Genomic DNA, 57671 nt, shown 5'->3' on the forward strand with positions numbered 1-57671 from the left:
CATCGCCGCGCTGGCCGGTTTGGCCCACGAGTACGACGCGCTGCTGGCTGTGGACAACACGTTCGCTTCGCCGTACCTGCAGCAGCCCTTGGCCCTGGGTGCCGACGTGGTCATCCACTCCACGACGAAGTACCTGGGTGGGCACTCCGACGTGGTGGGCGGCGCGCTGATCACCGCCACTGACGGGCTGGGCGAGCAGCTGGCCTTCCACCAGAACGCGATGGGCGCGGTCAACGGGCCGTTCGACGCGTGGCTGACGCTGCGGGGCATCAAGACCTTGGGCGTACGCATGGACCGGCACTGTGACAACGCCGAGCGGATCGTGAACTATCTGGACGGTCACGCCAAGGTCGGCCAGATTCTCTACCCGGGGCTGGAGTCGCATCCCGGACACGAGACCGCCGCCAAGCAGATGTCCCGGTTCGGCGGGATGATCTCGTTCCGGGCCAAGGGCGGCATGGAACAGGCCATCGAGGTATGTAACCGGACGAAACTGTTCGTCCTTGCCGAGTCGCTGGGCGGCGTCGAGTCGCTGATCGAGCACCCGGGGCAGATGACGCACCTCAGCGCGGCCGGCTCACCGCTTGAAGTACCCGCCGATCTCGTGCGACTGTCTGTCGGCATCGAAACCGTTGACGATCTGCTCGCGGACCTGGAGCAGGCGCTCGGCTGAGGTTTCCCCGGACAAAAGCGGAGTAGGGCCATGGACAACCTGGCGACCACATGGGTGGGTGCCACGGCGAAGCAGATCTCCCGAGCGGTACGCCGCGGCGACACGACCGCCACCCAGGTCGTCGCCGACCACCTCGAACAGATCGCCATCTCCGACCCGGCGCTCACCGCCTTCCGCGTGGTGCGCGGTGGCGAGGCCATCGTCGAGGCAGAAAAGGTCGACGATCAGGAAGACCTGGCTAATCTCCCGCTCGCGGGCGTGCCCGTGGCGGTGAAGGAGAACACCGCCGTCGCGGGCCTGCCCACCTGGAACGGTTCGGCGGCCGCCCGGACGCCGGTCGCGGAGGAGGACCACGAGGTGGTCCGCCGGCTGCGCGGCGCCGGGGCGGTCGTCGTCGGCACCACCCGGATGCCCGAGATGGGGCTGTGGGGGACCACGGACGGCCCGGACGGCGCCACCCGCAACCCGTGGTCGCTGGACCGGACGGCGGGCGGCTCGTCGGGTGGCTCGGCGGCGGCCGTCGCGGCCGGTCTGGTCCCGATCGCGCACGGCAACGACGGCCTCGGCTCGATCCGGATTCCCGCCGCGTGTTGCGGTCTGGTCGGTCTGAAGCCCGGCCGCGGTGTCATCCCGTGTGACCTGGGCCGGGACGGCTGGATGGGGCTGACCGAGCACGGCATCCTCGCCACGACGGTCGGCGATGCCATGCTCGGCTTCACCGTGCTCGCCGGCCGCACTCCGGCCACCCTCACCCCACCGGACAGGCTGCGGGTCGGCGTCTCCCTACGTTCGCCGGTCCAGGGGGTACGCCCGGACGAGCCGAACCGCGAGGCGGTGGCTACGGCGGGCAAGCTGCTCGTCCAGGCTGGGCACGACACGGTCAAGGCCGAACCGTCGTACTCGGCGGCCTTCGGGGTTGCGGGCCTGCTCACCTGGTTCGCTGCGGCGTACCGGGAGGCCGAGGCGGCGGGCATCGACCTCACGCAGGTGCAGCCGCGCACCCGGCGGCACGTCCGGCTCGGTGGTTTCGTCTGGAAACGTGGCTGGGTGCGGCAGGAGCAGCGCGATGCGTGGCGCGAACAAAGCATTGCATTCTTCGCAGAACGCAACATTGACCTGCTGATGACGCCCGCCCTCGCGTCCGCTCCACCCCTGGCGGGCGGGCACGCCGACGGTCGGTGGCGGCGCAACATTGTGGACAATCTTCGGTACGCGCCATACGCCGCACCGTGGAACCTGGCCGGACTGCCCGCCATCGTGGTGCCGGTCGGCTCGCGTCCTGACGGCCTGCCGGTGGGTGTCCAGTTTGTGGGACCGCCGGATTCGGAGCTGCTGCTGCTTGCCGTCGCCGGGCAGCTCGAAGTCGCCAACCCGTGGTCTCGGCACGCGTTCGTCTGACCCATGGCCGTGGCGCATCCGCGTCTGACACGATCATGCCTATGAGTGACCTGCTTTCGCTCGCCGACATCGAAGCCGCGCGGGCACTGCTCACCGGGGTGGTCAAGACCACGCCGCTCGAGCACTCGGCGCCCCTCACCGAGACGCTGGGCGTCGACACCTGGCTCAAGTGCGAGCACCAGCAGCGTGCCGGCTCGTACAAGGTGCGGGGGGCGTACACCCGCATCGCCCGCCTGTCGGACGCCGAGCGTGCCTGCGGCGTGGTCGCTGCGAGCGCCGGCAACCACGCCCAGGGTGTGGCCCTCGCCGCCGGCCTGCTCGGTGCCAAGTCCACGGTCTTCATGCCGCAGAACGCCCCCCTGCCGAAGGTCGCGGCCACGAAGGCCTACGGCGCCGCCATCGAGTACGCGGGCACGACTGTCGACGACGCTCTGCGCGCGGCGTACACCTTTGCCGAACAGACCGGCGCGGTCCTCATCCACCCGTTCGACCACCCCGACGTCATCGCCGGCCAGGGCACGGTCGGCCTGGAAATCCTCGACCAGTGCCCGGACGCCGGCACGATCGTCACCGCGGTCGGCGGCGGCGGCCTCATCTCCGGCGTCGCGGTGGCCGCCAAAGCCCTCCGGCCGGACATCCGCATCATCGGTGTCCAAGCCACCGGCGCCGCGGCCTACCCGCCGTCCCTGGCTGCCGGCGCTCCGGTCACGCTGACCTCGCTGGCGACCATCGCGGACGGCATCGCGGTGATGCGCCCGGGCAACCTCACCTTCGCCCACGTCAACGACCTCGTCGATGACATCGTCACCGTGACCGACGAAGACCTCTCCGCTGCCCTGCTCGCCATGCTCGAACGCCACAAAATGGTCGTCGAGCCGGCCGGCGGCGCGGCGGTCGCGGCCCTGCTGACCGGAAAGATCGACCTTCGGGCCCCGGTCGTCGCCATCCTCTCCGGCGGCAACATCGACCCGATGCTCCTGATGCGCGTGATCGAACACGGCCTCGCCTCCGCCGGCCGTTTTCTGCGCCTCTCGGTGCAGACCGGCGACCAACCCGGCGAGCTGGCCCGCCTGCTGGCCCAGATCGCCGAGCACCGCGCCAACATCGTCGACGTGCTGCACTCCCGGCACAATCCCCGGCTGAGCTTCGGCCAGGTCGAAGTGCAGCTCGCCGTCGAAACCCGAGGCCCGGACCACTCCGCCACCCTGATCGGCGCCCTCCGCAACCTGGGCTACGCCGTCACCCTCCTATCCGGAACCCCGTAACGGCTCCCGGACGGGGCAGCGGACGCGGGCGGATTAGGGAATGATCGCGAGCCGTGATCACGACGTGTCCGCAGTGCGCGACTGCCGTATCGGCCGTTCGCGGTGCCGAGCCCTGGTGTGCGCGGTGCGAGTGGAACCTGGCCGCTTTCGAGCCGGATCGACGCCCACCCGAGTTCGGCTGGCGGTGGGCCGACCGGTTGACCCATCGGATTGCCTGGCGGCTGACCGAGGGGCAGTTCCGCACCCTGACACATCGACCGCTCACGCCCCGGAGCTTCACCGCTGCCCGCGCGACGATCCTGGTGGTCGCCGTCCTGCTGCTTCTGCTCGTCGCGGCCTTCGCGGCCGGGGGGCTCTGGCTCATCGCGTACGACTTCCCGCGACTGACGATCCTGCCGGGGCTGGCGCTGCTGGGCCTGGCGGTGGCCCTGCGCCCCCGGTTCGGCGGCGTCGCCAGCGAGGTGCACGTCCTGACCGAGGAGCAAGCTCCGGAGCTGTTCGCGTTGATCAGCCGGGTGGCGACGGCGCTGGGCGCTCCGATGCCGCACATCGTCGGGTTCGACTCCGGGCTGGGGGCGTACACCACGACGATCGGGCTGCGGCGATGGCGGACCCTGGTGCTGGGAGTGCCGCTGTGGACGGCGCTGGACCCGCAGGAGCGGGTCGCTCTGGTCGGCCACGAACTCGGCCATTTCGTCAACGGTGACATCCGCCGGCTCCCCCTCGAGCACATGGCTCTCAGCACGCTGGCTCACCTGGCCCACCTGACCCGGCCGAGCAGGTCAGGCTACGACAGCATCATCGATCTGCTCGTCGGGCTCGTCCAAGGGGCGGTGTCCCGCGTCATCCTCGGCCTGCACCTGCTGGTGACATGGGTCGGACTTCGAGACTCCCAGCGGGCCGAATACCTCGCCGACGACCTGGCAGCCCGAGCGGCCGGCAGCCGGGCGGCGGTCGGACTCCTGGACTCCCTGCTCGTCACCGACGCCCTGGACACGGTGCTCCGCCGGGAAGCCCGAGCGCAACGCTCCGGTGCGGCCTGGCACGAAGCGGCTCGGCAGGCGAGAACGAGCCAGGCGGAAGCGATCCCTCTGCTCCGCCAACTGAGCCGCCGCGAGGAAGTCTCCCTGTTTGCCAGCCACCCACCGTCGGGCCTGCGCGCCGCCATGCTGGAGCAGCGTCCGCAGCATGCTGCACAAGTGACTTTGACCGAGTCGCAGTCGGCGCGCATCGACGACGAAATTGCGATCCCGACAGAACAGGCTTGCCGGGATCTCGCCACGGCCCTTTAGCTAGGGGCCCCGTAGACAGAGCCGCCCCGCCATCCGAACCTCTGCCCCGGAATCGGGAAAACTGGTGGCGGGGCGGGCCAGGTCAGGCGCCGAAGGGGGAGAAGTCGACGACGGTGACCTTGATGTCGGCGCCGCTGGGGGCCGTGTAGGTCACTGTCTGGCCCTTGGAGGCGTTGAGGATGGCGACGCCGAGGGCGGACTCGGGGCTGTAGACCGTGAGGTCGGTGGTAGACGCGATCTCGCGGGAGCCGAGCAGGAACTTCTCCGTGTCGGTCTTGTCCTCGTCGAAGTAGATCGTCACGACCATGCCCGGAGCGACCTGGTCGGCAGTGGGGGCCTCGCCGACCTCGGCCTTGCGGAGGAACTCCTTCAAGTAGAGGATGCGGCCCTCTTGCTTGCCCTGTTCCTCCCGGGCGGCGTGGTAGCCGCCGTTCTCCCGCAGGTCGCCCTCCTCGCGGCGGGCGTTGATCTCGGCGGCGACGGCCGGCCGGGCTGCGATCAACTCGTCGAGCTCGGCCTGCAGCCGGTCGTAAGCGTCCTGGGAGAGCCAGGTCTTCGACGCTTCTGAACTGGTCACAGACTCTTCTCCTTGGGGCGGGGCAGGCGTACGGAGCGAATCACCTAGCTTACCAGCGGTGCGCCCGGTGCCCGGTTTGCTCGATAACGCAGCGCAGGGAGCCGGGTTCGGGCAGCTCAGTCGACCGCTCGGCAGCGCAGGACTTCTCCCACGAAGGCCTTCGCGGTGGTGGGTAGGACCTCGGAGGCGGCGATGGTGGTGGCGTCGCCGGCTGCCCGTACGGTCACTGTCTGTCTTCCGACCTCTGTGCCGGCGTAGTCCCGCGCGCGGAGGTCGCAATCTGCCGTGCCACCTGCGGGTACGCGTACGGTGAAGTCGATGGTGATCTGTTTTTCGGTCGCCTCGGTCCAGCGGACAATCTGCGCGTCGTAGTGCGGATTGCCGTATTGCTGGTAGAGCCGGACGGCGAGGAACAGTGCGACCACTGCGATCACCAGGGCGAAGATGACCGGGGCGAGGAGCCGGCGTCGGCCGTCGCGGCGCCGGCCATAACGACCCGGCGGGAATACCGGCGCTGTGGCGCGCGTCTCGCTCACCAGGGGGCCTCTCCTGCGAAAAGTGTCGGTGCCATCGGCCAGAATGGCCGTGTCCATCTTCGCAGCCGGAGCTGGGCCTGCGACAACAGGTCCGGTCGAGGGAGAGATCAGTGGCTGAGCAGTTGCGTCTGATGACGGTGCACGCGCACCCCGACGACGAGTCCAGCAAGGGTGCGGCCGCGATGGCCCGCTATATCGCCGAGGGCGTCGACGTGCTGGTCGCCACGTGCACGGGTGGGGAGCGCGGCAGCATCCTCAACCCGAAGATGGATCGGCCCGAGGTGTTGGCCGACATCACCAACGTGCGCCGCCTGGAGATGGATCGCGCGCGCGAGATTCTCGGCGTGAAGCAGGCCTGGCTGGGCTTCGTGGATTCGGGGCTGCCGGAGGGTGATCCGCTGCCGCCGCTGCCCGAGGGCTGCTTCGGCCTGGTCGATCCGGCGGAGGGTGCGATTCCGCTGGTCAAGCTGATCCGCGAGTTCCGGCCGCACGTGATGACCACGTATGACGAGAACGGCGGTTACCCGCACCCCGACCACATCATGTGCCACAACATCTCGGTGGTGGCGTTCGAGGCCGCCGGCGACCCGGAGAAGTATCCGGAGTTGGGCGAGCCGTGGCAGCCGCTGAAGCTGTATTACAACGCGGGCTGGAGCAAGGCCCGGATGCTGGCGCTGCACGAGGGCATGCTGGCGGCGGGGCTCGACTCGCCGTACGGCGAGTGGCTCAAGCAGGCCGAGGAGCGGCCCGACCGGGGCGAAAAAATCACGACCCGGGTGGAATGCGGGGAGTATTTCGAGGTTCGTGACAATGCGTTGCGGGCGCATGCCACCCAGGTTGATCCGGACGGGTTCTGGTTCCACGTGCCGCTCGAGTTGCAGCAGAAGGTGTGGCCGACCGAGGACTTCGAGCTGGCCCGGTCGCTGGTCGACAGCCCGGTGCCGGAGTCGGACCTTTTCGCGGGCATTCGGGAGTCTGCCGAGGTGCGCTGAGCCGGGTGGCGGCCGGGTCGACGGGATCCCGAGGTCATCCGAGGCGGTGAGGGGCGTACCGTTGAGGGGTGAATTTCGTCGTGGCGGTCAACAACTTCGGTGACACCCGGTCGGGTGGCCTGGCTGGGCCGATGGGTCTGTTCATCATCATCTTGCTGGTGATAGCCACGGTCCTGCTGATCCGCAATATGAACAAGCGGTTGCGTCGGCTTCCCGACAGTTTCGATGACGGTCGGGATGCGGCCCGGCAGGCGGAGATCGCCAGGCTGGACGCCGATCTCGCGCGCAGTGAGGCGACACCGCCCGCCGCTGCCCGCGGCGCTGGTCCTTCCACTGTGGAGGGCGATCACGCGGACCGGCAGGTCACCGAGCCCGCGGTCGACCAGCCCGCGGTGGATGACCGCGACCGTGGCGACCGGGCCTAGTCACTGCGGGTTCCGGCGCCCCGGGTCAGGCCCTTGCGGACAGTGACCTGTCCGGCGAAGCCATCGACAAAGGTTCGCCGTCAACCCCTGTTGTGTTCCGCCGGATTGGCTTAGCCTTCCGCCGGGGGGCGTTGCAGTCCCTCGACCCTGCGCGGAAAGGGGGCCGTCGATGACCGTCATCCGCCCCCGGCATAGTCCACTGCGGATGCACGTGCATTCTCCTGTGCCGCTGGTCAGCCCGACAACGGGCGGTGAGAAGAGGCGCGGATCCGCCCCGATAAGCGGTCCGCGGATCGGCCGGGTGCCGGCATGACCACCTCCTCGCTGCGGCGGAGTGCGGCCGTCCCGCGCGCTGTCGGCGTACGCATCCTGACCGTTGTTGTCGTGGCCGCCGCCGTCGTCGTCGCCGTCCTCGCGGCGGTGCTCCCTGGAAAGCAACCCCACGCCCTGACCTATTCGCCCGCCGTCGGCGGCGCGGTCGCGGTGCTCCTCGTGGCACTCGCGCAACTGGCGCGGCTCCGCGTCCGGGTCGGGCGCAGCACAGTCAGCGTTTCCTGGGGCGAAGCCGCCTTCATCCTCGGCTTCGCACTCGCACCGCCCGGCTGGCTTCCCGCCACCACCCTCCTCGGTGCGGCCGCCGCATGGCTGCTCATCACCTGGCTGAACGGCCACCGCGCAGTCGTCGACGTGCTGCATCTCGCGGCGTCACTCAGTCTGGGTGCGGCCGGCGCGGCGCTCGTCGCGTACGCGATCATCGGTCCGGGCGCGACCGTCAGCAGCAGCCGGACCCAGGCGGGTCTGATCGCCGGCGCCGCGACCTACCTGTGCATCACGCTCGGCCTTGCCCTGCTGACGATCCTCCTGAACCGGGATGCGACCCCGCGGCACCTCACCGTCCGGGCGTTGCATGCGAAGCTGCCGATGTTCGTCGGCAATGTGCTCGTCGGACTGTCCGCGCTCTACGCCCTGGTCAACGGGCCGCTCTGGTTGATCGCCCTCGCGCCGGTGCTGTGGTTGCTGCAACGCACCTACCGCTATCACCTGCGTGCCGAGGAAGAACGGCGGTTGTGGGCAGCCTTCGCGCGGGCGACACGTGCGCTCAGCGGTCCCGACGAGGCCGTCGTAGCCGCCGCCGGATTGCGCGGTGCGCTGGACGTCTTCGGTGCCCAGCGGGTGCGGATCGAAGTGGGCGGAGCGGGTGGTCGGCAATACGCCGCCCAGGCCACGCACGACGAGACGCCCGGGCCGGTCCGCACCCGGACGATGGCCGTCGGTGGGACCACCGTCGGCGTCCTCACCGTCTGGTTCGCCGGACCGGTCCCGCCCGGCCCCCACGAAGAGCTCGCTGTTTCCGCCTATGCCGACGTGCTCGCGGCCGCGCTGCATGATGCGGCGGCGCACGAGCGGCTCGCGCTCCTCGACGCGCAAGTGGCCTACGACAACGTCCACGATCACCTCACCGGCCTCGCCAACCGTGGGGCGTTACTCAGCGACGGCGAGTCACTGCTTCAGGCGGTGCCCCCCGACCGGGCCGTCGCGGTGCTGCTGCTCGACCTGCAGCACTTCCAGGAGATCAACGGGACGCTGGGACACCGGGCCGGCGACGACGTGCTGCGGACGGTCGCCGCCCGCCTGACCGAACTCGCCCGCGAACGGGAACTGGTGGCGCGACTCGGCGACGACGAATTCGCCGTACTCCTGCCCGGCATCGTTACCCTCACCGACTCCACGACCCCGCCGAACCCGCTCGCGCAGGTTGTACGCCGGGCCCGCGAGATCGTCGACCGCCTCGCGCAGCCCACCGAAGTCGCCGGCGTACGCCTCATCATCGAATGCGCCGTGGGCGTCGTCGTCGAACAGGCCAGCCACGCCGACCTCAGCGAACTCATCCGGCGGGCCGGCGTCGCCCTGAAGCAGGCGAAAGAGCTACACGTGAGCGTCGCGGCGTACGACAGCGCCCGAGACGCCAGCAGCACCGACCACCTGGCCCTCCCCGCAGAACTGCACGAGGCGCTGCGCGCGAGCGATCAACTGGTGCTGATGCTGCAACCCGAAGTAGACCTGGGCACCGGCGCGCCGACCGGAGTGGAAGCACTGATCCGCTGGGACCACCCGCGCCGCGGCCTGCTGTCACCCGCCGCGTTCATCGGCACCGTCGAGCACAGCGAGCTCCTGGCGCCGTTCACCCGCTACGTGCTCGACCGCGCGCTCGGGGCGGCCGCGGGCTGGGCGGCGGCCGGCATCGACGTACCCGTCTCCGTCAACGTCTCCGCCCGCAGCCTGCTCGACGCGACGTTCCCCGCCCAGGTCGCCGACGCCCTCCGCCGGCACCGCACCAGCCCGGCGCGGCTGGTTCTCGAGATCACCGAGTCGGTCGCCGTCAGCGAACACGGCGTCGTGGACGAGGTCCTGGCAGCGCTGCGGGACATGCAGGTCCAGATCTCGGTCGACGACTTCGGCACCGGCTTCTCCTCGCTCGCCTTCGTCACCCGAGTCCAGGTCGACGAACTCAAGGTGGACCGCTCCTTCGTCACCGACATGACCGACTCACCCGCCGCAGCGGCCATCGTGCGCGGCGCCGTCGAGCTGGGAGCCCGGCTGGGTGCCCGAGTGGTCGCTGAGGGCGTCGAAACCGCCGACCAGCGGGCGGCCCTGCTCGCCCTGGGTTGTACGGCCGCCCAGGGCTACCACTTCAGCCGCCCCCTCCCCGTCGACAAAATCGTCCCGGCCCTGGTGCACCTCGCCGCCGCCGCGCCCGCCACGATCGTGCCGCTGCGAGCCGACGGCGCCTCCTGAATCTGCGGCAGCGCCCCGCTGACGACCCGCGGCACAACGCGTCACGCCGTGCCGGCCAGTGGTTGCGCCCACAAGCTGGCGATTGGTACGGCGATCACCCGTTCGGCCAGCGGGAAGACACGTGGGCCGGTGTGGAAGACAACACCGGCTGCGAAGGCTCCACCGACACGTTTCGCGAACCATTCCAGGTGCCGAGCGTCAGCGGCCGAGGGGGCGGCGGTGGCTTTGACTTCGACAGCGATCAGCTGACCGTCTCTGGCTTCGATGAGCAGGTCGACCTCACGCCGGCCGTTCGCATCGCGATAGTGGAACAGGTCAGCGCCAACAATGCTGGCAGCACACTCGGCTCGTAACTGGGCGGCGACAAGGGTGTCCAGGACGCGTCCCAGGAGGTCGCCATCGCGGAGAACACGGCGCTGGTCGATGCGCAAGAGTGGACCGAGCAGGCCGGGGTCGGTGAGGTACCGCTTCGGAAGCCGCACAGCTCGGTCCATGCGGTTGCCGGCCCACGCAGGCACACGTTGCGTGATCATCAGCGTGTCGAGGAGGTCGTCGTAGCCGACCGCGCTGTGTCGGGTGATTCCGGCGGCGTCGTACAGCAGTTTGTGGTTGGGCACGCCAGCGGTGTTGGCGGCGACTGCTTGGAGATACCTCCGCATCAGGACCGGGTCTCGGGAGATGCCGAGCGCTGCGGCCTCTCTGGTGACCAGATGATCGACATAGCTGGTCAGCCACCGGTCGCGTGCCCGGTCGGTGGGTGCGCGGAGCGCTTCCGGCCAGCCGCTGGTGAGTGCCTCTGTCACGTACCGATGGACGTCCCATTCGGCCGAGGGATCGTGGAAGCTGTCCGGCCAGTCGGCAAGGATTCGGTCGATCAGCGATGAAGCTGACGGATCGCCGTGTCGCTCTCGACCCACGAGCGGGTGCATCGTCAGCCGGACGATTCGGCCGGTGGCCGGCCAGCCCGCAGTGGTCAGGTCGGTCTGCGAGGATCCGGTCAGAACGAACCGGCCAGGACGCGGATCGTCATCGACAGCTCGCTTGACCGCGCCGAGAACTTCCGGAACCAGTTGCCACTCGTCGACGAGGATCGGTTCTGCGAGAGTGCGGAGCGCGGCGTCGGGGTCTGCGCGAACGACTGCCGCCTGAGCAGGGATGTCCAACCGCAGGATGGAGCGGCACAGCCGTCGTGTCGTGGTGGTCTTTCCGCAGGCTCGCGGACCGACGACGAGTGTTGCCGGGTGAGTCGCCAGGATCTCGGCGAGCTCTGCGTCGGCGATGCGAGGAACGTAGGCGTTCAACGACGTCTCCAGCCAGTGACGACATAACACAGCAGGTAATACCTATATAGCACGCCAATGAATTACTATATGACACACCGCTGGCATCGACGCCGACCCGTCCCCGGGCGTGGCAGCTGACCCGGTGGCCCGGACGGCCGTGAGAGGGTGGGGCATGGTCAATCGACTCGCTCAGTCGACCTCGCCCTACCTCCTGCAACACACGGACAACCCCGTGGACTGGTGGCCGTGGGGGGACGAGGCGTTCGCGGAAGCCCAACGGCGAGACGTACCCCTCCTCATCTCGGTGGGGTATTCGAGCTGCCACTGGTGTCACGTGATGGCGCACGAGTCTTTCGAGGACGACGGCATCGCTGCGAAGGTCAATGCCGGCTTTGTGGCGATCAAAGTGGACCGGGAGGAGCGGCCCGACGTCGACGCTGTCTACCTGACTGCGACGCAGGCGATGACCGGCCAGGGTGGCTGGCCGATGACCGTCTTCGCCACCCCGGACGGCGAACCGTTCTTCTGCGGCACCTACTTCCCGAAGGATGCTTTCGCCCGCCTGCTCGACTCGGTGACCACCGCCTGGCGCGACCAGCGCGACGACGTGATCAAGCAGGGTTCGGCGGTGGTGGAGGCGATCGGCGGTGCCCAGCTGGTGGGCGGCCCGACCATCCCCATCTCCACCGACCTCCTCGACGCCGCGGCGGTCCAGCTCGCCAAGGAGCACGACGAGACGAACGGCGGTTTCGGCGGCGCCCCCAAGTTTCCGCCGCACTTGGACCTGCTTTTCCTGCTGCGGCATTACCAGCGCACCGGCGCCGCCGGGGACCTGGAGATCGTTCGGCACACCGCCGAGCGGATGGCCCGGGGCGGCATCTACGACCAGGTGGCGGGTGGCTTCGCCCGGTACGCCGTCGACGCCACCTGGACCGTGCCGCACTTCGAGAAGATGCTCTACGACAACGCGTTGCTGCTCCGCGTCCATACCCAGCTGTGGCGGTTGACCGGTGACCCGCTGGCCCGGCGGATCGCCGACGAGACCGCCGAGTTTCTGCTGCGTGATCTCGGCACCGCTGCCGGTGGGCTGTCCTCGGCGCTGGACGCGGACACCGACGGGGTCGAGGGCCTGACCTATGTATGGACCCCGGCCCAGCTGATCGAAGCGCTCGGCGCCGAAGATGGTGCCTGGGCGGCAGACCTGTTCGGCGTCACAGCACAGGGCACGTTCGAGCACGGCAGCAGTGTGCTGGTCCTCGCCCGCGACCTCGACGATCCGGATGCCGTGCTGCCGGAGATCGTGACGCGGTGGCGGGACGTGCGGAGTCGCCTCCTCGCCGCCCGCGGCGACCGCCCCCAACCCGCCCGCGACGACAAGGTCGTGACGTCGTGGAACGGTCTCGCGATCACGGCACTCGTCGAACACGCCATGCTCCTCGACGCGCAGCCTTCCCGGGCCGCGGCTGTCGCCCTCGCTGAGGTGCTGGCCGACCGGCACCTCGTGGCGGGGCGCCTGCGCCGCGTCTCACGTGACGGCGTCGTTGGCGAGCCCGCCGGCGTGCTGGAGGATTACGGCACGGTGGCGGAGGCGTTCTGCGCGGTGCACCAGCTGACCGGCGACGGGCGGTGGCTCACGCTTGCCGGTCAACTGCTGGACACCGCCCTCCACCATTTCGGTACGGGCGAAGGTGGCTTCTACGACACAGCAGACGACGCGGAACGGCTCGTTACCCGCCCGGCCGACCCGACCGACAACGCCACTCCGTCCGGTCTCGCGGCCATCTGTGCCGGCCTGGTGGCGTACACGGCCCTGACCGGCGAACTGCGGTATCGCGAGGCGGCCGATGCGGCGCTTGCCACGGTCGGGCCGCTGATCGGCAGCCATCCCCGCTTCGCGGGCTACTCGGCGACGGTGGCTGAGGCGGTGTGCGCGGGGCCGTACGAGATTGCCGTCGTCACGGAGGACCGGGACGACCCGCTGCTCGAGACGGCCCACCGGCTCGCCCCGCCGGGCACGGTGATCGTCGCTGGGCGTCCGGACCAACCCGGAGTGCCCCTGCTTGCGGGTCGGCACCTGATCGACGGCCGGGCGGCTGCGTACGTCTGCCGGGGCTTCATCTGTGACCGTCCCGTCACCACGCCCGCGGACCTGGCGGCGCGGCTGAAGAGCTGACCCGGGCGGTCGGCGTACGGGGAGGTCGTTAGGCTTGAGCAGCGATGGATACTCGAACCGGTCTCCCCGTTGTCGGCATGGTGGGCGGCGGGCAGTTGGCCCGGATGACCCACCAGGCCGCTGTTGCCCTCGGACAGTCCCTGCGGGTGCTTTCCGAAACGCCCGACGACAGTGCGGCGCTGGTCGCCGCCGATGTACGGATCGGCACGCACACCGATCTCGCAGCACTCCGGGAGTTCGCGAAGGGGTGCGACGCTCTCACCTTTGACCATGAGCACGTGCCGACCGGGCATATCGCCGCGCTGGCCGCCGAGGGTGTGAAGATCTATCCCGGCGCCGAGGCGATCGTCTTCGCGCAGGACAAGCGGCGGATGCGGGAGCGGCTGTCCGAGCTGGGCGCGCCCGTGCCGATGTGGCGGCCGGTGTCATCCGCCGCCGACATCGCCGACTTCGCCGCCGAGGTCGCCGCTGCCCGGACGGAAGCCGGCGGTGCCGTTCGGACGGAAGCCGGCGGTGCCGCCCAAGCAGGAACCGACAGCGGCGCTGGGTGGCCGGTGGTCGCCAAGGCGGTGCGCGGGGGGTACGACGGTCGGGGCGTGTGGATGCTCGCCGACCTCGCCGCCGCCGAGGAGCTGGTCGCCACCGGCACCGAGTTGATCGTCGAGGAGCGGGTGCCGCTGCGGCGGGAGCTGGCCGCACTGGTCGCGAGGTCGCCGTTCGGGCAGGTCGCCGCCTATCCGGTGGTCGAGACCGTGCAGCGGGACGGGATCTGTGTCGAGGTGCTCGCGCCTGCCCCGGGGCTGTCCGAGGAGCGGGCGCTGGCCGCGCAGCAGCTGGCGATCGATGTGGCCCACGCGCTCGGGGTGGTCGGGTTGCTGGCCGTCGAGTTGTTCGAGACCGAGGCCGGGATCGTGGTCAACGAGCTTGCGATGCGGCCGCACAATTCGGGGCATTGGACCATCGAGGGGGCGCGGACCTCGCAGTTCGAGCAGCATCTGCGGGCCGTGCTCGACTATCCGATGGGGGAGACCTCGCTGGCCGCCCCCGCGGTCGTGATGGCGAATGTGCTGGGTGGCGCGCCCGGGGGGATGACGCTGGATGAGCGGTTGCACCACCTGTTCGCCGCGGATCCGGGTGCGCGTGTGCATCTGTACGGCAAGCAGGTGCGTCCCGGCCGCAAGATCGGGCACGTCACGGTGCTCGGTGACGACATGACATCGGTACGCGCCCGGGCCGTCCGGGCCGCCCGGTGGTTGCAGGAGGGCGAATGATGGCACCCGTCGTCGGCGTGATCATGGGTAGTGACTCGGACTGGTCCACGATGGAGGCGGCGGCGCTGGCGTTGGCCGAGTTCGAGGTGCCGTTCGAGGTTGGCGTGGTGTCTGCGCACCGTACGGTGCAGAAGATGGTCGATTATGCGACGTCCGCGGCCGACCGGGGTTTGAAGGTCATCATCACCGGCGCGGGCGGTGCGGCCCACCTGCCCGGCATGGTCGCTGCCCTGACGCCGCTGCCGGTGATCGGCGTGCCGGTGCCGCTGAAGTACCTGGACGGCATGGATTCGTTGCTGTCGATCGTGCAGATGCCGGCCGGTGTTCCGGTCGCCACGGTGTCGATTGGCGGCGCCCGTAATGCCGGTTTGCTGGCGGTGCGCATGCTGGCCGCCGCCGATCCGGTCCTGCTGAAGAAGATGCAGGCCTTCCAGACGAACCTCGAACAGGTCGTCGCCGAGAAGGACGAGGCTCTGCGCGCCCGGCTCCTCGGTTAGGTCGTCTACCGCATCCGGACCAGGGCGCCGCGTAGGCGTTCCTGGGTCCGGCGCCGGTTCTCGTTGGTGGCGCCTAGGAAGAGCAGGATGACGCCAACCGGCACCAGCACCAGCCATGGACCCACCAGCGTCGTGGCGAAGTGAATCGTTGCCACCGCCGTGGCCGCCGCCCCGATCACCACGGGGGCCTGTTGTTGCAGCCGGGAGCCGATGATCAGCGTGGCGACCGCGCCGAGCAGAAGCAGCATTTCCCGCAGGTCGCCCGCGTCCGTGGCGATCACGAGGCCGGTGGTCGGCACGAACGCCGCCAGCAGCGCGGGGCCGTAGGCCGCCCAACTGCCCAGCTCCGGCCGCTGCCGGGCCTCCAGCACGCCCACGAGCAGGGCCAGCGCCGCGAACGGCAAGGTGTACGCCTCGGGTAGCGCCACGTCCGCCAGCGCCACGAACAGCCAGATGCCGATGATCTCGAAGCCGACCGCCAGCCAGAACAGGTTGCGGCGTTGTTCGGGCGTACGGCCGGGGCGGGTGGCGGTGAGGCCGAGGACCGCGCCCCACGCGGCGAGGAGCGCGGCGAGATGCGCCGGCGAGTCGAATGCCAGCGCCCCGGCGAGCAGCGCCGACGCGTAGCCGCTCCACTCGACAGTGGTGGCTTCGAGGCGGTATTCCGGCAGGCCGAGCCGCGGGAGCACCGCTTCGAGGATGAGCAGCGCTGCGCCGACCGCGAGGACGCCGAACGCCGCCCACTCGTGGGTGAGCCCGCCGACGAGCGCCACCGCCAGCACGAAGAACTGGCCCATGCCCGCCGCGAACAGCCAGCCCAGCACCCGGGCGTGCCGGCTCTTGCCGGCCACCGCGGCGATCAGGCCGACGCCGATGGCGCTGCCGAGCGTAAACAGTGTCAGCTGCTGGGTGGCGAGGCTGCCGGCCAGACCGGCGCCTCCGGCGAGCAGGCCGATCACGAAGACGACGGTCCGGTTCGTGTGCAGCAGCGTCGCCCGGGACGTCACCGGCGGCGGCGTCAGGGCCAGACCCAGCATGACGATCGTGAACACCACCAGGGCCGCCGCAGTCGACGCGGGCCAGCGGGCATCCAGCGCGATCGGCGCGATCAGCAGGGTGATCGCCAACCCCGGCAAGATGACGGGTACGGCCTCAGCCGGCTTCCCGCCGAACCCCAGCGCAGCCAGTGCGGCGGCCACGGTGAGCAGCACGGTGGCGAGCACACTCGTACCGTCCACACTGCCGGATGCCGGGTCGGTGAGCGCGGCGACCGGGCCGTTCCAGATCGAGTCGAGTTGGCGCATCGGGTCGATCAGCGCTGCGCGCAGCGCCGGGGCGATGGAGAACAGGGCGAGGATCGTGGGCAGGGACGCGACGATCACCGCGCCGGTGGCGGGGCCGACGAGCCACCGGCCGCGCAGGCCGCTGGGGCGCAGGCCGCGGCGGGGCTGGCGGAGGCGGTCCTCCCGCCAGGTGTGCGGTGGGGCCAATGTCAGCCCGGGAGCGGGCACGGTGCCCCGCAGGAGTTCCGCGACGACGCCGAGCAGCGCTGCGGCGGCCGCGTACAGGGCGGTGGGGTAGTCGCTGGGGACCGAGGCGAGGGCGGTGATGGTCGCCCCACCGACCAGGCCGATCGTGGCCCACGGCAGGTACTGCGGCACCCAGCGGCCGGCCACCGCCAGGAAGGCGAGCATGAGGCTGGACCCGGCCAGCGCCGCGGTGAGCACGACCTGGGCGGTACGGCCCTGACCTGCGGCGACGGCCGCCAGGACGCCCGGGGCGGCGAGTAGCGCCGCCATGGTGGCCGCGCCGCCGATCTGGGCGCGGTGCCGAGGCATGCCCGTGTCGTCCAGGGTGTACGCCACGACCTCGTCGAGTTCCGCACGTTCGGCCCAGGTGCGCCGGGCGGCGGGCGTGAGGTCGGCGCGGGCGAGCCAGGCCACCAGGACGCCGGTCGCCACGATGAGGCCGAGGGCCAGCGCCGTGGACCAGGGGCGGACCAGACCGGCGCCGGCGGCGTGCAGGGCAACCGCGGCGGCGACTCCGGCACGGCTGAGCGCGGCCCGGGGGTCGACGGCGGCTACGGATGCGATCCCGTACCCGAGGGCCACGGCACCGCCGATCAACAGCGGTGACCACCAGGGCAGGCCGAGGGCTGCGGGCGCGCCGATCGTGGCGAGGGCGACGGCGACGGCGCTGACGTCGTAGCGTGCGGGCCGGGGCAGGGCCGCCGTGGCGGCGACCGCGATGAGGATCAGAGCCACCGGGGCCTGCCAGGCGCCGGGTTCGGCGCTGGTGGGGTAGCCGCTGACGTCCGAGGCCCAGATCGGGCCGGGCGCGGCGATGATCCGCAGGCCGTCCGCGAGGGCCTGCCAGGCGGCGATCGCGCCGACGACCAGCCCGGCCAGGCCGACGCCACGGACCGGGCCGCGGCGCCAGTCCTCCGGCAGGGCATGCACGCCGAACGCGACGATCAGGACCACGATCGCGCCGACGGCCAGCGGCGCGTCCGGGAAGGCCAGGGCGGCTACCCGGGCCAGCGCACCGCAGACTGCCACGGTTGCGGCGGCCGCCGCGATGTCGGGACCGTCCAGCATCCGGTCGGCGCGGCGGCCGTTGTCCAGGGACTTGGCGAAAAACAACAGGGCCGCGGCGACCAGCAGCAGCGCCCCGACCCAGACGTCGGGAGCAGTGGCACCGGGGGAGAGCAGCGCAGCCAGGGCCAGGGCGATCGCGCCCAGCCCGGCGCCGGCGGTCATCGGCACACTGACCTCGCGGCGCGCCACCTGGAACACCGCCGCGTAGGTGAGCGTGCCGGCGACGGCGAGGAAGCCCAGCGCCAAAGCCGGGACCGTGACCGCTTCGGTGGCCGGGGGGCCGCCGCCCGGGTCGTCCACGGCAAGAACCGCGGTGACCACAGCGCCGGGAATAGCCAGGGCGGCCGCACCCGAGGCCCAGTCGCCGACCAGCCACGCGTACAGGCGTACCGGCATCTGTCGGGCCGCGACCGCGACCATGACGCCTGCCCCGGCCAGCGCGGTGAGGACCGCGGCGGTGAGCCACGACGCGCTGAGCGCGGCGGCAGCACCGAACGCGCCGACCACTCCGGCCGCGGCGACGTGGAACCCGGCGACCCGGCGGGTGGGCGCGAGCAACCCGGCGGCGCCGATCCCGATCCCGGCGACGACCAGCGGCCAGGGCGCCTCGGACCAGGGCAGACCGAGCGAGGAAGGGACGGCCAGGGCGGTCAGGGCGACACCGGTGACCGCGCCTTCGCGGCGGTACTCGGTGGGCAGGGCCAGTGCCGCAGCAACGGTCGCCAGCAGGGCGCTGAGCGCGAGCAGCCAGCCCGATTGGCCGGCTGCATCGGCGATCCGGCCCGCGTAGGCGGCGGTGTCCGCGTTCCAGACCGGACGGGCGGCCTGGACCGGCGCGAGCGCGGCGCGCAAAGCGTCGACGGCTACGAACAAGCCGATCACGGTGAGCGCGGCAGCCGAGGCGTACTGCGGGCCGCGACGGACCTCATCGGGCAGAAGGCGGACGGCCGCGCCGGTGACCGCGACGGCGGCTGCCGCAACGGCTAGCGTCCAGGCCGGCGATGCCACGTCGGCGATGCGAGCGCAGGCCGCGATGATCGCGATGGTCAGGACCGCGCCGGCGATGCTGCGAGCCCGGACATGGTCGACCAGCCGGGCCGCCGCCGACGCGGTGACGGCAGCCAAGATCAAAATCAATCCGGAGCGTACGGCGTCAACAACCGCGTCGGCCCCCGCAAGGCCGGCGCTCGCGTACAGCAGCGCACCAGCCGCGGCCAGGCACAACAGGCCGAACGTCAGCTGCCGGAGCCACCCCGCGGCGGGCGGGCTGCTCGGCGGCATCAGCGGGACGGACCCGGCCGGCGGTGCTCCCTCCGGACGCTTGCCGGGGAAGATCCGGGTCGGCAGCCAGCGCCGCCGCTTGCGGCCGGTCAGCCCGGCGATGATGAGGTCAGGCTCCTCCGGCCGGGACTCGGGCCGGTCCGGTGTGCCATAGCCCGCGTCCGCGCCGGCCGGATCGCCCCCGGCGTCCACAGCAGCTGGATCGTGGGAACCCGGATCGGCCGGGTCGTGCCGCGTCGCGAAATCGCGGGCGCCGATGTCGCGGGCGTCGGCCTCGGCCAGCGACTCGCGGTCCCCGGCCACCGGGCGGCCCACCGGCCAGCGCGGCACCAACCGCCCACTGCGGATCACTGTCGTGAGCAACAGCAGGTCCACTATCGCCACGATGGTCAGCGTCACCGCCCAGCCGGCCGGGCTCTCGATCATCGGGTACGCGAGCAGCGGCGGCACCGGCTGCACGGCCACCACCGTGGCGTACCGCGGCGCCGACAGTCGCGTGACACCGGCGTAGGCGAACGCGGCCGCCGTGGTGATCAGCAGCGTCACGCCGAGGAACACCGGGGACGGGACCCCGTCGCCGCCGAGCGCGGGACTGCCGTGCAGGGCGTACAGGGTCATCGGTAGCAGGACCAGGCCGACAGCTGCCAGCGTCTCGCCGGTCGAGGTGAGGCCACGCCGGGCGATGGCCGGAGCGGCGGTCAGCGCGACGCCGGTGGCGACGGCCAGGATGAGGGCTCGCCCGACAGCGTTGCTGGCCGCGCCCGCGAAGACCACCGCGGCGACGCCGAGCACCAAGGCGCTGAGGCCGAGCAAAATGTTCTGCACGGACTGCGACGACGTCTCGGGCTCGTGCGGCGGATGCTCCGGCGGCGGCGCGACCCGGCGGCGCGGCGGCGGATACGCGGGCTCTTCGGTCGGCGGCGGATCGTCGACCAGCACGGTGACGCCATCCGTGGCCTGACCGGGCGGCCCGGTGTACGGCGTGCCCGGCGCTGACCAGGCCGGCCGCCCCGCGCTGGCCCGAGCGGCCGTGCGGCCCGCGGCGGTCGTGCGGCCTGCCGCGGCTGGGTGGTCCGTTTCGGCTGGATGGCCGGCGGTGGTGGCGTGGCCTGCGCCGGCTAGGTGGTCGGTGGTGGCTGCGCTGCTCGTGGCGCTGGGGTGGCCGGCGGCTGTGCGGTTACTTGTCGCGGCTGTGCGACCACCTGCAGCGGCTACGCGACCTCCCGCGCCGGGCGGCGGGGCGCCCTGATGGCCGCCGGGTGAGGGGGTGGGCGGGTCGGTAGGGCGGCGGCGGACGCGGCGGGTCGACTTCGCGGCGGCGGCGCGTTTTCGCTGCTGGTTGGCGTGCGCCAGGATGTCGCGCTGGAACTGGGCGGCCTGGATCTTGCTGGCGATGGTGGTGCGTTCCTTGGCCGCGGCCAGGTCGCGGACCTTCAGCTCCGCGATCGACGCGTCGATCCGGGCCAGTTCATCGTCGTAGCCCTCCGGCTCGTCAGCCTGCGCCACGGCACCTCCTCGACCAGCCCCACCGAAAGCATGCCCTTCCGACACCTCATTAGAACAGTCTCAAGCGGGTCGAGATCAATGGAAACGGCCGCGAACCCGGCAGGTTCGCGGCCGTCAAGGCGAAACGGTCATTCTTCAGGGTGCGGAGCAGGCCGTCCCCTACAGTGCCGGGGTCGGCCGTCCCATGCCGCGGTACTGCCAGCCGGCCCGCGCCCACAGCACCGGGTCCAGGCAGTTCCGGCCGTCGATGACCCGCTTGGCGGCGACCAGATCGCCGAGGACGTTCGGGTCCGCGTTGCGGAACTCCGCCCATTCGGTCAGCACACAGACCAGGTCGGCGCCGGCCGCTGCGTCGTTCATCGCCGTCTCGTACGTCAGGCCGGGCTGCACCGCCCGCGCGTTCTCCATGCCCTGCGGGTCGTAGACGCGGACATCCGCGCCGGCCTTGGCGAGAGCCGCCGCGACCGCCAGCGCGGGCGCGTCGCGTACGTCATCGGAATTGGGTTTGAAGGCCGCGCCGAGAACGGCGATCCGGGTGCCCGACAGGTCGGGGCCGGCCGGGCCCGACCGGCGGCCGAGCATTTCGGCGGCCAGGGTGACCACCCGGGAGCGGCGCCGCTGGTTGATCAGGTCGACCTCGTGCAGGAAACGCAGCGCCTCGCCCGCGCCGAGCTCCTGCGCGCGGGCCTGGAACGCCCGGATGTCCTTGGGCAGGCAGCCGCCGCCGAAGCCGACGCCGGCCTGCAGGAAGCGGTTGCCGATGCGCGGGTCGTAGCCGATGGACTTGGCGAGCTGCGTGACGTCACCGCCGGCGACCTCGCACACCTCCGCCATGGCGTTGATGAAGCTGATCTTGGTGGCGAGGAAGGCGTTCGCCGCGACCTTGACCAGCTCGGCAGTGGCGAAGTCAGTCACCACCAGCGGCACCTCGCGGTCCTCGGTGGCAGCCAGGTCAAAGACGCCCTTGTGCGCGGCGTAGAGCATGCCGTTGGCCCACTCGGAGCGCACGCCGACGACGATGCGGTTCGGCCGCAGCACGTCCTCGACCGCGAAGCCCTCCTGCAGGAACTCCGGCGACCACGCCACCTCGATCCCCAGGTCGGGGTCGGTGTGTTTGGAAACGAGCTGTTCGACCCACTCGGCAGTGCCCACCGGGACCGTCGATTTTCCGACGATCAGCGCCTTGCGCTTCAGGTGCCGGGCCAGATTCGTGACCGAGGCTTCCACGTACGCGAGATCGGCCCCCATGCCATCCGCCCGCTGTGGCGTGCCCACACAGATGAAATGCACGTCCGCGAAGTCCGCCACGGTCTCGTAGGACGTGGTGAACCGCAGCCGGCCCGACGCCAGATTGGTGCGGAGCAGCTCGTCGAGGCCGGGCTCGTGGAACGGCACCTGGCCGGCCCCGAGTTTGGCGATTTTGGCCTCGTCAACGTCGAACCCGAGTACCTCGTAGCCCAGCTCGGCGAAGCAGATAGCGTAGGTGGCGCCGAGGTAGCCCGTGCCCAGGAACGCCAACCGGGGCCGGGCAGCGCCGGACGGCACCTCGACCTCGGGAAACGCGGGCAGGGTTTGGTTCTTCGGGTAGGGGATGGTCACGCTGTGAACTCCTCACACGGAGCGCCGGGAGGGGGCCGGACGCCGGTTCGTGGCAAACACCTTCTCACGGCGCAGCCCATTTCCGTCACCGCCGTCCGGGGCGAGGATAGTGCGCGTACCCTACGCGTCGGTAACATATGGCCGGGAGCCGCAGAAGAAGGAGCCACTGCACATGTCTGATTTCGACGTCTATCAGCTGCCGGATGACCACGAGACCATCCGCGCGGCCGTGCGCGAGGTCTGCGACGCTCGCGTGGCGCCGAACGCGGCCGAGGCCGACGAGAGCGCGGAGTTCCCCAAGGCGTCCTACGACGCCCTGCGCTCCTCCGACTTCCACGCCCCGCACATTCCGGTCGAATACGGCGGCGCCGGTGCGGACGCCCTGGCCACGGCCATCGTCATCGAAGAGGTAGCGCGGGCCTGCGCCAGCTCGTCGCTCATCCCCGCGGTCAACAAACTCGGCACGATGCCGCTGATCCTCGCCGGTTCGGAGGAGCTCAAGCACAAGTACCTCACCCCGGTCGCGGCCGGCGAGGCGATGTTCTCCTACTGCCTCTCCGAGCCCGAGGCCGGCAGCGACGCGGCCTCGATGGGCACCCGCGCGGTCCGCGAGGGCGACTACTGGGTCCTCAACGGCGTCAAGCGGTGGATCACCAACGCCGGCGTCTCGGAGTACTACACCGTCTTCGCGGTCACCGACCCCTCCGCCCGTTCGCGCGGCATCTCCGCCTTCGTGGTCGAGAAGTCTGACGAAGGGGTCAGCTTCGGGGCACCCGAAAAGAAGCTCGGCATCAAGGGCAGCCCGACCCGCGAGGTCTACTTCGACAACGTCCGCATCCCGGCCGACCGCATGATCGGCGCCGAAGGCACCGGCTTCGCCACCGCGATGAAGACCCTCGACCACACCCGCGTCACCATCGCCGCCCAGGCTGTCGGTATCGCCCAGGGCGCCCTCGACTTCGCCCTCGGCTACGCCAAGGAGCGCCGCCAGTTCGGCAAGCCGATCGCCGACTTCCAGGGCTTGCAGTTCATGCTCGCCGACATGGGCATGAAACTCGAAGCGGCCCGCCAGATCACGTACGTCGCCGCCGGCAAGAGCGAGCGCGGCGACGCCGACCTGACCTACTTCGGCGCAGCGGCCAAATGCTTCGCCTCGGACGCGGCCATGGAGATCACGACCGACGCGGTGCAGGTGCTCGGCGGCTACGGCTACACCCGCGACTACCCGGTCGAGCGCATGATGCGCGACGCCAAGATCACCCAGATCTACGAAGGCACCAACCAGGTCCAGCGCATCGTCATGGCGCGTCAGCTCCTGAAGGACTGACGAGGCGGGTTACCGAGAATGGATGGGGTTGACTCTTGACGAGTCAGCCCCGTTTCATGATCCGCCGCTGCTTCGTTGCCAGGCATGAAGGAGCTCGGCGGGGCCATAGGCAGCGCTCAGGCCGGCGGCCGACGTGCCACTGCGACTTACGGCGACCAGCGGGACCGGATCGTCGGTGATGGCCGTGCGGTGCCGCTGGAGTGCCACCAGATCTCGGTCGTCGAAGGCCGAGTTCTCCAGCCATTTGATCGAGCCGAGGAAGAGCAGGCGCTTCGCCACGGGTTCGCGGTCGGCGCCGACGATGTCGATCTCGACGCTGTTGGATCGTGTCCAGTAAGAGCCGATCGCCGGCGCCGCGGGCAGGCCGCCGTCTGGCAGGAGGCGGGCCAGGGACTCTCTGATCAGTGGCTCCACTGCCCGCCCGCGCCAACTGGTCCATCCTGTCCTGACACGGTCCAGGGTGAGGTCGCCCCGCAGGCGCTCGATTTCGGCCAGATGGGGCGCTAGGAAGGTCAGCCAGAACCGGAGGTGCGGGTCGGTGACTCGGTAGCGTCGTTCTTTCGAGGCCGTGGTGGAGACGGGCAGCTCTGCCGCGACGATGCGCTTGTCGACAAGGACCTGGGCGGCTCGCGTCAACGTCGAATGCGAGATGCCGCCGGCGGCTCGAGCGATGTTCGTGAACGTTCGCCCGCCGCTCCCGATCGCGGACAAGACCGTTCGGCCCATCGCAGAGTCCGGGAACTCTGCGGCCAGAGAACGCTCGGCCGAAACGATGAGTGGCGAGACCGGGTTGGATAGTTCGGCGGAGAGGAACTGCCAGAGATCGGTGCCCGGTCGCCAGCCGGCACAGATCAGGGGGAGACCGCCCGTCACCAAGGCCGCGTCGAAGGCCTCGGCGGGGGCCAGTTGGAGCATCTCCCCGACCTCCGCCGGGTTCAGCGGGCCGAGGACCATTTCCTTGCCACGCTGATGGAACGGTCTGCCGTAGGAGCCGAGGGCCTCCATCATTGACAGATCGGAGCCGATCAGCACAAGGAGCATCGGCTTGCGGCTCAGCTCTCGATCCCAGGAGCGTTGGAGGATTCCCTCGAAGGCGTCTGCCCGATCGACGAGGTAAGGCACCTCGTCGATCACCACCACACTCGGCTGGTCGTCCGGCAGAACGCTGGCAAGCTGCCTTAGTGCGGCACTCCAATTTCCGGGGGCGGCGTCATCGAAAACCGTGCGTTCCGGAAGCGACGATGAGCGGATCGCCTCGGTGAACGCCTCCAACTCGATATCAGTCGGTGCCCCGGACGCGGTGAAGAAAACCGCGGGCACGCCTGCGCGGTCAACGAATGCCTCCACCAGGCTGGACTTGCCGATTCGGCGCCGTCCGCGGATGAGGAGGCATTGACCTGGAGCTGGGTCATGGTTGATAGGCCCAACACTCGCCAACAGGGCGTCGAGTGTGGCGAGCTGCTGCGTTCTGCCGACGAACGCGACCAAGGATTCCTCCTGGCTGCCGACTGATGGTTTCGCTGAAGATACTACTCCCAGGAGTAGTATCTTCAGCGAAACCAATTCGGCGGTGGGGCTGGGATGGTGATCGGGCCGCTACCGGGCTGGCGAAGGCGCGACGCGGCGCAGGTAGGCGATCTTCCCGCCCTGCTCGAAGTTCACGACCTGCCAGCCTTGGGCCTCCAGCAGCTCGGCCGCGGTGAGCACCAGATCCACCATGGCGGCCGTGCCGGAATGGCCGAAGGTCACCCGCAGACCGCTTGACGGGGCGGCGTTGATCCAGATGAACCGGAAGGGATAGCCGGCCAGGTTGATTCGGCCGTGCACGATGTCCTCCGCGGAAAACCACCGTGAGGGTCGCGCCGCCGTCATGGGGGCACCATATCGACAGGCGGGCGGGTGCCCTCCGGTGGAGGGCACCCGCGGTGCTGCTACTGCGTGACGCCGGCGTACGCGTCGACGATGCCGTGGCCGTAGAAGCCGTTGAAGTTCGCATCGCCCGAGCAGTACGCGTTGTACTCGGTCGACCGGCCCTCCCGCGTGTACGTCTTCAGCCGCGGGCTGGGGCAGGACTTCGGGGCCGCGCTGTCGTACAGGCGCTGTTCCAGGGTGTCCGGGTTGATGGTCAGGCCGCCGCGGGCGGTGTCCGGGGTGCCGTACTTGCTGGCGATCAGGGCGGCGACGCCGCTGGCGTGCGGCGCGGCCATCGAGGTGCCCTGCAGGTAGGTGTAGTAGCCGCAGGCTCCGGCGGTGGTGCACCGCTTGAAGACCGAGCTGGCGTACGACGACCGCACGTTGCCGGCAGCGTCCACCTTGCCCTCTTCGCGGAGGACCTTCAGCGGGTACGCCGACAGGATCTGGTTGGTCACCGAGTTGAAGGAGCTGGTGCCGTAGTAGTCGGCGCGGAAGCCGCCGGGCGCGGCAACCGAGATCTGCTCGACGCCGTAGTTGGAGTAGTCCGCCTTGGCACCGGACGGGCCGGTCGACGAGACGCCGATGACGTGCGGGCCTTCGACGGGCAGGTCCCAGCAGCTGGCGTTGTCGATCCGCCGCGGCCGCGGGGTGCCGCCGAAGTTCGGGCTGGAGGTGTCCGTACGCGGAGCACCGAGGTCTTCGTGGTTGTTGCCGAGCGCGCCGATCAGGGTGACGCCCTTGTTGTGGGCGTATTCGAGGGCGCGGCGCATGCCGGCGATGGTGGCCTGCTGGCCGGCCTGCTCGGCGGGGCTGTCGGCCGAGTTGGCGGTGCAGTTGTAGAGCCACGGGTCGACGTAGAAGGACATGTTGACGATGTCGAGTCCGGCGTCGCCCGAGTAGGTGAGGGCGTTGACGACCGACTCGAGGAAGAACGAGCCGGAGTCCTGGCCGCCTTTCAGTTCCACCAGGGTGATGTTGGGCGCGACGCCGGAGATGCCCGCGCCGTTGGCCGCGGCGCCGATGGTGCCGGCGACGTGGGTGCCGTGGCCGCCGTCGTCGGTGCCGACCGGGTCGAGGCAGCTGGCGACCTCGCACGGGCCGTCTTCCGGGATGTCCGGCGCGAAGTTGCGGGACAGGCTGGCGCTGAAGTTGGGCGCGAGGTCCGGGTTGCTGGCGTCCAGGCCGGTGTCGAGGACGCCGACGGTGATGCCGCGCTCGCCGGCCTCCACGCTGCGCGCCCGGTCGGCTCGCACCGACTTGAGGCCCCAGAGCTTGGTGTCCAGCGGGTCGAGTCCGGCGTTGCTGCCGGCCCGGGCGGCGGTGACGACGTTCGTCGCGGCGGGCAGCGCCTCGGCGGTGGCGACCGACTGCACGCCGGCTTCCAGCGGCACGCGCTTCGGGGAGCGGCCGATGGGGGCGCGCAGGTTCGCGCCGATCAGGGCGCCGCTCTCGGCCACCGCTGCGGTGAAGTCGGCGCGGGTCGACGTCACCCGGAACAGCCCGACCGCGTCGTTACGGGCCACCACTGTGCCGCCGGCGGCGGAAATGGCTGCGGTTGCGGCCGAAGTGGATACGCCGGACTCGGCGACGACGGTGTATTCGGTCGGGGTGGTGGCGGCGGCCTGCGCCGAACCCGACACGGCGGTGCTCAGCAGAGTCAGCGCTGCCACTGCGGCCGCGCCGACGATGCGTGATGTGCTCATTGATGGACATCCCTCGGGTGAGTTGCGTAGCAGCAGCCCACCGGAGGAATGTCACTTTCAGATATCTAAATCAATAAGCGTGCGCCGGACGGGTCCCGATCCCTGGTCAAACCATGATTTATGTACGCGGAAAAGTGCCCTCCCGGCAGCCCTAAAGTGCAACGGCGTCCCACCATCAGAGACGGGTACTGGGTCAACCGGCCAGCCGGTAGGGGCATGTCGACGGTTGGTCGCGATGCTGGTGGTGGCCGCCCTCGGCGAGGTTTCGGACCGCTTCCACCAGCTCGTTGTTCACGAACGGTTTGAGCAGCACCCCGCACACCTGCCCGTCGGCGAAGCGCGGATCGCCGTGCTGGATGCCGCCGCTGAGAATGGCGACCGGAATGTCGCACAGCACGGGGTCGGCGCGAATGGCCTGGCACAGTTGCAGGCCGTCGAGGTTCGGCATGTTGAGGTCGGTGAGCACCACGTCGGGCGGCTGCCGGCGGGCCAGCTCCAGGGCGACCTGTCCGTCCTCCGCCACCTGCACGGCGAAACCGGCCCGGGTGAACACCCGCTGGAGAACCATGCGTAAATCGTCGGTATCCTCGGCGATCAAGAGCGTGGTCATGACGGACTCTTTCTCGAGGCGCGGCCCGTGCGACTGCCGTCTCCAGCGTTGCGCCCACACCCGGACCCCGGCGGGCGAATCGGCGCTGATCCGCCGTTCGGCGGCCGACCACGTACTTTCAGCCGATCCCTTTAGTTGTTGCCTGGAGCGCCGATTGACGGCATATGGGAGATCGGACCGTGGCACGGCTGAGTGCTGTCGTCCTCGCCGGTCTGGGGCTGCAACTGCTGCTGCCGCACCTGGGCGAGCGAACGGGGCTCGTCGTGGCCTGCGCGCCGATCGCCGTGGCCGGCGCGGTCGCCGCCCGCGGCTTCCTGCGCCAGCGTCGGGAGCACACGCACCGGCAACGGGTCGGTCTGTCGCTCGGTGTCGGCTCCGGTGGCCTGCTCGCGGCTGCCTACGTGCTTTACACCATCGATGCGCTTGTCGGCACCGGCACCGTCGCGGCTGACACCCTCGCTTCGCTGTCGGCCCTGCTGGGCGTACCTGCCATCGTGTTGATCGGTCCCGGGTTCCCGCACCGGCTCACCCGGGCCAGCCATGCCCTCGATGTCACGATGATCGCCGGCGCCATCTTCGCCATGGTGTGGCAACTCGTCCTCGCCGACGCGGCCGCCGCCTTGACCCCGGGGCGGCAAGTGCTGATGGTCTTCACCCTTATCCCCGCGATGATCGCCGCGGCGCTCGCGCTGATGATGCTCACCCGGACGGTGATGGGCACCCACCACTGCCTGCACCTGCTGGCCGGCTCGCTCGGCGTCTTTTCCCTGTCCGCCATCGGTGGCGCCCACGCCAACGCCTTCCACCTGCCCTGGTACGCCGACGGCGCCGGCGCGGCCTACCTGATCGCCGCTCTCCTGCTCACTCTCGCCAGCCGTGCCACTCTTGCCCCGGCCGCCACCGCCGAGTGGCGCGCGATCACGGGCCTGTGGAGCGCGGTGCCCTTCGTGCCCGTTGTCCTGGCCCTCGTGCTGTTCACGGTCCAGTACGCCCGCACCGGCACCCTCGATCCCGTGCTCATGTGGGTTCTTCTGGGCGCCTCCGGCCTCGCGATGCTTCGCCAGTTCTTCACCCTCATGATCGTCAAGCGGCTCGTTGCCAGCCTGGAGGACCAGCGCCGCCGGCTCGACCACCGGCCCACCACGACGTCCTCACCGGCCTGCCTAACCGGGCCGCCTTCTACACCCACGCCGGCAAAGCCCTCGCGACCGCCGACCGGGACCGCTACACGGCGATCCTGCTGCTGGACCTCGACGGCTTCAAACCGGTGAACGACACCCTCGGCCACGCCGCCGGCGACACCCTCCTGGTCGGCGTCGGTGCCCGGCTCACCCAGGCCGTCCGGTCTGGCGACATCATCGCCCGGCTTGGCGGTGACGAGTTCGCGGCCGTCCTCACCGGCCTCGACGGCCCCGACCGCGCCCACGAGATCAGCGAACGCCTCCTGGACCGGCTCGGCGCGCCTCTTCCCGTCGCCGGCACCGTCCTGCAGGTCCGCGGCAGCGTCGGCCTCAGCGTCGTCTTCGGCCCCGGGCACGACCTGGAGACCTTGCTCCACCAGGCTGACACCGCCCTCTACGCCGCAAAGGCCGCCGGCAAAGGCGTCGTTCGGCGCCACGCTGTCGGCATGGAGGCAGCGGTCCCGCCAGCCATAACCGCGGTGGCGACCACGGGGAACTAACCTGGCGGGCATGAGTGAGCAGCCCGTGGGCCGGCCGACTTCGCACTCGCGGGTCACCTTGAGCCGGATCATGACCGCGGTCGACGTCAACCTGTACGGAACCGTGCACGGCGGAGTCCTGATGAAGTTTGTCGATGACGTAGCCGGCGCGGCGGCGGCCCGGCACACGGGTGGGACCGCAGTCACGGCGGCGATCGACGAGATCGTGTTCGCGGAGCCGGTGCGTGTAGGCGATCTCGTGCACGCGTACGCGCAGGTGAACTGGACGGGCAGCACCTCGATGGAGGTCGGGGTGCGGCTGACCGCCGAGCGCTGGGACACCGCCGGCGGGGAGCCGATCACTGTCGCCACCGCCTACCTGGTTTTCGTAGGCGTCGACGTCGCAGGCCAGCCGCGCCCCGCCCCGCCGGTCCTGCCGGAGACAGCGGAGGACGAGCGCCGCTTCCGTGAGGCGCTCATCCGCCGCGAACACCGCCTCGCCCGCCGAAAAGCAATCCAGGACGCCCGCTCAACCACCACGCCTTGACCGCAACCAAAGTCGCACTGCGCCGCCGCCGGAAAGCGATCCAGGACGCCCGCTCAACCACCACGCCTTGACCGCAACCAAAGTCGCACTGCGCCCGCCGATGTCGAGGCCGCCGAAACGGACAAGGCGCCTTTTGCCGTAGTTCGTTTCGGTGGCCTCGACATCGGCTCCTCCGGGGCGCAGTGCCCGCCGAGCGGAGCGAGGCCATAGATACAGTGCCCGCCGAGCGGAGCGAGGCCATAGATACAGTGCCCGCCGAGCGGAGCGAGGCCATAGATACAGCGCCCGCCGAGCGGAGCGAGGCCATAGATACAGTGGCAATATGACGGGTGCTGTGCTCTGGGAGCCGCCGGCGGATGTGCTCGAGACGTCGCGGATGGGTCAGTTCATGACCTGGCTGCGCGTCGAGCGCGGGGTCGAGGTCAGCGACTACGCCGGGCTGTGGGAGTGGTCGGTCACCGATCTGTCCGGGTTCTGGCGGGCGGTCTGGGACTACTTCGAGGTCATTGCGCACAGCGAGCCCACTGCGACATTGGGCAGCACGGCCATGCCCGGGGCGCAGTGGTTCCCCGGTGCCACGCTCAACTATGCCGAGCACGTGCTGCGGATGCCGGGGCTGGCTGACGACGACCCGGTCGTCCTCGCGTACTCGCAAAGCCGTGAGCCCGTCACCCTCACCGCCCGGGAGTTGCGCGATCAGGTCCGGCGGGTCGCTGCCGGGCTGCGCCGGCTCGGTGTCGCCGAGGGCGACCGGGTGGCGGCCTACGCCCCGAACATTCCCGAGACGTTCGTGTTGCTGCTGGCGACGGCCAGCCTGGGTGCGATCTTTTCCTCCTGCGCACCGGAGTTCGGCTCGCGCAGCGTGATCGACCGGTGGACGCAGATCGAGCCACGGGTGCTGGTGGCCGTGGACGGCTACCGCTACGGCGACAAGGCGATCGACCGGCGGGACGAGGTTGCCGCGATCCGGGCGGCGCTGCCCAGCGTCGAGCACCTGATCACGATTCCCTATCTGGGAACCGTGGGGGACTGGGCCAGCCTGGACGGCGACGATCCGCTGACGTTTGCCGCCGTGCCGTTCGACCATCCGCTCTACGTGCTGTATTCCTCCGGGACGACCGGGCTGCCGAAGCCGATCGTGCACGGGCACGGCGGCATCCTGCTCGAGCACCTGAAGATGCTGGCCCTGCACCACGATCTCGGCCCGGGTGACCGCTTCCTGTGGTTCACCACGACCGGCTGGATGATGTGGAACTTCCTGGTCTCCGCCCCGGCTGTCGGTTCGGCGATCGTGCTGTTCGACGGCAACCCCGGCCACCCCGACCTGGGCGCGCTCTGGCAGCTTGCCGCCGACGCCGAGGTCACCTATTTCGGTACGTCCGCACCGTTCATCCTCGCCTGCCGCAAAGCCGGTGTGCAGCCTCCGCCCACCGTGATCCGAGGCGTGGGCTCGACCGGTGCGCCGCTGCCACCCGAGGGCTTCCGCTGGATCTACGAGGTGCTCGGCGACCGGCCGCAGCTGCAGTCGCTGTCCGGCGGCACCGACGTGTGCACCGGGTTTGTCGGCGGCACGCCGCTGCTGCCGGTGACGGAGGGCGTCATCTCCTGCCGGGCGCTGGGCTCGCGCGTGGAGGCGTACGACCCGGAGGGCAAGCCGGTCCTCGGTGTACTGGGTGAGCTGGTGATCACCGCGCCGATGCCGAGCATGCCGGTGGGCTTCTGGAACGACCCGGACGGGCAGCGCTACTTCGAGGCGTACTTCGACGTGTTCCCCGGCGTGTGGCGGCACGGGGACTGGATCACCATCGGCGCCGACGGCAGCTGTGTGATCACCGGCCGCTCCGACGCCACGCTGAACCGGGGCGGGGTGCGGCTGGGCACCGCCGAGTTCTACTCGGTCGTGGAGGGCATCGGCGAGATCGCCGACTCGGTCGTCGTGCACCTCGACGAGCAGGACGAGCTGCTGCTCTTCGTGGTCCTCGCCGACGGTCTCGAACTCGACGACGACCTACGCAAGCGGATCCAGCGCGAGCTGCGTGCCGCGCTGTCGCCGCGGCACGTCCCCGACGAGATCCATCAGGTACGGGCGGTGCCGCGCACCCTGTCCGCGAAAAAGCTCGAAGTTCCGGTGAAACGTATCCTCACCGGCACTCCCGCGGACCGGGCGGCGGCCAAGGGCGCGCTCGCCAACCCGGAGTCGCTGACCGCTTTCGAGGAGTACGCGAAGGGCCGTAACGCCTGATCAGAGGGTGTGCGTGACTTGCTCCGCCGCGACCCGCTTCGCGATCACCGCCGGGTCCAGGCCCGCGCACAGCACAATGCTCGCGCCCACAACGAGGGGTGCGAGCAGCCAGTCCACCGGGTCCGGGTGGGCCTGCGCGTCGATCATGACTCGGGCGCCCGGCTCGATGCCCAGGTCGCGGGCGCGGGCCGTGGCGCGTGCCGAGATCTCCCGGTGGGTTGCGGCGTTCAGTGCCGGGTCGTCCGGCGTCACCGGCTGGATGGCGACGAAACGGTCGCCCTGGCCGCGTACCTCGACCGTGTAGTCCACGAAGCCCGTCGGGACGGGCCGCAGCGGCATGGCTAGCGGCAGGAGGCCGGTCGCGTAGCGTTCGCCAGCCGCCCACGAGTTCGACTCCTCGGCGGTCGCGGGCCACGCGAAGAGCGCGTCCACGGTCAGCGCCTGCGGGCCGGTGTGGACCTCAGGACCCGCCGCCCAGGTGCCGAGCAGGATCGCCGCGGTCTGCCAGTGTGGCGGCAACAGCACCGCCGCCGTGTCGCCCGGTCCCAATCCGGCGCCGTCGACCAGCAGGTTTGCCGTTTTCGCCACCCAGTTGTCCATCGTGGCGCCGGACAGTTCGGTGCGGTCGCCGGTCGTGTCGTCGTACCAGGTGAGCAACGGCACGGTCGGGTCCTTGCGGATGGCGGCCGCGAAGGCTGCCGGAATCGTCTCGTTCATCGCTTCCGACGATAGTCGTATTACTGACAGTGACGCAGTGGTGTCGGCCCGGGGTGGCCGGGGAAAGAGGTCATAACTAAGAGATGTCGGGGAGCGTCGCGGTCCACACATCAAGCATCGAGCGGCGTACCCTTGCCAGTGGCCTGAGCCACAGATGTTGAGGAGTTGCCACGTGACCGCCGGTCGTCCGCCCCGAGTCCTCGTCGACGCCACGAGCGTCCCCGCCGACCGAGGCGGGGTGGGCAGATACGTCGACGGGCTGTTGGGCGCCCTCGGTGCGATCGGCACCGACCGCGTCGATCTCGCCGTCGTGGCCCAGCGCTCCGATGCGGAGCGTTACTCCCGGATGCTCCCCGACGCCGAGGTCATCGCCGGGCCGTCCGCCGTCGCGCACCGGCCCGCCCGCCTCGCCTGGGAGCAGACCGGACTGCCGCTGCTCGGCCAGCAGGTCGGCGCCAAGGTGCTGCACTCGCCGTTCTACACCTGCCCGCTGCGGGCCGGCTGCCCGGTGACGGTGACCGTGCACGACGCGACGTTCTTCACCGAGCCCGAGCACTACGACAACACCAAACGGACCTTCTTCCGCAGCGCCATCAAGACCTCGCTCCGTCGCGCCGCCCGGGTCATCGTGCCCAGCAAGGCGACCCGCGACGAGCTGATCCGGCTGCTCGACGCCGACCCGACCCGGATCGACGTCGCCTACCACGGCGTCGACCAGTCCGCGTTCCACGCGCCGACCGACGAGGAGAAGGCACGGGTGCGGGCCCGGCTCGGCCTGGGCGACTCCGGCTACGTCGCGTTCCTCGGCGCCAAAGAGCCGCGCAAGAACGTGCCCAACCTGATCCGCGGCTGGGCCCGTGCGGTCGCCGACTGGCCGCAGCCGCCCGTGCTGGTCATCGCCGGCGGCCAGGGCCACGACGACGACATTGACCGTGCGGTCGCCGAAGTGCCGTCACACCTGCGGCTGCTGCGCCCCGGCTACCTGCGTTACGCCGACCTGCCCGGCTTCCTCGGCGGCGCACTGGTCGCCTGTTACCCGTCCTTCGGCGAGGGCTTCGGCCTGCCCATCCTCGAAGCGATGGCCTGCGCCACACCGGTGCTGACCACGCCGCGACTGTCCCTGCCTGAGGTCGGTGGCGACGCCGTCGCGTACACGACGGAAGACCCGGACCGGATCGCGACCGACCTCGCTGACCTGCTGCACGACGAGCCGCGCCGGCTCACCCTCGCCAAGGCCGGCTTCGACCGGGCCAAGGAGTTCAGCTGGGCGTCCAGCGCCGAGGTGCACGTCGCGACGTGGAACCGCGTGGCGGCGTGACGTCGTCCTTTACAATCCGTGCGCATGAGTGGAAATTCAGGCGGGTTGTACGCCGTCATTCCCGCAGGTGGCAGTGGTACCCGTCTCTGGCCGCTGTCGCGCGCCGGTCACCCTAAGTTCCTGCACCCGCTGACGGGCACCGAGGCGTCGCTGCTACAGGCGACCGTCGACCGGCTGCTGCCCCTGGCCGACACCAGCCAGGTGTACGTCGTCACCGGTGTGGCCCACGCCGCAGCCGTATCGCGCCAGCTCACCGAGGTGCCAGAGGAAAACATCCTCATCGAGCCCTCGCCGCGCGACTCGTGCGCGGCCATCGCCCTGGCCGCGGCCGTGATCGCCCGCCGGGAGCCCGAGGCGGTGATGGGTGCCTTCGCGGCCGACCACCTCATCGCCAATGGGGAGCAGTTTGTCGAGGTCATCCGGCACGCGATGGACGGCGCCCAGCAGGGCCTGCTGATGACGCTTGGCATCACGCCGACCCGCCCGGAGACCGGCTACGGATATGTGCACTGCGGCGACCCGGTCGACGGCGGCCCGGTGCTCAAGGTGCAGGAGTTCAAGGAGAAGCCCACCTTCGAGGTGGCCGAGGGCTACGTCAAGTCCGGCGCCTACCTGTGGAACGCGGGCATGTTCGTGTGGCGGGTCGACGTGTTCCTCGCCGAACTGGCCCGCCAGCAGCCGCAGCTGCACGCCGGCATCGCCCGGATCGCGCAGGCCTGGGACACGCCGTCCCGCGAGGAAGTGCTCGGCGAAGTGTGGCCGACGCTGCCGCGCATCTCGGTCGACTACGCGGTGATGGAAGGTGCCGCCGCGGTCGGCCGGGTCGGCACGGTCCCCGGCGACTTCGGCTGGAACGACGTCGGCGACTTCCACACCCTGGGCGAGGTGCTCGCCTCCGACCAGGCCGGCAACGTGATCGTCGGCCAGCCCGCCGAAGGCAAGCCCGGCGTGATCCTGCGCGAGGCCGAGAACCTGGTCGTCGTGCCCAACTCGGGCCGCCTGGTCGCCGCCCTCGGCGTCCGCGACCTCATCGTCGTCGACACCCCGGACGCGGTCCTGGTCTGCCCGCGCGACCGGGCCCAGGAGGTCAAGTCGATCGTCGACGAGCTGAAGCTCAAGGGCGAGAACAGCTACATCTGAGGAATCCCCAGGCGGGCGTAGGCCGGTGCCAGCTGCTGCACCACTCCGCCCGCCAGCGGGGACGGCAGCGCGTCCGCGGTGAACCAACCCAGCTCCGCGGACTCGTCACTGACCTGCTCCACGGCACCCTTCGGGCAGACCGCAAGGAACCGTACGTCGTAGTGGAACGACGCCTCGGCCGGCCGACCGGCGGCCGGGGCGCAGCGTACGGCGTGCACGTCCACGTCAATCGGCTCCGGATCCAGCCGCAGCCCCACGATGCCCGACTCTTCGGTCGCCTCGCGCAGCGCCGCCGCGGCGAGCGTGGTGTCACCCGGCTCGCAGTGCCCGCCCACCTGCATCCACAGCTCCAGCCGGCCATGCAGGCAGAGCAGAACCCGACCGTCCTCGTCGACGATCAGCGCGCTGGCGGTCACATGCCCGGCGCGGTGCTCCCGGGTCAAAGCCACCGGGCCAGCGTCGAGCAGCTCGATCGTGCGCTGGCGAGCCGTGCCGGCGTCTCCCGAGGTGGCCTGCCAGCCGGTGAGAACGCGAAGCGCGTCGTCGTGGAGGCTCATCCCGCCACCGCCGTTTCTGTCGTAGCCGCGGCTGCCGCCGCTGATCTCGTGGTCATCGTTTCTCTGGTGCTGCCGTCACGGGCGTCTTTCTGTCGCGGTTGCGGTGACTGCGGCCCGGGTTGCGGCGGCCTCGGTCGCGGTGACGGCGATGGTTGCGCCGGTTTGGTCGTAGGTCACCGTAGAGGAGAGGCCCTCCGCAGCCAGCGCCGAGCGGAGCCGGTGCACATCGGCGCCGAACTGCATCAACGCTTCCGGCGTACTGTCCGTGACGGTGCAGCGCAGGGTGTGTGGTGCCGGTGCCGCCACCACGTCGTCAAGGCCTGCGGTCGCCAGCGCCCGGTGCACCGCGTCGGCGTCCGCGGGGTGCTCTGCGGTGGCCTGCGGCAGGGTGGCAGCCGTGCGCAGACCTTCGGCGTGTGCTTCGGCCGTACCCAAGGAGAACATGTCGCTGGCCGAATCCCGCAGCAAGACGTCCGCCCCGGGGGTTTCCGCAGCTCCCACGCCCGGGTAGCCGCGGACCACGGCGACCGGCACCTGGTCGCACTTCCCCTTCACCAACTCGCCGGCGGCCGCCAACTCGTCGACGACGGCCATCTGGGTGAGCTGCAGCTCGTTGCCGTACGGGTCGATTTCGCCGCGGTGGTCCCGGAACGGTCCCACCCCGGCCGCGCCCAACGCCACATCGGTGAGCCCGTTGCGCCAGGCCCGGCCCATCGTGTCCGAGACGATGATGCCCACCTGCAGGCCGCGGGCGGCCAGCGCGGCGCGGAGCCGCCGGGCCGAGTCGTCGGGGGATTTCGGCAGCAACACCAGGTGCGTCTTGTCGACGTTGGAGGCGTCGATCCCGGCTGCCGCCATGATGAAACCGTGATGGGTCTGCACGATCGACGTCGACCCGCGCCGGGCCACCACCCGCCGGGTTTCCGCTGCCAAGGCCGCAGCCCGAGCCGCGTCGCGTTCTGGCCCGTCGGCGGGCACCTCGACCAGGCGGCCCTCCGCCTTGGAGACGATCTTGCTGGTCACCACCAGCACGTCGCCGTCGCGCAGCCAGGGCGCATGTCGGGTGATCAGCTCGGCCAGGTCGGCGCCGGCCGGCACGTCACCGATGCCGCGTACCGGAAGAATCTCCAGCCCGTCCACTATTTCCCCGCCAGCTCCAACGCGGCGGCGACCATCGCGGCCGTCGCATCCTCGTCAGTCATCCACAGCGGCACCGCCTGGGTGCGCACCCCGGGCACCTCGACGCCGGAGTCCGCGGTATCCACCAGCCACCCGTCCAGCAGCCCGTCCTGAGCCCGGGCGCCGTACAGGCCGCCCACCCCGGCCGCGCTGACCTCGACGCCGAGCGTGGTCAGGCACAGGTCAGCCATGCCCCGCACTGGCGCACCCCCGATGATCGGCGACACCCCGACGACCGGCGCCGGGCCGTTCACCACCGCCTCCCGCAGCGACGGTACGGCCAGAATCGGCGCAATCGACACCACCGGATTCGACGGGGCCACCAGCACCACATCCGCACTGGACAGCGCCTCAGCCACCCCGGCCGCGGGCTTCGCCGCCTCCGCCCCGACGAACACGAACCGGTGCGTCGGCACCTTGCCGCGATACCGCACCCACCACTCCTGGAAATGGATCGCCTTGCGCTCACCCTCGACGTCGACGACCACGTGGGTCTCCAACCGGTCGTCGGTCGCCGGCAACAGCGTCATCCCCGGCTGCCACCGCTCACACAGAGCCGCTGTCACCTGCGACAACGGGTACCCGGCGTGGAGCATTGTGGTCCGGACCAAGTGCGTGGCGGTGTCCTTGTCGCCGAGACCGAACCAGCTCGGCTCGACGCCGTATTTGGTCAACTCCTCCTTGACCACCCAGGTCTCGCCGACCCGGCCCCAGCCGCGCTCCGGATCCGCCGCGCCGCCCAGCGTGTACATCACGCTGTCCAGGTCGGGACAAATCTGGAGGCCGTGCATGCGCACGTCGTCGCCGACGTTCACCACCGCCGTGACGTCGGCACCGATGCGCCGCGCGTGTGCGCGTACGCCCACCAGGAACCGGGCGCCGCCGATCCCTCCGGTCAGGACCACGATCCGCATTCGGCCATCCTTGCGCACCCCACGCCGATTCGCGGCCCCCGGGTCACGGGTGTGATCTGCGTTTCGGGTCTAGGCTAGGCCGACCATTGCCCCTGCCGGCGGTTCTGCCCCGCTCGCCGGTTGCCCGACCGCGTCAGGAGAACCGCTGTGACCAGCACCCCGCCGCCACAGCCCGGTCCGGACCGCCCGGTCCTGCCGGTCATCCGCCCGCTGCGTGACCTCGCCGCATACGCCCTGGTCGCCGCGCCCGCCGTGTGGCTTTTCGTGGCGGTCATCCGCCTGGTGCCGTCCGGGGTGGGCCAGGACTTTCTCACCCGGGCGCAGAGCAGCTTCTACAGCTACGTCAACGTGGAGACGGTCTTCTTCCCGCTGGCCGCGGTGCTCCTGGCGACCCTGGTGCAGCCCCGGCACCGGCACGCCCGGCTCATCACCATCGTGGCGCTCGCGGAATATGCGGTCGCGGCCTTCTTCGGGGTGCTCTTCGGCTTCCTGATCGCCATCGTCAAGCTGGCCGGGTTCAGCCCGCGGGTCGCCTTCGAGGAACTGCTGGTCCGGGTGGCCTGGCTCGCGGTGCTCGCCCTCGCCGGCTTCGCGGTCTTCTCGATCTGGCGGGCGCTCTACCAGGTCGCCCGCCCCACCCCGCAACCCGGAATGTACGGCCAGCCGCAGCAGCCGTGGGGTCAGCCCCAGCCCGGCCAGCCTTTCGCTTCCCAGCCTTTCGCCAGCCAGCCGCAGCCCGGTCAGCCGCAGCCCGGTCAGCCCTATCCGGGCCAGCCGGTTTCAGGTCAGCCTTACCCGGGCCAGCCGGTTTCAGGTCAGCCGCACCCGGGCCAGCCGGTCTCCGGTCAGCCGCACCCGGGCCAGGCGCAGGGCGGGCAGCCGCACCCGGGCCAGCCGTCCTACGCCGGCCAGCCACACCCGGGGCCGGCGCAACCGGCCTGGGGCCAGCCGACCGCGGTGTGGGGCGAGTCGGTCGCGCCGCCCGCTTCCGCGCCGTCCGCTTCAACTTCGCCGGTTGTCACGCCTCCGCCCGCCCCTGCGGTGACTACCGCGTCCGGCACTGCGCCGGCGCCGGCTGCCACCCCACCTGGGCCGTTCGTTCCGGCGCCGGGCCATCCGCATGGTGAGCAGACGACAGGCTCGCATGGTGAGCCCACGCAGGTCGTGCGGGATGGCGACGAGCCCACCCGGGTCGTCGGCGAAGACCCGCAGCGGGGCGTGTGAGGGCCGGCACGAACCATGCCCACCCTTCGGGCGTGTTCCAGACCACTGGGGCGTCAGGGACAGCAAGACATGATCGGGCCTAGGCTGCACTGGTGGTAGCAGTGGACATTCCGCCGACCGAAGCCAGCATCCGCCGCGCGTTGAAGCGGGCCGCCGACGGCAAGGCGATTGACGCCGACGAGGCGACTGCGCTGCTTGCGGCGGACGGTGCGCTGCTTGACGACCTGCTGGCGATCGCGGGTGGCGTGCGGGACGCGGGCTTACGGGAAGCCGGTCGGCCGGGCGTCGTCACGTACTCGAAAAAGGTCTTCATCCCGCTGACCCGCCTGTGCCGGGACCGGTGCCATTACTGCACCTTCGCGACCGTGCCACATCGATTGCCCGCGGCGTTTCTCGAGCGGGATGAGGTGCTGGCTATCGCCCGGGAAGGCGCTGCGCAGGGCTGCAAGGAGGCGCTGTTCACGCTGGGGGATCGGCCCGAGGACCGCTGGCCCGCCGCGCGGCAGTGGTTGGACGAGCGCGGCTACGACTCGACGCTGGACTATGTGCGGTCGTGCGCCATCGCCGTACTAGAGGAAACGGGGTTGTTGCCGCATCTCAATCCGGGCGTGCTCGGCTGGGCTGAGTTGCAGCGGCTGAAGCCGGTGGCGCCCAGCATGGGGATGATGCTGGAGACGACCGCGACCCGGCTGTGGTCCGAGCCGGGCGGTCCGCATTTCGGCTCGCCGGACAAGGAGCCGGCGGTGCGGCTGCGGGTGCTGGACGACGCCGGTCGGGTCGGCGTGCCGTTCACGACGGGCATCCTGATCGGCATCGGTGAGACGCGTGCCGAGCGGGCTGATGCGATCTTCGCCATGCGCCGCACGGCCCGCGAGTTCGGCCACATCCAGGAAGTCATCATCCAGAATTTCCGCGCCAAGCCCGACACGGCGATGCGTGGCATGCCGGACGCCGAGCTGCGCGAGCTTGCCGCGACGGTGGCCGTGACCCGGGTCATCATGGGTCCGCGCGCCCGCGTCCAGGCCCCGCCCAACCTGATCGCGGGCGAGTACGACCTGCTGATCCGGGCCGGCATCGACGACTGGGGCGGCGTTTCCCCCGTCACCCCCGACCACGTCAACCCGGAGAGCCCGTGGCCGCAGATTGAGCTGCTCCGAGCCAGGTCGGCGGCGTCCGGCTTCGAGCTGCGGGAGCGCCTGACGATCTACCCGGAGTATCTGCGGCGGGGCACCGAGGGCTGGCTGGATCCGCGGCTTGCGGCCCACGTCGCGGCGCTCGCCGGCCCGGACGGACTTGCCCGTGAGGACGCGATGCCGGCCGGTCAGCCTTGGCAGGAGCCGGACGACGGGTACGCGGGCGGCCGCACCGACCTCTTCGCGACGATCGACACCGAGGGCCGTACTGGTGACCGCCGCGGCGACTTCGATTCCGTCTACGGCGACTGGGCCGAGGTGGCCGCACATGTCACCGCCGACCCGTCCGGTCGGACGGATTCGGAGGTGCTCGCCGGGCTCAAGCTTGCTGCGGAGGACCCCGCCCGGCTGCTTTTGCCGGAGCACGAGGACAAAGCCATGGCCCTGTTCCATGCGGACGGTTCCGCCTTGGACGAGCTGGCTCGGATCGCCGACGACCTGCGCAAGGACGTCAACGGCGACGATGTCACGTACGTGGTGAACCGCAATATCAACTTTTCGAACGTCTGCTACGTCGGGTGTCGGTTCTGTGCGTTCGCGCAGCGGGAACGGGATGCGGACGCGTACCGGCTGTCGGTGGAGCAGGTCGCCGATCGGGCTGAGGAGGCCTGGCGCGACGGTGCCACCGAGGTGTGCATGCAGGGCGGCATCGACCCCAAGATGCCGGTCACCGCGTACGCGGAAATCGTCCGTGCCGTGAAGCAGCGCGTCCCGGACCTGCACGTCCACGCGTTTTCTCCGATGGAGATCGTCACCGCGGCCGCCAAGGCGGGTGTGTCGGTGCGGGACTGGCTGACCGAGCTGCGGGAGGCGGGCCTCGACACGATCCCCGGGACCGCCGCCGAGATTCTCGACGACGATGTCCGCTGGGTGCTCACCAAGGGCAAGCTGCCCGCCGCTACCTGGGTCGATGTGGTCACCACGGCCCACCAGCTCGGCATTCGGTCCAGCTCCACGATGATGTACGGCCACGTCGATCACCCGCGGCAGTGGCTGGGTCATTTCCGGGTGTTGGCCGGCGTGCAGGACGTCACCGGCGGCTTCACCGAGTTTGTGGCGCTGCCGTTCATCCACACCAACGCGCCGATCTACCTGGCCGGCATCGCTCGTCCCGGCCCGACCCGCCGGGAGAACCGGGTGGTGCACGCGATGGCGCGGGTGCTGCTGCACGGGCGGATCAGCAACATCCAGTGTTCCTGGGTGAAGCTCGGGGACGAGGGCACGATCGCGATGCTCAACGGCGGGTGTAACGACCTGGGCGGGACGCTGATGGAGGAGACCATCTCGCGGATGGCGGGTTCCGAGCACGGGTCCGCGCGTACGGTCGCTCAGCTGAAGGAGTTGGCCGCGGCGGCTGGCCGACCTGCGGCGCAGCGCACCACGGTCTACGGCCGGCACTGACTCCTTTTCGCCGCCGGTGTGGCGTCTGTCTCGATCACCTCTTTCGTGGCGCTCGGTTCACTCCCGTCCTGGTAGGCGAGTGGTCGCAAGGTTACAAATTGGGGTAATTTGGACGCGACGCGCCGACTGAGCGTTACCTGTTGGCCGCTCTGAGAGATAGGGCAGGAACGGGACCGTGAGGCGGCGACGGCGCCTCGGGGAAACGGGCCTATTTATCAGGTTCGGCTTGACGACGCACGTCTTACACGCGTGTAATTTCGGGTGGGGTTGTGGAAAAGGGCGCCGCGAACCGCCTGTTTTCCACAAGAAACACGCCGCGTGCGTGGGGGGTCAGCGCTGACGTCACTGTCGGCGCGGAAAAGGAGGCACGCCGATGGAAGCGCAGGTAGAAGGAGTAGACCTGCTCGGGGACGCGCCCGAGTGGCAGGAGCGGGCGCTGTGCTCGCAGACCGATCCAGAGGCATTCTTCCCGGAGAAGGGCGGCTCGACCCGCGAGGCCAAGCGCATCTGCGGCCGCTGCGACGTGAAGGCGGAATGCCTCGAGTATGCCCTCGGTCACGACGAACGTTTCGGAATCTGGGGCGGGCTCTCCGAACGGGAACGCCGCAAGCTCAAGCGCCGGGTAGCGTGACCGGCCGCTCTCGTCCGGACGCCGGGGGGCCGTCCAGCGGGAGCTTCGATTCCGCCAGCTCGAGGGTCGCGGCCCTTACGAGAGTTCGTCGGGATCAACGCCGAGCAGGTTGGCTACCTGCTCGATGATCACATCGTGAACGAGGTCGGCGAGGTCTTCGCGGTCCATCGCGCGGAACTCCAGCGGCCGCCGGTAGAGCACGATCCGCGGCGGCAGTTCCTGGCGACCCGGACGGCCCGGTAGAAGGCGGGCCAGCGGGACCTCGCCGTCCTCGAGCACGTCAGAGTCGTACACGTTGAGGTCCGGTGGGACGTCTTCGACCGCGAACTCGACGCCGGCCAGCTCTTTGGCATACCGGCGTTCCAGGCTTTCGACCGTGTCGAGCACGAGATCGTCGAAGATCTCCGCCTTGGTCCGGGCCAGCGGCACGGTGGCCGGGACGAGCCGTCCGCGCAACCCGCGGCCGTGCCGGTCGCGGCGAGCAGGGCGGCCGGGACCGGGGGTGCGGGCGGGCCGCCCGGATTCGGGTCCGGCCCGGCGGCGGTCGGGACTGGTGGTCACGCGACCAGCCTAGCCCGCGAATCCGTTCGGACGCGGTCAGGCGGTCCCGGCCGCGTTTCGTCACCGGGAATTCGCCCCATTGGGACGGCGTGTCGGTGCGCCATGACGAAATCGTGATGCATCGTGGGTCGGCGTGTCGCGGCACCATCGGCCCCGCGCGAGCGCGCTTAGCGATAACGTGCCGCCGTGAGGTCCCCACGGCGCTGCTCCCGCAACGGCTGTCCCCGACAGGCGGTCGCCACCTTGACCTACGTCTACGGTGACTCGACCGCGGTGGTCGGCCCGCTGGCGGCGTTCGCCGAACCGCACACGTACGACCTCTGCGAACCCCACGCCCGCAGCCTCACTGCCCCGCGTGGGTGGGAACTGGTCCGCCACGACGGCGACTTCGCGCCTCCGCCGCCCACGACAGACGATCTCGTGGCGCTGGCCGACGCGGTCCGTGAGGCGGCCCGGCCCGCCCCGCCGCCTCGGCTGGAAGAACACGACAACCTGCCCGGCCACCAGACTGGCCGGCGGGGCCACCTCCGGGTGATCCCGCCCTCGCACTGACGCGGGGTCAGGGAAGGGCGATAAGGGAGTAGCGGTCCTTCAGCCAGGGGAGCAGTGACTCGAAAGCAGCGATGGTGTCCGGCTGCCCGTTGTCGTGGGCGAGGATGATCGCTCCCTTGCCGGTGTTGCCCTGCACGACGCTGATGATCTTTGCCTGGTGTGCGCCGGACGAAGCACTGTGGTGTTCCCAGTCGCGGGTGTCGACGGACCAGTAGATCGAGGCCATGCCCAGCTTCTCCGCCTCCGCGACGAATCGGCGGGTGAAGTTGCCGCCGGGCGCCCGCATGTATCTGATCTGCGCGTGGGGCACCGCCGCGAGCATCGCGTTGTTGGTCTTCTCCAGGTCGGCGCGGATCTTCTCCGGCTTCTTCTGGCCCAGCGCCAGGTCGTGGTGCCACGTGTGGTTGCAGAGGGTGTGTCCCTCGTCGGCGATGCGTCGGACCAGGTCGGGGTGTTTGATCGCACGCATGCCGACCAGGCAGAAGGTTGCCTTGACGTCGTGTTCCTTCAGCAGGTCGAGCAGCCGCGGCGTCTGCACCGGGTCCGGCCCGTCGTCGAAGGTCAGCGCCACACCCTTCTGGCCCGTCTGCATGTGACTCTTCGCCGGCCCGCCGTGCTTCACCTTGCCGAGCTCCGGCAGGCCCTTGCCGGCGTTGCTCGGCGCGGCGGGGGAGCCGGGTGCAGCCGGAGACCCTAATGTTCCGGGGGCACTCGGTGCCGTCCCCGCGGCGGCGGACGGTGAACCCGGCGCGGTGGGTGGCAGACCCGGTGCGGCGGACGGGGAGACCGGTGCGGCAGGGCTGCCGGCGGCGGCTGGCGCGGAGCTGGCGGCTCGGGTCGCTGCGGCGGCGCCGGCCCCGGCCGGGTCGCGGCCGCGGGAATCGCAGCCGGCCAGCGCGGCCAGCACCACACCGAGCACCACGATCTTGGGGATACGCATCGCCATCACTCCGTTCGAACGCGGGGAATTCGCCGAAGAAGTGCAACTATGGTGCGGCGATGCAACCACGGACAGACACGCGGGAGTGACTGGCACACTCTGGGGAGGCGCCACCCACCTGGGCTTACTGTCCGTCGCTGCGCTGCTCCACTGAGGAGTCGAATCCACCCGCCCGTGCCGGTCGTGGCATCGTGAACGGGTGAACGGAGCAGACCCGGACCGCTGGTCCGCTGTGGCAGCCGGCTGGTCCGAGCTCTGGGGCGCCTTCGCCGACCCGGCCTGGCGAGCCGTCCTGGAAGCCACCGAAGGAGCCGCGAGCGACCGCTCTGGGCGGCTTGTTCTCGACGTGGGCTGCGGCAGCGGCGAGTTTCTCGCCTACTGCGCGAGCCTGGGCATGGTGGCCGCCGGCATCGATCCCGCGCCCGGCATGGTGAGCCTGGCCCGCCAACGCACCGCGGACGTACGGCTCGGCGGCGCGGAAAAGTTGCCCTGGCGCGATGCGACGTTTGATCTCGCCACGTCGTTCAACGCGTTGCAGTTCGCGGCGGACACCGACGACGCGCTGGCCGAGATGATCCGGGTGACCGTGCCGGGCGGCTATGTCGCCGTGGCGAACTGGGCGGAGGCCGCGCTCAACGACCTCGACACGGTCGAGCGTGCCCTGGACGACGGTCCGCCGCGGCCGGACGGTGACCTGCGGGTTCCGGGCGGCCTGGAAGAGCTGCTGGTCGACGGTGGACTGTGCGACGTCCGTGAGGCTGTCGCCGAGGTGCCGTGGGAAGTGCCGGATGACGACACGCTCGTACGCGGCATTCTGCTGGGTGAGGACGCCGGGCGAGCCGCCGCGGTGCTCGCGGCGGCTCGGCCGTACCGAAATGGTGCTGGGGGTTATCGGCTCGTCAATCACTTCCGGTTTGCGGTGGGGCGGCGAGCAGCCGACTGCGGATGAGGAACCGCACGCCGTCGGGTGCTTCCAGGCTGAAGCCGCTGCCGCGGCCCGGCACGACGTCCACGGTGAGGTGCGTGTGCTTCCAGACGTCGAACTGGGCCCGGCTCATCCAGAACGACACCGGCTCGGCCACCCCGTCGATGTGCAGCTCCTCGAGCAGGATGTCGCTGTCGCCGGTGCGGAACTCGCCGTCCGGGTAGCACATCGGGGCGCTTCCGTCGCAGCAGCCGCCGGACTGGTGGAACATCAGCGGCCCGTGCCGGTCCCGCAGCGACCGGATCAGCTCGGCCGCCGCGGGAGTCACGTCCACCCGGTCGCCCATCAGAAGAAGCCCATGGCCTTGGGGGAGTAGCTGATCAACAGGTTCTTCGTCTGCTGGTAGTGGTCGAGCATCATCTTGTGGTTCTCGCGTCCGATGCCGGACTGCTTGTAGCCACCGAACGCGGCGTGCGCCGGGTACAGGTGGTAGCAGTTCGTCCACACTCGACCGGCTTGGATTTCGCGCCCGGCCCGATAGGCCTGGTTGATGTCGCGGGTCCACACGCCGGCGCCGAGGCCGTAGAGCGTGTCGTTCGCGGTCTTGATCGCGTCCGCGTAGTCGGTGAACGAGGTCACCGAGACGACCGGGCCGAAGATCTCTTCCTGGAAGATCCGCATCGTGTTCGCGCCCTCGAAGATCGTCGGCTGCACGTAGTAGCCACCCGACAACGCGCCGCCGAGATCCGCCGGGCCGCCGCCGACGAGTACCTTGGCGCCCTCCTGTCGGCCGATGTCCAGATAGGACAGAATCTTTTCGAGCTGGTCGTTCGATGCCTGGGCGCCGACCTGGGTGTCGGTGTCGAGCGGGTTGCCCTGCTTCAGGTTCTCGACGCGTTTGACCCCGGCGGCCAGGAAGTCCGCGTAATGGCCCTGCTGGATCAGTGCCCGGGACGGACAGGTGCAGACCTCGCCCTGGTTGAGCGCGAACATCGCGAAGCCCTCGAGCGCCTTGTCCAGGAAGTCGTCGTCGGCCCGGCTGACATCGTCGAAGAAGATGTTCGGACTCTTGCCACCCAGCTCCAGGGTCACCGGGATGATGTTCTCGGAGGCGTACTGCATGATCAGGCGGCCGGTCGTGGTCTCGCCGGTGAACGCGACCTTGGCGACCCGCGACGACGACGCGAGGGGCTTGCCCGCCTCCACCCCGAAGCCGTTGACGATGTTCAGCACGCCCGGCGGCAACAGGTCGCCGACCAGCGACATCAGGAAGTGGATCGACGCCGGCGTCTGCTCGGCCGGCTTGAGCACGACCGCGTTCCCCGCCGCGAGTGCCGGCGCGAGCTTCCACACCGCCATCAGGATCGGGAAGTTCCACGGAATGATCTGCGCGACCACGCCCAGCGGCTCGTGGAAGTGGTAGGCGACCGTGTCGTCGTCGAGCTCACCCAGCGAGCCCTCCTGCGCCCGCAGGGCCCCGGCGAAGTAGCGGAAGTGGTCGATCGCCAGCGGAATGTCCGCGGCCAGCGTCTCCCGGACCGGCTTGCCGTTCTCCCAGCTCTCAGCCACGGCCAGCGCCTCGAGATTCGCTTCCATCCGGTCGGCGATCTTGTTGAGGATGTTCGCCCGCTCGGCTGGCGAGGTCCGGCCCCACGCATCCGCAGCGCCGTGTGCCGCATCAAGCGCCCGCTCGACGTCCTCGGCAGTGCCGCGGGCAACCTCGCAGAAGGTCTCGCCGGTCACCGGCGACGGGTTCGCGAAGTACCGGCCCTTGACCGGCGGCACGTACTCGCCACCGATCCAGTGGTCGTAACGGGACTCGTAGGCGACGATCGCGCCGTCGGAACCGGGCGGGGAATAGACAGTCATGACGCACGACCTCCGTATCCGTGGTGGACACGCCGCACGCTAGTGACGCGGACGTTGCACAGACGTTGCAAGCGCGCGGTTGCCGGGGCTCGGTAGGCCGTACTCCACGGCGAGTCCGGCGATTCGGTGGGCAGCGAGGAGCCGGGCCGGCGAGGTCGGCGGCAGCACAGCCGCGTAGACCTCCCACATCTGAAGGTCCTCAGCGCCCCAGGCGGTGTCCAGCCACAGCTGAATGAGCCGATGGTCGCCCGCAGCCAGGATCGCCGTGCGCAGCCGCGCATCGATCAGTTGACGCAGCTTGACCACACCGGGCGCATCGGACGACGGCAACAGCGGTCCCGGATAGGCCGCCACCGCCTCCCGCACCAGGCCCCGGTCCAACAGCCGGGTCACCTCGAGGAAGTCAGCCGACATCTCGCCCCGCAACCGGTAAGGCCGCGAATCCAACACCTGCGGGCCCAGGATCCGGCGCAACCGGGAGAGCTCCGCGCGTACCGTCACCGGATTGACGTCGTCGCCGTAAAGATCGAAACCCAATTGCTCTCCGGTACGGCCGTCCGGGTGCACCAGAAGCAGGCATACCAGCTCCGAATGCCGACGGCCCAGCCGCAGCTGCCGCCCACCGACCGCCACCACGGCGTCTTCGCGCCCCAGCATCGACACCGTGGCGGCATCCGACGCGGGCCGCGGCAACAGCGTGCCGAGGAAAGCTTCGGCGGCGTGGGCGGTGGCGCGCACCAGCGCCAGGCTGTGCGGGTTGGCTAGATGATCGCCGCCGGTCACGTCGATGGCACCGAGCAGCCCGCCGGTCCTCGGGTCGTGGATCGGCGCCGCCGCGCAGGTCCACCGCTGCACGCCCCGGCTGAAATGCTCGGTGGCGAAGATCTGCAACGGGTGGTCGACGGCGAGCGCGGTGCCCGGCGCGTTCGTTCCCGCATGAGCCTCGTCCCACCGCGCCCCGGGCACGAAATTCATCGACTCGGCACCCCGCAGCGCCGACGCATGGCCCTCGACGTAGAGCAAGCGGCCATGCGCGTCGCAGACCGCCATCAGATGGTCGCCGTCGTCGGCGAGCCCACCCAGCAGATCCCGGAAGAGCGGGAGGACCCGCGACAACGGGTGAGCGGCTCGGTATGCCGCCAGTTCCGGCTCGCCCAGCTCGATCGGGGCGGTCGAGTCCGGACTGAGCCGGGCGCTCGCCGACCGCCGCCACGAGTCGGCAACCACGGCACGCACCTGACTCACCGACCGCTCCCCGGTCACGAACCGCTCGTGCGCGCGGCCGACCTGGCTGATCCGTTCCGCCGGATCGGCACCGAGGTCGAGGGCGAGCCAGGGGTTGGACATGCATGCACCTCCCAGACCCCACCATCGTGACCCCGATCACGCCTGGCGACAACAGCGCCCGCACCATGCGCACCCCACCGCTCCTACCCGGCCCGCCGTGTGCGCCGCGGCTCGGTCGGTAGCACCCGAGCAGGCATAGGGTTGCGCCGTGGACGCGACAGCTTTCTATGTGGCAGGCGCCGAGGTGCACGGTTCCGGCGAGGTGACGGTCACCCATCCCTGGGACGGTCGCACGGTCGGCCGGACCACCTGGGCGCGTGAGGATCAGGTCGAGGCCGCCGTTGCCGCGGCTGCCGAAGTGGCCGAGGAAGCTGCCGCCCTGCCCGCGCACCTGCGTGCCGCAGCGCTCGACCACGTCTCTCGCCGGCTCGCCGAGCGCCGCCAGGAGATTGCTGAGCTGATCACCGCGGAGAACGGCAAGCCGATCAAGTGGGCGTCGGTCGAGGTCGATCGGGCGGTGTCGGTGTTCCGCTGGGCCGCTGAGGAGGCCCGCCGGTTCTCCGGGGACCTGCAGAGGCTGGACACCGATCCCGGCGGGGCCGGGCGGATCGCGGTGGTCACCCGGGTTCCCCGCGGCCCGGTGCTGGGCATCTCGCCCTTCAACTTCCCGCTCAACCTGGTGGCCCATAAGGTCGCCCCGGCGCTGGCGGTGGGCGCGCCGATCGTGCTCAAGCCTGCGCCGGCGACGCCACTGACCGCACTGCTGTTGGGGTCGCTCCTCGCCGAGACCGACCTGCCCGCCGGCATGTTCTCCGTGCTTCCGCTGCCCAATGAGCGGGCCGCGGGTCTGGTCGGCGACCCGCGGCTGCCCGTCGTGTCGTTCACCGGGTCCGGGCGGGTCGGCGCCCAGATCCGCCGGGCCGCTCCCGACAAGCACGTCACGCTGGAGCTCGGCGGCAACGCGGCAGTGCTGGTCTGCGGCGACTACGGCAGCGACGAAGACCTTGACTGGGCTGCGACCCGGATCGCCACCTTCGGCACCTACCAAGCCGGACAGAGTTGCATTGCTGTCCAGCGGGTCCTCGTGCACCAAGGCCTCGACCTGCTGCCCCGGCTCGTCCGCGCGGTGGAATCCCTGCGTACCGGCGATCCGGCCGATCCCGCGGTCGAGGTGGGGCCGATGATCAGCGAGGAAGCGGCGCGGCGGGTCGAATCGTGGGTCGATGCGGCGGTAGCGGCCGGTGCCACGGTGGTGACCGGCGGCAAGCGCGACGGCACGACGTACGCGCCGACGATCCTGACCGATGTGCCCGCCGACGCCAAAGTGGTCGCCGAGGAAGTCTTCGGACCCGTCATCGTGGTCTCCGAGGTGGCGTCCGACGAGGCGGGCTTCACCGCGATCAACGACTCCGCGTACGGGCTCCAGGCCGGCGTGTTCACCCACAGTCTTCAGACGGCCTTCGCCGCTCACCGCCGCCTCCAGGTCGGTGGCGTGATCGTGGGAGACGTGCCGTCGTACCGGGCGGATCAGATGCCCTACGGCGGGGTGAAGGGCAGTGGCGTCGGCCGGGAAGGTGTCGCGAGCGCCATGGCCGACTACACGGAGCCGCGCGTCATGGTGCTCACTGGAGTCGAGCTGTGACGAGCTCACTGGCTGACATCCTGCGCGCTTGGCCGCGTACCGAAGAAGAGGCTTTCGCCGTGCAGGACGGCCTGCGGTCGCAGCTGGTGATCGAAGGTCTGCCGGGCCGTCCGGCGACCGTCGCCGGGCTGGACGTGGCCTATCACGAGGACGGCGAGCGGCTGGCCGCGGCGGTGGTCGTGCTCGACACCGAGGATCTGACCGTGCGGGACACGGCTGTGGTCCGGGGCCGGGCTGCTTTCCCGTACGTCCCGGGGCTGTTCGCCTTCCGCGAGATCCCGGCACTGATCGAGGCGCTCGGCAAGCTGACAGTGCAGCCGGACGTGTTGATCTGCGACGGGCACGGGCTGGCGCACCCGCGGCGGTTCGGGCTGGCCTGCCATCTGGGCGTATTGACCGGGCTGCCGACCTTCGGGGTCGGCAAGACGCCCCTGGTCGGATCGTGGGCGGAGCCCGGGGCGGAACGGGGCGCACGCAGCGACCTGGTCGACAGCGGTGAGACGGTCGGTGCGGTGCTCCGCACGCGGGCCGGGGTCAAACCGGTGTTCGTCTCCGTGGGCCATCGGGTGGATCTGGCGGACGCTTGCGCGCTCACGTTGGGGCTCGCCGCCCGTTTCCGGTTGCCCGAGACCACCCGGCTCGCGGACCGGGCCTGCCGCGACGGGTTGCGGTGAGCGCCGGCGACGGTGACGCCTGGCGAATGGGTCATGACGGCCTCCGGTGCTCCGCTACGCTCCACGGGACGAAACTCGGTTTAGGGGTGTGCGGTGACTGACCTGTCCCAGCTTGTGAAGGCGTACGACGTCCGGGGCGTGGTGCCCGATCAGCTCAACGAGACCGTTGCCCGGGCGCTGGGCACCGCCTTCGTGGAGATGCTGCGGGAGTCCGGCGACGACGCCGACAAGATCGTCATCGCCCACGACATGCGGGAGACCGGTCCGGGCCTCGCCACCGCGTTCGCCCAGGGCGCGAACTCCGCCGGTGCCGCCGTGGTGCACATCGGGCTCGCCTCCACCGACCAGCTGTACTACGCGTCGGGGTCGCTCGGGTTGCCGGGTGCCATGTTCACCGCCAGCCACAACCCGGCCCAGTACAACGGCATCAAGCTGTGCCGGGCCGGCGCGAAGCCGGTGGGGCAGGACAGCGGGCTCGCCGTCGTCCGGATGCGGGCCGAGGAGCTGCTGGGCGATCTCGACGCGGTCGCCGAGATGCCGCCGCGGGTCGAGCACACCGACCTGCTGGACGGCTACGCGAAGCACCTGCGCTCGCTGGTCGACCTGAGCAGCATCCGCCCGCTCAAGGTGGTCGTCGACGCGGGCAACGGCATGGGTGGTCACACGGTGCCGGCCGTGCTGGGCGACCAGCTGCTGGCGGCGCTGCCGCTGGAGATCATTCCGATGTACTTCGAGCTGGACGGCTCCTTCCCCAACCACGAGGCCAACCCGCTGGACCCGGCCAACCTGGTCGACCTGCAGGCCGCGGTCCGGGAGCACGGCGCCGACCTCGGGCTGGCGTTCGACGGTGACGCCGACCGTTGCTTCGTGGTGGACGAGCACGGCGACCCGGTGTCGCCGTCCGCGATCACTGGCCTGGTGGCGCGCCGGGAGCTGAAGCGGTTCCCCGGTGCCACCGTCATCTACAACCTGATCACCTCCGCGGCGGTGCCCGAGATCATCAAGGAGGCCGGCGGCGAGCCGGTCCGCAGCCGGGTCGGCCACTCCTTCATCAAGGCGGAGATGGCGCGCACCGACGCGGTCTTCGGCGGCGAGCACTCCGCGCACTACTACTTCCGCGAGTTCTGGTTCGCCGACACCGGCATGCTGGCCGCCATGCACGTCCTGGCCGCGCTCGGCGGGCAGGACCAGCCGTTGTCGCAGTTCGCCGCCGAATACGAGCGGTACTCGGCCTCCGGTGAGATCAACTCCACCGTCGCGGACTCGGCTGCCAAAATCGAAGAGGTGCGCGCGGCGTTCTCGGATGCCACGTTCGACGAGCTCGACGGCCTGACGGTCCAGCTCGGTGACGGGGCCTGGTTCAACCTGCGGGCCTCCAACACCGAGCCGTTGCTGCGCCTCAACGTCGAAGCGCCGAAGCCGGACCGGATGGCCGCGCTGCGCGACGAGGTGCTCGCCATCGTCCGCGGCTAGGACACGCTGGGAGAAAATGACGAGTCGCCGAGCCGAGGTCGCAACCTCGGCTCGGCTGCCGTGGTCGTCGCGCTCTACCAGAAATGCCCTAGGATCACCTGCGTTTGCACAATCCGCTTCCCGCAAGGAGTCGTCCGGTGGCCCTCGATCCGCACCTGCTGGACATCCTGGCCTGCCCGGACACGCACCACGCGCCGCTGACCCACGACGCCGCCGCGCAGACCCTGACCTGCACCGAATGCGGCCGGGTTTTCGAGGTGCGCGACGACATTCCGGTGCTCCTGCTCGACGAAGCCCGGCCCGGCACCGGCCCCGCCACCGCTGCCTGACGGCCTGTTCCCGGACCCGGCCGGCCCGGCCGCAGCGCCTGCACGGTGGCAGGGCCCCGCCGGCGATAGGATCACCGGGTCCGAAGCGAACACCCGCGTACATGGAGCCGCTCGGTGGTCCCTGGGTCCGCAGCCGGATCTGGCGGGTGCTGCCGTAAGCGCGGTGGAGAGGTGGCCTGATGGCAAGCCCCGACGACGGCACGGCCGGGCTGACCGGGCGTCGTGTCGCCGACGAGTCGCTGCTCGAAGACGAGAAGGCGATGCTCGGCAACGACCCGGGCGGCATGCTGCGTGCCACCGCATCCGCAGGTGCCCAGGTGCGCGAGTCGGCGGCGCTGGCCGCTGAGGCGAACCTGAGTGTGCTCGCCGACGAGGGGCGCCCCCGCGCGGTCGTCGTCGCCGGCATCGGCACAGCCGGTCTCACCGGCAACATCCTGGCGACCGTTGCCGGCCCGCGTTGCCCGGTGCCGGTCATCGGACACCGCAGCGCCGGCGTGCCCGGCTGGGTCGGTGCGGCCGACGTGGTCATCGCCGTGTCCGCATCGGGCCGCAGTCCGGAAGCGCTGGCAGCAGCCGACGCCGCCGCGCGGCGCGGTGCCCGGCTCGTGGCGATCGGCAACCCGGATTCCGAGTTGCAGGCGATGGCCGAGCGGGCCCGATCACCCTTCATTCCCGTGCCGCGGCGGGCGCCCGCGCGGGCCAGCCTGTGGGGCCTGGCCGTGCCGGTGCTGCTGGCCGCGCGCAGCCTCGGGCTGGTCAACGTCAACGAAGCCGACCTCGCCGAGACCGCGGCACGGCTGGACGCCGACGCCGAGCGGTGCCGGCCCGGCGCGGAGTCGTTCGTGAACCCGGCCAAATCGTTGGCGCTCGACCTCGCCGGGTCCGTACCCATCGTCTGGGGTTCGTCGCCGCTCGCGACGGTCGCCGCCCGGCGGTTTGCCGACACCCTGGCCGCGAATGCCCGCTATCCGGTGATGGCTGGTGCGCTGGGCGAGGCTGGCCGGGGCCGGGTCGGGCTGCTCGATGGGCCGTTCGGCGGGCTGGCCGAATCGTCGCGAGACATCTTCGCCGACCCCGGCGACGACGAGGACCTGAGCACCCGGCTGCGGCTGGTGGTCATGCGCGACGGCGGGCTCAACCCGCAGGACGACGCGGACGAGCCGGTGGCCGTCGAGGAGCGGCGGGCCGACGCCGTCCAGGTGCTCGCCGAGCGCCGCGGCGTGCGTTGTGACGTGGTGACCGCCGAGGGCGGTTCCGCGCTGGAACGACTCGCGTCGCTGGTGGCGGTTCCGGACTTCGCCTCGATCTATCTCGCGCTCGCGCACGGCCTGGACCCGATGGCGGTGCCGGCGATCAACGAGATGAAAGAACTGAGCGCCCCCACGCGGGACGGCCTGTAGTGAGTGCCGGAGGCGGCACCAAGGCGATCATTGCGGCGCTCCTCGCGAACCTGGGCATCGCGCTGACCAAGTTCGTCGCGTGGCTCCTGACGAGTTCGTCGTCGATGCTCGCCGAATCGATCCACTCGGTCGCCGACTCCGGCAATCAGGCCCTGCTCCTGCTGGGCGGCAAGCGCGCCCAGCGCAAAGCCACCCCCCAACACCCCTTCGGGTACGGGCGGGACCGCTACATCTACGCCTTCATCGTCTCGATCGTGCTGTTCACCGTCGGCGGCCTGTTCGCGCTGTACGAGGGCTATCACAAGTGGAGCCACCCGGAAGGCATCACGGCGTGGCAGTGGGTTCCGGTCGCAGTGCTGGTCATCGCGATCGGGCTGGAGGGCTTCTCGTTCCGCACCGCGATCAAAGAGTCCAACCACACCCGCGGTGACACGTCCTGGGTGAACTTCGTTCGCCGGGCCAAGGCGCCGGAGCTGCCCGTCGTGCTCCTGGAAGACTTCGGCGCGCTGGTCGGGCTGGTCTTCGCACTCGGCGGGGTCGGCATGACGCTGATCACCGGCAACGGCCGCTGGGACGCCGCGGGCACCGTCGCGATCGGGCTGCTGCTGGTGGTCATCGCGATCGTGCTGGCGATCGAGACGAAGAGCCTGCTCCTCGGCGAGGGCGCCACCCCCGAGGACGTACGCGCCATCGAGCAGGCGCTGCTCGCCGGAGCCGGAGTCGAGCGCATCATCCACATGAAGACGCTCTACCTGGGCCCCGAGGAGCTCCTGGTGGCGGCGAAGATCGCCGTGCCGAGCGCCGAGCGGGCCGCCGACGTGGCGACGCACATCGATGAGGCCGAATCCCGAATCCGGGCCGCCGTGCCGATCGCCCGGGTGATCTATCTTGAGCCAGACATCTTCCGTCCCGGGAAGGCGGCCACCGCCGCAGAACCCGCGACGGCGTAAACGATTCACGGGGGCTTTGCCATGGCTGCTGTCCTACCCCTCGCCGGCGTCATCCGGCCGTACGCCTGGGGCTCGCGCACATTGATCGCCGAACTCCAGGGCCGGCCGGCGCCCAGCGCCACACCGGAAGCCGAGTTGTGGCTGGGCGCCCACCCCGGCGACCCGTCCACAGTGACCCGGGCCGAGGGGCCGATCAGCCTGGAAACGCTGATCGCCGACGACCCGAAAGGCCAACTGGGTGCCGAGATCGCCGACGAGTTCGGCGTACGCCTGCCGTACCTGATGAAGGTCCTCGCCGCGGGCGCCCCGCTGTCACTCCAGGCACATCCGGACGCCGAATACGCGCGCCAGGCGTTCGCCGCCCAGGAGGCCAACCCGGCGGCGCCCAAGAACTACGTCGACGCGTACCACAAGCCCGAAATGCTGGTCGCCCTGACGCCGTTCGAAGCATTGTGCGGGTTCCGTGACCCAGCCGAGTCGGCTGTCGCGCTCGACAAGCTGAAGATCGCCCGGCTCGCCCCGGTTGTCGCCGCGCTCGGCCTGGGAGTGGACGGTCTCGGCGACGCCGTCCGTACGCTGCTGAGCTGGCCCGCCGACGACCGCGCCGCCCTCATCGAGGAGGCCGTGGCGGCGGGGACGTCGACGCTGGTGGCCGGGCTGGCGAGCCACTACCCAGGGGATCCGGGCGTGCTGGTCGCCCTGTTGCTGAACCACGTCCACCTGGCGCCGGGCGAAGCCATCTGGATGCCAGCGGGCAACCTGCACGCCTACCTTGCCGGCTGCGGCGTGGAAATCATGGCGGCCAGCGACAACGTCCTGCGCGGCGGCCTGACGCCCAAGCGGGTGGACGTCGACGAGCTGCTGCAGGTGCTGCGCTTCGAGGTGCTGGACGAGCCGATCCTGGCCGCGACGGAGCTCACGCCCGGCGTGGTGACCTGGCAGGTGCCCGTCCGCGAGTTCGCCCTCTACCGCATCGACCTCGACCCGGCCACGCCACCGGTGCGCCTGCCCGCGGAAGGCCCGCGGATCGTTCTCGGCACCAAGGGCGACGTGTACGTCGCCGAGGCGCTGGACGGCACGCCGGTCGAAGTCACCGCCGGCTCGGCGGCCTACCTTCCGGCAGAAACCGGCGCGGCAACCATCGCCGGCGTCGGCCAAGCTTTCCTCGCCGCCGTCGCCCCCTAAGCCCCGAGCAGGCCTTGCCTTGTGTGGCCTTGCCTTGCGTGGCCTGGCCCAGTTTGGCTTGGCTCGGCGGCCCTGACGTTTAGGCCGGCGCGCCAAGGAAGCGTTTAGGCCGGCGCGCCAAGGAAGGCGGGGGACGTTGTTCGCCGACGCAGAGACGGGGACGCGCCAGTGCTCGGCGTTTGGGGATCATGTCGCACATGTAGGCGCAGAGGCGCACCCGGCACGGTGGCCCTTGCTCATCGGCCGTAGGTCTAGATGCACCGGTGGTTGCGCGCGGCTAGGTAGCAGTCGGTGCACCTGATCATGCAGGCGCCAGCCACTGAGCGGGCAGGCTCGTCGGGAAGGTAACCCGGGATGCAGAGTGCCGGAAAAGACAAAATGGGAAATTTCAGGATTTGCTTGACAGGGCGTGCGCGGAGTGTGAATCTATAACCACGCAGCGTCACTGGTGATCGGGGGGTCCCACGACGCGCGCGGTACCAAACCGGGGGGATGAACGGGGCGGCAGGTCTTTGACCTGTCGCCCCGTTCGCTGTCCGCTGGGGTGAAGCCGTGGGGCCGGTGCGGCGCTGCGTAGGGGCGCGGTGTCGCGTCGAACGATGCGGTGCCGCGCCGGCATGGCACTCGTGCTGGCTTGATGCTCGTGCTGGCTTGATGCTCGTGCTGGCTTGACGCTCGTGCTGGCTTGACGCTCGCGCTGGCCTGACGCTCGCGCCGGCGTCAGGCCTGCGCCGGGTAGGCGTCGTTGATCATGGCGGCATTGCGCGTTTGGGTCGCCGTGGGGCGGGGTGGGGTAAATGCGGTTGGGGGTCGTGTGCCCGTACCTGAAATGTCTGGTTCTTCGATAGCGCAACCACCCACCTCTCGGACAAATGCCGCGCGTAGAGTCAGTCCCGCGAACCTTCCCTGAGCGTGAGGAGCAGCATGAGCACGCGTCCCCTGTCCGTGGCTGCGGGCGACTACAAGGTCGCTGATCTGTCGCTTGCCGCGTTCGGCCGTAAGGAGATCGAGCTCGCCGAGCATGAGATGCCCGGCCTCATGTCGCTGCGCGCGGAGTACGGCCCCAGCCGCCCGCTGCGGGGTGCACGAATCACCGGCTCGCTGCACATGACCATCCAAACCGCCGTCCTCGTCGAGACGCTGACCGCGTTGGGTGCCGAGGTGCGCTGGGCGTCGTGCAACATCTTCTCGACGCAGGACCATGCCGCGGCCGCGATCGTCGTCGGGCCGAGCGGCACGCCGGAGCGGCCGGACGGGGTGCCCGTGTACGCCTGGAAGGGCGAGACCCTCGAGGAGTACTGGTGGTGCACCGAGCAGGTGCTGCTGTGGCCGGACGGCGACGGTCCGAACATGATCCTCGACGACGGCGGTGACGCGACTCTGCTCGTCCACAAGGGCGCCGAGTTCGAGAAGCTGCACGCCGTGCCGTCCGCGGGCGCCGGTGAC

The 57671-nt window shown here is 70.4% G+C and carries 47 protein-coding genes and 1 pseudogene (2 of these 48 cut by a window edge); 30 read left to right on the top strand and 18 right to left on the bottom strand.

Translation table 11 applies throughout. The features are described from left to right. The 4 genes from ACIA1L_RS09580 to ACIA1L_RS09595 form a co-directional block, all read left to right on the top strand. Positions 1-673 carry the 3' portion of a cystathionine gamma-synthase gene (locus ACIA1L_RS09580; RefSeq protein ID WP_396072154.1) on the top strand. The gene continues 479 nt to the left of window position 1, outside the view, so only the last 673 of its 1152 coding nucleotides appear in the window; its start codon lies off the left edge, out of view; the stop codon is at positions 671-673. A gap of 30 nt (positions 674-703) precedes the next feature. Continuing rightward, positions 704-2071, top strand: a complete 1368-nt coding sequence (locus ACIA1L_RS09585; protein ID WP_396072155.1) for an amidase — start codon at positions 704-706, stop codon at positions 2069-2071. Between the two features lie 41 nt (positions 2072-2112). Beyond that, complete coding sequence (gene ilvA, locus ACIA1L_RS09590; protein ID WP_396072156.1) at positions 2113-3336, top strand: threonine ammonia-lyase; 1224 nt, start codon at positions 2113-2115, stop codon at positions 3334-3336. A gap of 197 nt (positions 3337-3533) precedes the next feature. Continuing rightward, entirely contained in the window at positions 3534-4628 is a 1095-nt protein-coding gene (locus tag ACIA1L_RS09595) for a M48 family metalloprotease (RefSeq protein WP_396072157.1), read from the top strand. 82 nt (positions 4629-4710) lie between these two features. Here the strand turns inward: ACIA1L_RS09595 and greA are convergent, their stop codons facing one another. Both greA and ACIA1L_RS09605 read right to left on the bottom strand, forming a co-directional pair. After that, positions 4711-5205, bottom strand: a complete 495-nt coding sequence (greA, locus tag ACIA1L_RS09600; RefSeq protein WP_396072158.1) for a transcription elongation factor GreA — start codon at positions 5203-5205, stop codon at positions 4711-4713. 116 nt (positions 5206-5321) lie between these two features. Next, positions 5322-5741 carry a DUF4307 domain-containing protein gene (locus ACIA1L_RS09605; RefSeq protein ID WP_396072159.1) on the bottom strand — a complete coding sequence of 140 codons (420 nt, stop codon included), beginning with the start codon at positions 5739-5741 and terminating at the stop codon, positions 5322-5324. A 110-nt stretch (positions 5742-5851) separates the two neighbouring features. On the opposite strand from ACIA1L_RS09605, the gene mca reads away from it, so the two are divergent. The 3 genes from mca (at position 5852) to ACIA1L_RS09620 (ending at position 9954) form a co-directional block, all read left to right on the top strand. After that, positions 5852-6733, top strand: a complete 882-nt coding sequence (gene mca / locus ACIA1L_RS09610) for a mycothiol conjugate amidase Mca (RefSeq protein WP_396072160.1) — start codon at positions 5852-5854, stop codon at positions 6731-6733. 131 nt (positions 6734-6864) lie between these two features. Continuing rightward, positions 6865-7158, top strand: coding sequence for a hypothetical protein (locus tag ACIA1L_RS09615; RefSeq protein WP_396072459.1), 294 nt, complete (start codon positions 6865-6867; stop codon positions 7156-7158). 309 nt (positions 7159-7467) lie between these two features. Beyond that, complete coding sequence (locus ACIA1L_RS09620; RefSeq protein ID WP_396072161.1) at positions 7468-9954, top strand: putative bifunctional diguanylate cyclase/phosphodiesterase; 2487 nt, start codon at positions 7468-7470, stop codon at positions 9952-9954. 41 nt (positions 9955-9995) lie between these two features. Here the strand turns inward: ACIA1L_RS09620 and ACIA1L_RS09625 are convergent, their stop codons facing one another. Next, the gene (locus ACIA1L_RS09625) at positions 9996-11255 is read right to left on the bottom strand and encodes an ATP-binding protein (RefSeq protein WP_396072162.1); all 1260 of its coding nucleotides are present in this window, start codon (positions 11253-11255) and stop codon (positions 9996-9998) included. Between the two features lie 154 nt (positions 11256-11409). Here ACIA1L_RS09625 and ACIA1L_RS09630 point away from each other — a divergent pair, with 154 nt between their 5' ends. Genes ACIA1L_RS09630 through purE form a run of 3 tightly spaced genes read left to right on the top strand, consistent with a single transcriptional unit; the run spans position 11410 to position 15178 of the window. Beyond that, a complete protein-coding gene (locus ACIA1L_RS09630) occupies positions 11410-13410 on the top strand; it encodes a thioredoxin domain-containing protein (RefSeq protein ID WP_396072163.1) in 2001 nt (666 codons plus the stop codon). A 44-nt stretch (positions 13411-13454) separates the two neighbouring features. Next, positions 13455-14681 (top strand): 5-(carboxyamino)imidazole ribonucleotide synthase, encoded by a 1227-nt coding sequence (locus ACIA1L_RS09635; protein WP_396072164.1) that lies wholly within the window; start codon positions 13455-13457, stop codon positions 14679-14681. Next, positions 14681-15178: a 5-(carboxyamino)imidazole ribonucleotide mutase gene (gene purE, locus ACIA1L_RS09640; RefSeq protein ID WP_396072460.1), complete on the top strand. Its 498-nt coding sequence runs from the start codon at positions 14681-14683 to the stop codon at positions 15176-15178. The genes ACIA1L_RS09635 and purE overlap by 1 nt, the downstream gene beginning before the upstream one ends. Positions 15179-15183: 5 nt before the next feature. Here purE and ACIA1L_RS09645 read toward each other — a convergent pair whose 3' ends face one another. Then, on the bottom strand, positions 15184-20562 hold the full coding sequence (locus tag ACIA1L_RS09645) for an SCO7613 C-terminal domain-containing membrane protein (protein WP_396072165.1): 5379 nt from the start codon (positions 20560-20562) through the stop codon (positions 15184-15186). Positions 20563-20721: 159 nt separating this feature from the next. Continuing rightward, entirely contained in the window at positions 20722-22161 is a 1440-nt protein-coding gene (locus ACIA1L_RS09650; RefSeq protein ID WP_396072166.1) for a UDP-glucose dehydrogenase family protein, read from the bottom strand. Positions 22162-22333: 172 nt separating this feature from the next. On the opposite strand from ACIA1L_RS09650, the gene ACIA1L_RS09655 reads away from it, so the two are divergent. After that, on the top strand, positions 22334-23488 hold the full coding sequence (locus ACIA1L_RS09655) for an acyl-CoA dehydrogenase family protein (RefSeq protein ID WP_396072167.1): 1155 nt from the start codon (positions 22334-22336) through the stop codon (positions 23486-23488). Between the two features lie 54 nt (positions 23489-23542). Here the strand turns inward: ACIA1L_RS09655 and ACIA1L_RS09660 are convergent, their stop codons facing one another. From ACIA1L_RS09660 to ACIA1L_RS09675, 4 genes are all read right to left on the bottom strand, one after another. Beyond that, on the bottom strand, positions 23543-24976 hold the full coding sequence (locus ACIA1L_RS09660; RefSeq protein WP_396072169.1) for an ATP-binding protein: 1434 nt from the start codon (positions 24974-24976) through the stop codon (positions 23543-23545). Positions 24977-25084: 108 nt separating this feature from the next. Beyond that, entirely contained in the window at positions 25085-25360 is a 276-nt protein-coding gene (locus ACIA1L_RS09665) for a hypothetical protein (protein WP_396072170.1), read from the bottom strand. A gap of 59 nt (positions 25361-25419) precedes the next feature. Continuing rightward, positions 25420-27105: a S8 family serine peptidase gene (locus tag ACIA1L_RS09670; RefSeq protein WP_396072171.1), complete on the bottom strand. Its 1686-nt coding sequence runs from the start codon at positions 27103-27105 to the stop codon at positions 25420-25422. Between the two features lie 193 nt (positions 27106-27298). Next, positions 27299-27715, bottom strand: coding sequence for a response regulator (locus ACIA1L_RS09675; protein WP_396072172.1), 417 nt, complete (start codon positions 27713-27715; stop codon positions 27299-27301). Between the two features lie 179 nt (positions 27716-27894). On the opposite strand from ACIA1L_RS09675, the gene ACIA1L_RS09680 reads away from it, so the two are divergent. The 4 genes from ACIA1L_RS09680 (at position 27895) to ACIA1L_RS09695 (ending at position 32164) form a co-directional block, all read left to right on the top strand. Beyond that, positions 27895-28986, top strand: a complete 1092-nt coding sequence (locus ACIA1L_RS09680) for a hypothetical protein (protein WP_396072173.1) — start codon at positions 27895-27897, stop codon at positions 28984-28986. Then, positions 28875-29396 (top strand): diguanylate cyclase domain-containing protein, encoded by a 522-nt coding sequence (locus ACIA1L_RS09685; protein ID WP_396072461.1) that lies wholly within the window; start codon positions 28875-28877, stop codon positions 29394-29396. The genes ACIA1L_RS09680 and ACIA1L_RS09685 overlap by 112 nt, the downstream gene beginning before the upstream one ends. Positions 29397-29406: 10 nt before the next feature. Next, positions 29407-29922, top strand: a complete 516-nt coding sequence (locus tag ACIA1L_RS09690; protein WP_396072174.1) for an acyl-CoA thioesterase — start codon at positions 29407-29409, stop codon at positions 29920-29922. 322 nt (positions 29923-30244) lie between these two features. Continuing rightward, on the top strand, positions 30245-32164 hold the full coding sequence (locus tag ACIA1L_RS09695) for an acetoacetate--CoA ligase (RefSeq protein ID WP_396072175.1): 1920 nt from the start codon (positions 30245-30247) through the stop codon (positions 32162-32164). Here ACIA1L_RS09695 and ACIA1L_RS09700 read toward each other — a convergent pair whose 3' ends face one another. Continuing rightward, a complete protein-coding gene (locus ACIA1L_RS09700; protein WP_396072176.1) occupies positions 32165-32881 on the bottom strand; it encodes a TIGR03089 family protein in 717 nt (238 codons plus the stop codon). Positions 32882-33053: 172 nt separating this feature from the next. Between ACIA1L_RS09700 and ACIA1L_RS09705 the strand changes: the two genes are divergently transcribed. Continuing rightward, the gene (locus ACIA1L_RS09705) at positions 33054-34199 is read left to right on the top strand and encodes a glycosyltransferase family 4 protein (RefSeq protein WP_396072177.1); all 1146 of its coding nucleotides are present in this window, start codon (positions 33054-33056) and stop codon (positions 34197-34199) included. Positions 34200-34223: 24 nt separating this feature from the next. Further along, positions 34224-35339, top strand: a complete 1116-nt coding sequence (locus ACIA1L_RS09710; RefSeq protein WP_396072178.1) for a mannose-1-phosphate guanylyltransferase — start codon at positions 34224-34226, stop codon at positions 35337-35339. Here the strand turns inward: ACIA1L_RS09710 and ACIA1L_RS09715 are convergent. From ACIA1L_RS09715 to cofD, 3 genes are all read right to left on the bottom strand, one after another. After that, a complete protein-coding gene (locus ACIA1L_RS09715) occupies positions 35330-35896 on the bottom strand; it encodes an NUDIX hydrolase (RefSeq protein WP_396072179.1) in 567 nt (188 codons plus the stop codon). The two genes, ACIA1L_RS09710 and ACIA1L_RS09715, sit on opposite strands and share 10 nt — an antisense overlap. Before the next feature lie 75 nt (positions 35897-35971). After that, positions 35972-37039: a coenzyme F420-0:L-glutamate ligase gene (locus tag ACIA1L_RS09720; RefSeq protein ID WP_396072462.1), complete on the bottom strand. Its 1068-nt coding sequence runs from the start codon at positions 37037-37039 to the stop codon at positions 35972-35974. Beyond that, positions 37036-37989, bottom strand: coding sequence for a 2-phospho-L-lactate transferase (gene cofD, locus ACIA1L_RS09725; protein ID WP_396072180.1), 954 nt, complete (start codon positions 37987-37989; stop codon positions 37036-37038). Before cofD ends, ACIA1L_RS09720 begins: the two co-directional genes overlap by 4 nt. A 147-nt stretch (positions 37990-38136) precedes the next feature. Between cofD and ACIA1L_RS09730 the strand changes: the two genes are divergently transcribed. The 3 genes from ACIA1L_RS09730 to ACIA1L_RS09740 all read left to right on the top strand — a co-directional run bounded on the left by ACIA1L_RS09730 (position 38137) and on the right by ACIA1L_RS09740 (position 42438). Further along, on the top strand, positions 38137-39213 hold the full coding sequence (locus ACIA1L_RS09730; protein WP_396072182.1) for a hypothetical protein: 1077 nt from the start codon (positions 38137-38139) through the stop codon (positions 39211-39213). A gap of 101 nt (positions 39214-39314) precedes the next feature. After that, positions 39315-41807 carry a bifunctional FO biosynthesis protein CofGH gene (locus ACIA1L_RS09735; protein ID WP_396072463.1) on the top strand — a complete coding sequence of 831 codons (2493 nt, stop codon included), beginning with the start codon at positions 39315-39317 and terminating at the stop codon, positions 41805-41807. 373 nt (positions 41808-42180) lie between these two features. Beyond that, complete coding sequence (locus tag ACIA1L_RS09740; RefSeq protein ID WP_015619224.1) at positions 42181-42438, top strand: WhiB family transcriptional regulator; 258 nt, start codon at positions 42181-42183, stop codon at positions 42436-42438. Positions 42439-42513: 75 nt separating this feature from the next. On the opposite strand, the gene ACIA1L_RS09745 is transcribed toward ACIA1L_RS09740, so the two are convergent. Then, positions 42514-42999, bottom strand: coding sequence for a metallopeptidase family protein (locus tag ACIA1L_RS09745; protein ID WP_396072183.1), 486 nt, complete (start codon positions 42997-42999; stop codon positions 42514-42516). A gap of 186 nt (positions 43000-43185) precedes the next feature. On the opposite strand from ACIA1L_RS09745, the gene ACIA1L_RS09750 reads away from it, so the two are divergent. Further along, complete coding sequence (locus ACIA1L_RS09750; protein ID WP_396072185.1) at positions 43186-43551, top strand: DUF3499 domain-containing protein; 366 nt, start codon at positions 43186-43188, stop codon at positions 43549-43551. A gap of 7 nt (positions 43552-43558) precedes the next feature. On the opposite strand, the gene ACIA1L_RS09755 is transcribed toward ACIA1L_RS09750, so the two are convergent. Continuing rightward, positions 43559-44491: a polysaccharide deacetylase family protein gene (locus tag ACIA1L_RS09755; protein WP_396072186.1), complete on the bottom strand. Its 933-nt coding sequence runs from the start codon at positions 44489-44491 to the stop codon at positions 43559-43561. A gap of 199 nt (positions 44492-44690) precedes the next feature. Between ACIA1L_RS09755 and ACIA1L_RS09760 the strand changes: the two genes are divergently transcribed. Next, a complete protein-coding gene (locus ACIA1L_RS09760) occupies positions 44691-45440 on the top strand; it encodes a class I SAM-dependent methyltransferase (protein WP_396072187.1) in 750 nt (249 codons plus the stop codon). Here the strand turns inward: ACIA1L_RS09760 and ACIA1L_RS09765 are convergent. The 3 genes from ACIA1L_RS09765 to ACIA1L_RS09775 are packed head-to-tail and all read right to left on the bottom strand — an operon-like array spanning position 45391 to position 48632. After that, on the bottom strand, positions 45391-45762 hold the full coding sequence (locus tag ACIA1L_RS09765) for a DUF779 domain-containing protein (protein WP_396072188.1): 372 nt from the start codon (positions 45760-45762) through the stop codon (positions 45391-45393). The genes ACIA1L_RS09760 and ACIA1L_RS09765 overlap by 50 nt on opposite strands. After that, positions 45762-47285, bottom strand: coding sequence for an aldehyde dehydrogenase (gene adh, locus ACIA1L_RS09770; RefSeq protein WP_396072189.1), 1524 nt, complete (start codon positions 47283-47285; stop codon positions 45762-45764). The genes ACIA1L_RS09765 and adh overlap by 1 nt, the downstream gene beginning before the upstream one ends. A 39-nt stretch (positions 47286-47324) precedes the next feature. Then, positions 47325-48632, bottom strand: coding sequence for a transcriptional regulator (locus ACIA1L_RS09775; protein WP_396072190.1), 1308 nt, complete (start codon positions 48630-48632; stop codon positions 47325-47327). 148 nt (positions 48633-48780) lie between these two features. Between ACIA1L_RS09775 and ACIA1L_RS09780 the strand changes: the two genes are divergently transcribed. The 8 genes and pseudogenes from ACIA1L_RS09780 to ahcY form a co-directional block, all read left to right on the top strand. Beyond that, positions 48781-50214, top strand: coding sequence for an aldehyde dehydrogenase family protein (locus ACIA1L_RS09780; protein WP_396072191.1), 1434 nt, complete (start codon positions 48781-48783; stop codon positions 50212-50214). After that, the gene (gene nfi / locus ACIA1L_RS09785) at positions 50211-50888 is read left to right on the top strand and encodes a deoxyribonuclease V (protein WP_396072192.1); all 678 of its coding nucleotides are present in this window, start codon (positions 50211-50213) and stop codon (positions 50886-50888) included. Before ACIA1L_RS09780 ends, nfi begins: the two co-directional genes overlap by 4 nt. Before the next feature lie 93 nt (positions 50889-50981). Next, complete coding sequence (locus tag ACIA1L_RS09790; protein ID WP_396072193.1) at positions 50982-52361, top strand: phosphomannomutase/phosphoglucomutase; 1380 nt, start codon at positions 50982-50984, stop codon at positions 52359-52361. Positions 52362-52498: 137 nt separating this feature from the next. Further along, a complete protein-coding gene (locus tag ACIA1L_RS09795; protein WP_396072194.1) occupies positions 52499-52690 on the top strand; it encodes a Trm112 family protein in 192 nt (63 codons plus the stop codon). 179 nt (positions 52691-52869) lie between these two features. Next, on the top strand, positions 52870-54090 hold the full coding sequence (locus ACIA1L_RS09800; protein WP_396072195.1) for an SIS domain-containing protein: 1221 nt from the start codon (positions 52870-52872) through the stop codon (positions 54088-54090). Beyond that, positions 54090-55040: a cation diffusion facilitator family transporter gene (locus tag ACIA1L_RS09805; RefSeq protein WP_396072197.1), complete on the top strand. Its 951-nt coding sequence runs from the start codon at positions 54090-54092 to the stop codon at positions 55038-55040. Before ACIA1L_RS09800 ends, ACIA1L_RS09805 begins: the two co-directional genes overlap by 1 nt. Before the next feature lie 21 nt (positions 55041-55061). Then, positions 55062-56225 (top strand): mannose-6-phosphate isomerase, class I, encoded by a 1164-nt coding sequence (manA, locus tag ACIA1L_RS09810; RefSeq protein ID WP_396072198.1) that lies wholly within the window; start codon positions 55062-55064, stop codon positions 56223-56225. Positions 56226-57149: 924 nt separating this feature from the next. Beyond that, a pseudogene (gene ahcY, locus ACIA1L_RS09815) lies at positions 57150-57671 on the top strand (adenosylhomocysteinase); it runs 940 nt beyond the window's last position.

This window comes from Actinoplanes sp. NPDC051859 (genome assembly GCF_044452725.1).
Lineage (GTDB): Bacteria > Actinomycetota > Actinomycetes > Mycobacteriales > Micromonosporaceae > Actinoplanes.

Bases quoted from the DNA above. Each gene is read 5' to 3' on its own strand.
- ACIA1L_RS09585 (WP_396072155.1), top strand. From the start codon at position 704: ATGGACAACCTGGCGACCACATGGGTGGGTGCCACGGCGAAGCAGATC.
- ilvA (WP_396072156.1), top strand. From the start codon at position 2,113: ATGAGTGACCTGCTTTCGCTCGCCGACATCGAAGCCGCGCGGGCACTG.
- ACIA1L_RS09615 (WP_396072459.1), top strand. From the start codon at position 6,865: ATGGGTCTGTTCATCATCATCTTGCTGGTGATAGCCACGGTCCTGCTG.
- ACIA1L_RS09620 (WP_396072161.1), top strand. From the start codon at position 7,468: ATGACCACCTCCTCGCTGCGGCGGAGTGCGGCCGTCCCGCGCGCTGTC.
- ACIA1L_RS09630 (WP_396072163.1), top strand. From the start codon at position 11,410: ATGGTCAATCGACTCGCTCAGTCGACCTCGCCCTACCTCCTGCAACAC.
- ACIA1L_RS09635 (WP_396072164.1), top strand. From the start codon at position 13,455: ATGGATACTCGAACCGGTCTCCCCGTTGTCGGCATGGTGGGCGGCGGG.
- purE (WP_396072460.1), top strand. From the start codon at position 14,681: ATGGCACCCGTCGTCGGCGTGATCATGGGTAGTGACTCGGACTGGTCC.
- ACIA1L_RS09655 (WP_396072167.1), top strand. From the start codon at position 22,334: ATGTCTGATTTCGACGTCTATCAGCTGCCGGATGACCACGAGACCATC.
- ACIA1L_RS09665 (WP_396072170.1), bottom strand. From the start codon at position 25,360: ATGACGGCGGCGCGACCCTCACGGTGGTTTTCCGCGGAGGACATCGTG.
- ACIA1L_RS09670 (WP_396072171.1), bottom strand. From the start codon at position 27,105: ATGAGCACATCACGCATCGTCGGCGCGGCCGCAGTGGCAGCGCTGACT.
- ACIA1L_RS09675 (WP_396072172.1), bottom strand. From the start codon at position 27,715: ATGACCACGCTCTTGATCGCCGAGGATACCGACGATTTACGCATGGTT.
- ACIA1L_RS09690 (WP_396072174.1), top strand. From the start codon at position 29,407: ATGAGTGAGCAGCCCGTGGGCCGGCCGACTTCGCACTCGCGGGTCACC.
- ACIA1L_RS09695 (WP_396072175.1), top strand. From the start codon at position 30,245: ATGACGGGTGCTGTGCTCTGGGAGCCGCCGGCGGATGTGCTCGAGACG.
- ACIA1L_RS09700 (WP_396072176.1), bottom strand. From the start codon at position 32,881: ATGAACGAGACGATTCCGGCAGCCTTCGCGGCCGCCATCCGCAAGGAC.
- ACIA1L_RS09710 (WP_396072178.1), top strand. From the start codon at position 34,224: ATGAGTGGAAATTCAGGCGGGTTGTACGCCGTCATTCCCGCAGGTGGC.
- ACIA1L_RS09715 (WP_396072179.1), bottom strand. From the start codon at position 35,896: ATGAGCCTCCACGACGACGCGCTTCGCGTTCTCACCGGCTGGCAGGCC.
- cofD (WP_396072180.1), bottom strand. From the start codon at position 37,989: ATGCGGATCGTGGTCCTGACCGGAGGGATCGGCGGCGCCCGGTTCCTG.
- ACIA1L_RS09740 (WP_015619224.1), top strand. From the start codon at position 42,181: ATGGAAGCGCAGGTAGAAGGAGTAGACCTGCTCGGGGACGCGCCCGAG.
- ACIA1L_RS09755 (WP_396072186.1), bottom strand. From the start codon at position 44,491: ATGCGTATCCCCAAGATCGTGGTGCTCGGTGTGGTGCTGGCCGCGCTG.
- ACIA1L_RS09765 (WP_396072188.1), bottom strand. From the start codon at position 45,762: ATGGGCGACCGGGTGGACGTGACTCCCGCGGCGGCCGAGCTGATCCGG.
- adh (WP_396072189.1), bottom strand. From the start codon at position 47,285: ATGACTGTCTATTCCCCGCCCGGTTCCGACGGCGCGATCGTCGCCTAC.
- ACIA1L_RS09775 (WP_396072190.1), bottom strand. From the start codon at position 48,632: ATGTCCAACCCCTGGCTCGCCCTCGACCTCGGTGCCGATCCGGCGGAA.
- ACIA1L_RS09800 (WP_396072195.1), top strand. From the start codon at position 52,870: ATGGCAAGCCCCGACGACGGCACGGCCGGGCTGACCGGGCGTCGTGTC.
- manA (WP_396072198.1), top strand. From the start codon at position 55,062: ATGGCTGCTGTCCTACCCCTCGCCGGCGTCATCCGGCCGTACGCCTGG.